We start from the raw sequence: 50476 nt of genomic DNA, 5'->3' as shown, positions 1-50476 counted from the left end.
ACTGGGCCCCCCCGCCCCGCCACCGCCGCCGGCTGGCGGCGCGGGCCGCGCACACCCGCCCCGCGCGCCGCGCGCGCGCGCCCGCGCGCGGGCGCCCCCCCCCCCCCCCCCCCCCCCGCCGAATGTCCGAATTGGGGCGGAGGTTGCCTGTCTGCCCTGTGGGATGCGCGACAAAAACCGTGATCCGTTTGAGCATCGCGAGAACGTCCTCGTAGGTTCTTCCGGACTGTGCGTCAGGCAGTGCGCCGCGCCCGCGGCACCGGACAGTCATCGCCGAGTCCCCGTACGGCGCGAGCCAGGGGAGCCGGGGACCCATGCAGTCCCTGGGGTGAATCGGGCGCCCGCGCGAGCCGCGAGGGGGCCCGTAGGAGACCTTCCTGCTCCGAACCCGTCAGCTAACCCGGTAGGCGAGAGGGAAGGAAAGGACCAGCCTCTACATGGCGTTCATGTGCGCCTCCGGGAAGCATCGTCGCCCCGGCCGGGTGAAGCGCACCACCGCGCAGGCCGCCGGCATCGCGGCCCTCACCACCACGGGTGTCATCGGCACCGTCTCGGCCGCTCCGGCGCTGGCCGCGGAGAACTCCGTCGAGCAGACCGGCCTCACCCCGGTCATCACGGTCAGCGACTCGGTCGCCGACCAGATCGACGCCCAGGCTGCCGCGCAGGCGGCCGCCGCCGAGCGCAAGGCGGCCGAGGAGGCCGCGCGCAAGAAGGCCGCGGAGAAGGCCAAGAAGGAGCGCGAGGCCGAGGCCCGCGCCGCGCGGGCGGCCGAGCGCAAGCGCCTCAACGCCTTCGTCACGCCGATCTCCGACTCGTACGTCTCCACCGGGTACAAGACCGGCGGCTCCCTGTGGTCCTCCGGCGCTCACACCGGCATCGATTTCCATGCCGCCACCGGCACGGTGGTGCACGCGGTCGGTACCGGCACGGTGGTCTCCACCGGCTGGGGCGGGTCCTACGGCAACCAGATCGTCATCAAGATGGCCGACGGCATGTACACCCAGTACGGTCACCTGTCGTCGATCGGGGTCTCGGTGGGCCAGAAGGTCACCCCGGGCCAGCAGATCGGCCTCTCCGGCGCGACCGGCAACGTGACCGGCCCCCACCTCCACTTCGAGGCCCGCACGACCCCGGAGTACGGCTCGGACGTCGACCCGGTCGCCTATCTCCGCAAGCACGGCGTGAACGTCTGACCCGAGCACGGCGACGAACATGTGACGTCACCCGGCGAGAGCCCGAAGCCCCGGCCCCCGAGCCGGGGCTTTCGTCGTTTTCGTGACCCCGGTGTCCAAAAAATATGCATGGATTCAGGGCCCCCGTCGGAAATTCCCGCTCATTGCAATAGAGTCACGGAACGGATGCCACTCGGCGGCGTTTCACGGGGATTAAGGCGGAGGTCGGACATGCGTATTCCGGCGCACTCGGTATGCACGGCGATCCGGGACGACATCGTCGCGGGTGTCTACGAGCGCGGCAGCCGGCTCACCGAGGAACTCCTGGCCCGTCGCTACGGCGTCTCGCGCGTCCCCGTCCGCGAGGCCCTGCGCACCCTGGAGGCCGAGGGCTTCGTGGTGACGCGCCGGCATGCGGGCGCGTGCGTCGCGGAACCGACCGAGCAGGAGGCCGCCGACCTGCTGGAGATGCGCCTGCTCCTGGAGCCGCTCGGCGCCTCCCGGGCCGCCCAGCGCCGTACCGAGGCCCACCTCAAGGTGTTGCGGGGACTGGTCAGACTGGGCCAGGAACGGGCCCGCCGGGGCGGCAGCGAGGACCTGCGCTCGCTGGGCGGCTGGTTCCACGAGACGCTCGCCCAGGCCACCGGCAGCCACGCCCTGACCTCGACACTCACCCAGCTGCGGCACAAGATCGCCTGGATGTACGCCGTCGACGCGCCCGCCAACCCCGTGGAGTCCTGGGCCGAGCACGGTGCCATCGTGGACGCGGTGACGCGCGGCGACAGTGAGCGCGCGCGGGCGATCACCGCGCTGCACACCGAGCGTTCCGCGGTCTCCCACCGGCTGCGCTTTTCCGGCGGCACGGACCGGGCCAACGGTGTGAGGACTTCGCAACATCCCGTAAACATGTCGGGCCTGCGGCATTAACACGGGCGCCGTATACAAAGAGGTGTTATTCGGTGGAGCGGTATTTCCGTGGCCCTCTGTCGGGCTCCGCCGCCCTTATTTCGTGCGCGCCCGGAATTTCTGAAGGCGCGCCTTCGGTGTGCCCTGTGCGGAATTAACTATGCCCGGTGCAAAGTCCGGCCCCGATAAAGGGCGGCCGTTCATAAAGACCGGCTCCGGGTGGCGGCATGGCGGGATCTCCGGGTGACGTCACGGCGGGAACGGCGAGGCCGCGCCGCCCCCGGAGGGGTGGCGCGGCCTCGGTCGTGCGGGCGCTGTGGCGCTCAGACGGTCTCGGGGAGCTCCTCGAGACCCTCGGCGACCAGCTTGGCCAGGCGGTCGAGGGCGGCGTCCGCACCCTCGGCGTCGGAGGCGAGGACGATCTCCTCGCCGCCCTGGGCGCCCAGGCCCAGGACAGCCAGCATGGAGGCCGCGTTGACGGGGTTGCCCCCGGCCTTGGCGATCGTCATCGGGACGCCTGCGGCCGTGGCGGCTCGGACGAAGATGGAAGCGGGGCGGGCGTGGAGGCCCTCGGCCCAGCCGACGTTGACGCGGCGCTCAGCCATGTGATGCTGCCCTTCGGTGTTCAGGGTTGTCTAGACCAGTTTCCCATATCGTGAAGCATGCCCGGAGCGGACGTAAGTCCCTCCGGGTGTGTCGTCGGACCGCGGCCTCGGTCCGACTCCCGTCCTCCACAGACTGCCTCGCGCCACTGTCGGACGCGAGCCGTACTCTGGGGCCCATGCAGACCCCGGCGGACCGACAGGACGGGCACGCGTACCCCTCCCACTGGGAGGCGGACGTGGTGCTGCGCGACGGTGGTACCGCGCGCGTCCGGCCCATCACCGTTGATGACGCCGACCGCCTGGTCAGCTTCTACGAGCAGGTCTCGGACGAGTCGAAGTACTACCGCTTCTTCGCGCCCTACCCCAGGCTCTCCGCCAAGGACGTCCACCGCTTCACGCACCACGACTTTGTGGACAGGGTGGGGCTCGCGGCCACCATCGGCGGCGAGTTCATCGCAACCGTACGCTATGACCGCATTGGCGCCGACGGTATGCCCGCCTCCGCGCCCGCCGACGAGGCCGAGGTCGCCTTCCTCGTCCAGGACGCCCACCAGGGCCGGGGCGTCGCCTCCGCCCTCCTGGAGCACATCGCGGCCGTCGCGCGGGAGCGCGGTATCCGCCGGTTCGCCGCCGAGGTGCTGCCCGCCAACAGCAAGATGATCAAGGTGTTCACGGACGCCGGCTACACCCAGCAGCGCAGCTTCGAGGACGGCGTGGTCCGCCTGGAGTTCGACCTGGAGCCCACCGACCGCTCGGTCGCCGTCCAGCGCGCACGTGAGCAGCGGGCGGAGGCCCGTTCGGTGCGACGGCTCCTGACCCCCGGTGCGGTGGCCGTGATCGGCGTCGGCCGGACGCCCGGCGGCGTCGGCCGCAGCGTCCTCGGCAACCTCCGGGACGCCGGCTTCACCGGCCGCCTGCACGCCGTGAACCAGGCCTTCCCCGAGGACCTCAAGGAGGTCGACGGGGTGCCCGCGCACCGCTCCGTGCGTGACATCGACGGACCGGTCGACCTCGCCGTGGTCGCCGTACCCGCCGAGCAGGTCCCGGACGCCGTCACCGACTGCGGCGAACACGGCGTCCAGGGGCTCGTCGTCCTCGCCGCCGGATACGCGGAGAGCGGCCCGGACGGCCGCGAACGCCAGCGCGAACTCGTCCGGCACGCGCGCACGTACGGCATGCGGATCATCGGGCCGAACGCCTTCGGGATCATCAACACCGCCGACGACGTACGGCTGAACGCCTCCCTCGCGCCCGAGATGCCCCGCCCCGGCCGGATCGGCCTCTTCGCCCAGTCCGGCGCCATCGGGATCGCCCTGCTGTCCCGGCTGCACCGGCGCGGCGGCGGCGTCACCGGCACCACGGGCGTGTCGACCTTCGTGTCGTCCGGCAACCGCGCGGACGTCTCCGGCAACGACGTCCTCCAGTACTGGTACGACGACGCCGAGACCGATGTCGTCCTCATGTACCTGGAGTCCATCGGCAACCCGCGCAAGTTCACCCGCCTCTCGCGGCGTACGGCGGCGGCGAAGCCGCTGGTCGTGGTGCAGAGTGCCGGTTCGGCGCCGCAGGGGCACGCGGTACGGGCCACGCGGCTGCCGCACGCCACGGTGTCCGCGCTGCTCCGGCAGGCCGGGGTGATCCGCGTCGACACGATCACGGAGCTGGTCGACGCGGGGCTGCTGCTCGCCCGGCAGCCGCTGCCGGCCGGGCCCAGGGTGGCGATCCTCGGGAACTCCGAATCGCTCGGGCTGCTGACGTACGACCGCTGCCTGGCGGAGGGGCTGCGGCCGGCGCCGCCGCTGGACCTGACGACCATGGCGACCCCCGCGGACTTCCACCGGGCGCTGTCCCGGGCGCTGGCGGACGAGTCGTGCGACGCGGTGGTCGTCACGGCCATTCCGACGATCGGGGAGGGGGCGGTCGGGGACGCGGAGCTGGCGGAGGCCCTGCGGTCGGCGGCCGAGGGGGCGCACGGGAAGCCGGTGCTGGTGGTGCACGTGGAGCTCGGGGGGCTGGCGGAGGCGCTTTCGGCCGCGGGCCGCACCGCACCGCAGGTCATGGCACCCGGCGCCGCCGGCGGTGCCCACCGGTTCCGCCCCGCACCGGCGGAGGCAGGAGCCGAGCCGCCCCCCACCGAGCCGCCCCCCACCGAGGCAACGGCACGACCGAGCATGCCGTCCGCCGAGGCAATGGCACGACCGAGCACTCCGCCCACCGCGGCGACGGCACGACCGAGCACGCCCCCGTCCGCCGCCGGAGCCGCCCGGACACCCCCCGCCGCCGTCACCGAGGCTGTCCAGCCGCCCACCCCCCACCCCTGCTCCCGGCTGATCCCCGCCTACCCCGCCGCCGAGCGTGCCGTCCGGGCCCTCGCCGAAGCCGTGAAGTACGCGCAGTGGCGGCGGGAGGCCGCCGATCCCGGGAAGGTGCCCGAGTACGACGACATCGACGAGAAGGGGGCCGCCGAGCTGATCGGCGCGCTGCTGGAGCGCGGGGAGGGGCTCAACCTCGGGACCGAGGAGACCTGCGCGCTCCTCGGCAGGTACGGCGTCGCCGTGCACCGCGCGCTGCCCGCCCCCACCCCCGAGGCCGCCGCCGTGGCCGCCCGCGACCTCGGCTACCCGGTCGCCCTGAAGGCCACCGCCCCGCACCTGCGCCACCGCGCCGACCTGGGCGGGGTACGGCTCGACCTGGCGGACGAGGAGCAACTGCGCCGGGCGTACGCCGAGTTGACCGAGCTGTTCGGGCCGCCGCAGGAGCTGCGCCCGGTGGTGCAGCGGATGGCACCCCGGGGTGTCGACACCGTCGTACGGGCCGTGATCGACCCGGCGGCCGGGGCCGTGCTGTCCTTCGGGCTGGCCGGGGCCGCCTCGCAGCTGCTCGGGGACACGGCCCACCGGCTGGTTCCGGTGACGGACCGGGACGCGACCTCGCTGGTGCGGTCGATCCGGACCGCCCCCCTGCTGTTCGGCTGGCGCGGCTCGACCCCCGTCGACACGCCCGCCCTGGAGGAACTGCTGCTGCGCGTCTCCAGACTGGTCGACGACCATCCCGAGGTGGTCGCGGTCACCCTGGAACCGGTCGTGGTCGCCCGGCACGGCGTCAGCGTCCTCGGTGCCACCGTCCGCCTCGCGCCGCCGCCCGCCCGCGACGACCTGGGCCCGCGGACCCTGCCCGCCTACTGACCGCGGCGAACACCCCCTCCCCTGGTGGCTTTCCACCAGGGTGCGTCGACTGGCCCGGACCCCCCTTGCCCACGGATTAGGATGGACGCCATGGCCAAGACCAGTACGACGACCCAGGGGCTGCGCGTCGCGATCGAGCGCAGCGGCTACTACCCGGCCCTCGTGGCCGAGGCGGTGGAGGCTGCCGTGGGCGGTGAGCCGATCCGGTCGTACCTGGTCCACCAGGAGACGACGTTCGACCAGAACGAGGTGCGGCGGCATGTGACCGTGCTCGTCCTCACCGGCAACCGCTTCATCGTCAGCCACACCGACGAGCAGGCCGCCGACAGCACCTCCCCGACGCCGTACGCCACCACCTCGACGGAGTCGGTCAAACTCGGCCGGATCTCGTCGGTCGTGGTCAGCCGGGTGGTGGCCAACCCGGAGCAGTACACGCCGGGCACCCTGCCCCGCGAGATCGTGCTGACCATCGGCTGGGGTGCCGTCTCCCGTATCGACCTGGAGCCCGCCGCCTGCGGCGACCCCAACTGCGAGGCCGACCACGGCTACACGGGCAACTCCACGGCGGACGACCTGAGCCTGCGTGTCAGCGAGGCGGGGGACGGCCCGGAGACGGTGCGCCAGGCGCTCGCCTTCGCCCAGGCCATCTCCGAGGCGACCGCGGACGTCACGCACTGATGGCGTACGCCGCCTGGGACCACCCGGAACCGCTCGCCCTCGGCTCCGCGCCGCTGCCCGAGTACGGCAGCGGTTCCCTCGCCGACCTGCTGCCCACCCTGGCCGCCGGGATGGCCGTACCCGGAATGACCGCGTCGATCACGGAACTGACCGCGGCCGACCGGAACTGCGTCTTCCTGGTCGACGGTCTGGGCTGGGAGCAGCTCAGGTCCCACCCGGACGAGGCGCCCTTCCTGGCCTCGCTGCTCGGCAGTTCACGCGGCGGCACCGGACGGCCGATCACCGCCGGCTACCCGGCGACCACCGCCACCTCCCTCGCCTCCGTCGGCACCGGCCTGCCGCCCGGCGCGCACGGCCTGCCCGGCTACACCGTCCGTAACCCGGCCACCGGCGAGCTGATGAACCAGCTGCGCTGGCAGCCGTGGAGCGACCCGGCCGCCTGGCAGCCGTACCCCACCGTCTTCCAGCTCGCCGCCGACGCCGGCGTGCACTCGGCCCAGGTGTCCTCCCCGACCTTCGAGCGCACCCCGCTCACCAAGGTGGCGCTCAGCGGCGGAACGTTTCACGGCCGGCTGACCGGCGAGGAGCGGATGGACTTCGCCGCCGAGCAACTGGCCGCCGCCGACCGCTCCCTGGTGTACACGTACTACGCCGAGCTGGACGGTGCCGGGCACCGCTACGGCGTCGACTCCGACACCTGGCGCGGTCAGCTGATGCACGTCGACCGCCTGGTGCAGCGGCTCGCCGAGCAGCTCCCGCCGCGCAGCGCGCTGTACGTCACCGCCGACCACGGCATGCTCGACGTGCCGTTCGACGAGCAGCACCGCATCGACTTCGACGAGGACTGGGAGCTGCGGGCCGGGGTCGCCCTGCTCGGCGGCGAGGGCCGGGCACGGCACGTGTACGCGGTCCCCGGCGCGGCGAGCGACGTCCTGACCTGCTGGCGCGAGGTGCTCGGCGAGCAGTTCTGGGTGGCCTCCCGGGACGAGGCGATCGCGGCCGGCTGGTTCGGCCCGCCGGACCGGTTCGACGAACGGGTGTACGAGCGGATCGGCGATGTGGTCGCGGCGGCGCACGACGACGTCCTGATCATCGCCTCCGAACGGGAGCCCAAGGAGTCGGCGATGGTCGGCAACCACGGTTCGATGACCCCCGTCGAGCAGCTCGTCCCGCTGCTCGAAGTACGCTCCTAGCGCCCCTCGTCCCACCTCTCCGAAAGGTGTTCAACTCCCCATGCCCGAGCTGGTCTTCTTCTCCGGAACGATGGACTGCGGGAAGTCGACCCTGGCTCTGCAGATCGAGCACAACCGGTCGGCCCGCGGTCTCGTCGGCATGATCTTCAGCCGTGACGACCGCGCCGGCCACGGCAAGCTGTCCTCCCGCCTCGGCCTGGTCACCGACGCCGTGGAGGTCGAGGACGGCCAGGACCTGTACGCGTACCTGGTCGACCATCTCTCGCAGGGCGGCCGCGCGGACTACGTCATCGCCGACGAGGCGCAGTTCCTGGTGCCGGAGCAGATCGACCAGCTCGCCCGCGTGGTGGACGATCTGGGACTGGACGTCTACGCCTTCGGCATCACCACCGACTTCCGCTCCAAGCTGTTCCCCGGCTCCCAGCGGCTGGTGGAGCTGGCCGACCGGGTCGAGGTGCTCCAGGTCGAGGCCCTGTGCTGGTGCGGCGCCCGTGCCACCCACAACGCCCGTACGGTGGGCGGCGAGATGGTCGTCGAGGGTGCCCAGGTGGTCGTGGGCGATGTCAACGAGTCGGCCGGGAAGGTCGGTTACGAGGTGCTGTGCCGCCGCCACCACCGGCGCCGGATGACCGCCGCGTCTGCCCACGCGGCGGCCCTCTCCCCGGACGTCCTGCCCGTCACGACCTGACTCAGCGCGGGCTCTCGATCACGGAGAAGACCGCGCCCTCCGGGTCGGCCACGGTGGCGACCCGGCCGTGTGCGCTGTCCCGGGCCGGCTTCAGCACCTGTCCGCCCAGCTCGGCGACCTCGCGCAGGGTCGCGTCCGCGTCGGCCACCTCGAAGTAGGTCAGCCAGTGCGGCCCCCGGTCCCGCGGCAGCGAGAGGCCGACCCCGTGGATGCCGGCCACCGGGCGGCCCTCGACGTTCAGGGTCACGTAGTCGAAGTCGGCGGACACCACCGGCTCCTCCTCGTAACCGAACACCGCTTCGTAGAACTTGGCGACGCTCGCGGTCTCGAAGGTGAGCAGCTCGTTCCAGGCGGGCGTGCCGGGGACACCGGTGACGGCTGTGCCGAGGTGGGCGGAGGCCTGCCAGATGCCGAACACCGCGCCCGACGGGTCGGAGCCGATGGCCATCCGCCCGGCCTCGGCCGCGTCCAGCGGGCCGACGCCCACCGTGCCGCCGCACAGCCGGGCCGTCTCGGCGGTCAGGTCCACGTCCTCCGAGGCGAAGTACGGCGTCCAGACGATCGGCAGCTGGCGGTCCGGCGGCAGCTGCCCGATGCCCGCGACCTCCTGCCCGTCGAGCAGGGCCCGGACGTAGGGGCCGAGCTGCTGCGGCCCGGGCTGGAACTCCCAGCCGAACAGGGCCTCGTAGAACTCCTCGGTCGCGGTCAAGTCGTGCACCATCAGACTCACCCAGCAGGGGGTGCCGGGCGTGCGCCGAGCGTGTGTACCGCCGTTCGGGCCGGCCGATCCCCGTACCTCGGTCATCGTCACTCTCTCCTCGGCCCCTCGCGGTGGCCGTGTCGCTTCTCCGGACCGGCTGTGCCGCAACCGCGGGCACGCCCCGTGCCGATGCTCGCACCCTCCGTGGCGTCCTGCGTCCAGGCGGTGGCGGCGGCCTTCGCCGCGAGGATGCCTGATCTGCCGTTTCTCGCCCGTTTCCGGGCGATTGCCGCCGGGTGTCCATCAGCCGTACAGCATGTGCCCGATCCCGTACGCCCGGTGATCGAGCCTGTCCGGCCGAGCAGAGTAGTCGGACCTGGACGATGCGGCCACCCCTGGCGTAAGGATGGGGCCATGGAAGCCATCATCACCGCAACCGAACTCGCCGCCGACCTGGCCGGGCCGAACCCGCCCGTGCTGCTGGACGTGCGCTGGCAGCTGACCACGCAGGGCGGCGCGGCCTTCGACGGCCGGGCCGAGTACGCCGCCGGGCACCTTCCGGGCGCCGGCTACGTCGACCTGGACACGGAACTGGCCGCAGCGCCCGGCGAGCGCGGCCGGCATCCCCTGCCCGACCTGGCCGTCTTCGGGGCGGCGATGCGCCGTGCGGGTGTGTCGGCGGGCCGGCCGGTGGTCGTGTACGACGGCGGACACGGCTGGGCGGCGGCGCGCGCCTGGTGGCTGCTGCGCTGGACGGGTCACCCGGATGTGCGGGTCCTGGACGGTGGGTTGCCGTCCTGGGAAGGCGCTCTTTCGGCTGACGTGGCCGAGCCGGCCGAGGGTGACTTCGAACCGGCGCCCGGGGCGCTGGAGTTGCTCGACGCGGACGGGGCGGCCGCGCTGGCCCGCGCGGGTCTGCTGTTCGACGCCCGTGCGGGGGAGCGGTACCGGGGTGAGGTGGAGCCGATCGACCGGATCGGCGGCCACATCCCGGGCGCCGTCTCCGCGCCGACCACCGAGAACGTCGGCCCGGACGGCCGTTTCCTGTCCGCCGGGGAGCTGAGTGACCGTTTCAAGGCGCTGGGCGCCTCCGCGGCGGCCCCGGTGGGCGTCTACTGCGGCTCGGGCGTCTCGGCCGCCCACGAGGTGCTGGCGCTGGCCGTGGCGGGCATTCCGGCGGCGCTGTACGTCGGTTCGTGGTCGGAGTGGTCCGCGGACCCGTCCCGTCCGGTCGCGGTCGGCCCCGAACCGCAGTAGGGCAGCGAGAAGAGGGGGCACGCGCGCGTGCCCCCTCTTCGCATGGTCGTACGAGTCCTGCTGCTCCTGCTATTCCTGCTTCTTGCGCCGCGTCCCGAAGACGATCTCGTCCCAGCTCGGCACCGCGGCCCGGCGGCCGGGGCGCACGCCGTCGGCCTCGGCCTGGCGGTCGGTGGCGCCGGTCAGCCGGTCGCGGTGGCTGCCGACGGAGCGCGGCATGAGGACGTCCGCGTAGGCGGAGCCGGCCGAGGCCGCGGGGGCCGGGGGCTCCTCCGCCGCCGGTTCCGGAGCGGGCTCCTCCGGGACGACCTCCGCCGGGCGCTCCGGGACCACCATGTCGCCCCGGAAGCTCGGTACCGCCTCCAGCAGGCTGGTCAGTGAGTCCCGCTCGCCGGCCGTCTCCTCGACCGGTTCGGCCGACTGTGCGGGCAGGCTCGGCCGGTCCCGGTCGCCGGAACGGTCCAACGGGCGGTCACGCGGCAGCCGCGCGATCCGCGGCACGAACGGAAAGCTGGGCTCCGGTACGGCGAGGTCGTCGGACTCGCCGATCAGCGAGCGCGCCTCGTCGTCGACGGCCTGGACCAGCCGCCGGGGCGGGTCGTAGGTCCAGCTCGCCGAGTGCGGTTCGCTCGCGACCCGGTAGACGAGGAGGACTTCCCAGGTGCCGTCGTCGCGCCGCCAGGAGTCCCACTGCACGGTGTCCTTGTCGGCACCGCGCAGCACCAGCCGCTCCTGGACGGCCTCGCCGAGCAGCGGCCCGGAGTTCTCGCCCGGCCGACGGACCGGCGTCTTGCGGGCTCGCTCGGCCATGAAGGCGCGCTCGGCCAGTACCGGACCCTCGAAGCGCCGCACCCGGTCGACGGGGATCCCGGCCAGTTGGGCGACCTCTTCCGCGGTCGCACCTGCCCGTATCCGCGCCTGGATGTCTCGGGGCCGGAGATGGCTCTCGACCTCGATCTCGATCTGGCCGAGCCGGGGCCGGTCGCCGCGTACGGCGGCGCGGAGCCGTTCGTCGATCGGAAGCGTGTACTCCGTAGAGTCGGCAGCCTTGAGCACCAGCCGTGTGCCGTCATTGGAGACGGCCACGACACGCAGTTCGGGCATGGGGACCTCCCGGGTGGTGCCTGCCGACGTCACGTGCGTCGCTGCTTCCGCTAGTCGAGTGTGGCCTGCCCGGGTGCAGCCTGCCACAACCTTGCCGAGTTGCCCGGCGTGTCGGGCACGGGCCCGGGTACGCCGTTATGGCACGGTTACCTATTCGCAACGCTAAGTGACCAACTCCGTCACCCTGTGCAACTAGCCCCCTCCCGGCGGTCCTGCAAGGCCCCGGACGCCCTGGCGGGAGACCGGACCCAGGGCTCGCAACAGTACTCCATTCGGGCCACGTGCGTGGATTGGCGCGCCGCCCAACTTCTGGCAACGAGCCGCCCCCGGCCCCCGGTTGCCCACTTCGGGCGATCTTGAACGTGGCGTACTTCACGCAATCCGCAGAAACGGAACTAATGGTTTCGTCCGTACGTCCCTTTCTTGTGCAGTCGATCGAACAAGTGCGGGAAGGGCAGGCAAGGTTCGGGAATGCGTGAAAGGCCCGGTTCCGGTGACCAGATCAGTGCGGGGGAGGAGGTGAAGGGGAGTTCGAAGCGGATCGACCTCAGCGTGCCCCAGGTCGCGGGCAGCGCGGTGGCCGCGGTCGTGGCCGCCAAACTCGCGTCCTATGTAGGGGTGTACGGCACGATCCTCGGCGCCGGAGTCGTCAGTGTGATCGCCACCTGCGGCGGCACCCTGTTCCAGCACTTCCTCAAGCGCACCGGTGAACAGCTGCGCGACGCGACGGTGGTCCCCCGGCCCCGGGAGCAAGCGCCCCCGGCGCCCGGCGAGTTCACCGAGGGCACCGTCTACCGCGCCCGGGTGTGGACCTGGCGCCGCCCGGTGTTCGCGGCGGCCCTGGTGTTCGTGGTGGCCATGGCCGGCATCACGACCTGCGAACTGGTCTCCGGCAGCAGCTTCAGCGGCGGCTCCGGTACGACGGTCAGCGGCGCCGTCACCGGCGACACCGGGTCCTCGAAGTCGTCGGACCCCTCGGATCCCGCCGATCCCGCGGACCCTTCGGGCTCCGCCGACCCGAACTCCGGTGAGGGCACGGGCACTTCGCCGACCCCGTCGCCGTCGTCGTCCCCGGACGCGGCACGGTCACCGGCGAGCGAGGGCGCCACGACGCCGGCACCGTCCCCGAGCGAGTCCGCGAGCGGGGAGCCGAGTACGGCCCCCTCGCCGGCGGGGTCCTCGGCTACGGGCCCAGGACCCTCCGCAAGTAGTCGTTCTGGAACAGCCGGTCCGGATCGAGGCGATCCCGCAGCGCGGTGAACTCGCCGAACCGCGGGTAGGTCTTGGCGAAGTACTCCGCGTCCCTGGTGTGCACCTTGCCCCAGTGCGGACGGCCGTCGTGCGCGGTGAAGATGCGCTCGGCGGCGGTGAAGTACGCCTGGTACGGGGTGCCCCGGAACATGTGCACCGCGACGTAGGCGCTGTCCCGGGCGGAGGCGGTGGACAGGGCGATGTCGTCGGCCGGGGCGGTGCGGACCTCGACCGGGAAGTTGATCCTGAGACCGGAACGGTCGACCATCGCCTTCAGTTCCCGCAGCGTGTCCACCAGGGCCTCGCGCGGCACGGCGTACTCCATCTCCACGAAGCGCACCCGGCGCGGGGATGTGAAGACCTTGTAGGGGATGTCCGTGTACGACCGCGCGGACAGTGCCCTGCTGGAGATCCGGGCGGCCGTCGGTACGACGGCGGGCACCGCACGGCCGAGCAACTGCACGCCGTGGAAGAGGCCGTTGGAGAGGAACTCGTCCTCGAACCAGCCGGCCAGCTGCCCCACCGGCTGCGGCGGGCCCGCGCTGCGGTTGTTGCGCTTGGTGTTGGTGTTGCCCGTGTGCGGGAACCAGTAGAACTCGAAGTGCTCGTTCTCGGTCCAGTGCTGGTCGAACTCGGCGAGGACCCGGTCCAGGGGCATCGGCTCCTCCCGCGCGGAGAGCAGGAAGAGCGGCTCCACGGCGAACGTGATCGCGGTGACGATCCCGAGCGCGCCGAGACCGATCCGCGCGGCCGCGAAGATCGCGCGTTCTTCTTCGGTCCCCTTCTCGGAGCAGGTGAGCACCGAGCCGTCGGCGGTGACCAGTTCGAGTTCCCGGATCTGGGCGGCGAGCGAGGCGGACTCGCGGCCCGTGCCGTGGGTGCCGGTGCTGGTGGCCCCGGAGACCGTCTGCTCCATGATGTCGCCCATGTTGGTCAGCGACAGGCCCTCGCGGGCCAGGGCCACATTGAGTCTCTTGAGCGGGGTGCCGGCCTCGACCGTGACGGTCATGGCTTTACGGTCGATATTGCGGATCCCGGTCAACAGCTGAGGGCGGATCGAGACGCCGTCGGTCGCGGCGATCGAGGTGAAGGAGTGGCCGCTGCCGACCGCCTTCACCTTCAGGCCGTCCTCCGCCGCCCGCCGTACGGCCGCAGCCAGCTCGTCCACGGAGGCGGGCGTGACCTCCCGCGCGGGGCGGACGGTGACATTCCCTCCCCAGTTACGCCACGTGCCGCTCTTCCCGCTCGCTGTACTGCTCAACGGTGCCTCCCCGACCCGTGACCGGCCTGTTGAGCCGGCGGTACCCGAGGAAACCGACCGCAACCGCGACGGCCCCGGACACGGCCGGAACCCCGTACCCGGCGCGGGCCCCGGCAGCGTCGATCACCCAGCCGGCGACCGAGGAGCCGAGCGCCACCCCGACCGCGAGGCCGGTGCTCACCCAGGTCATGCCCTCGGTGAGCTTCGCGCGAGGTACGTGCTTTTCGATGAGGGACATCGCCGTGATCATCGTCGGCGCGATGGACAGGCCCGCAACGAACAGCGCCACGGCCAGAAGCGGCAAGTTTCCGACCAGTAGGAGGGGGATCATACTCACGGCCATCGCACATATGCCCAGCAGCCACCTTTGTTCCGGCTTCCCCGCGAACCGCATCAGGCCGAAGACCGCCCCGGCCAGACAGGAGCCCGCCGCGTACAGCGCCAGGACCACGCTCGCGGCGCCCTTGTGGCCGCGTTCGTCGGCGAAGGCGACGGTCACCACGTCCACCGCCCCGAAGATCGCTCCGGTGGCCACGAAGGTCGCCACCAGTACCTGGAGGCCGGGCGCGCGCAGCGCGGAACCGCGGGTGTGGTGCTCGCGCGGGTGCGGTGCGGGCTCGGTGGCGCGCTGGGAGGTCAGCCAGAAGACGCCGGCGGCCAGGAAGCAGGCGGCCAGCAGCGGCCCCGCCTCCGGGAACCAGACCGTGGACAGGCCGATGGAGATGATCGGCCCGAAGATGAAGCAGACCTCGTCGATGACGGACTCGAACGAGTAGGCGGTGTGCAGCTGCGGGGTGCCCCGGTAGAGGGCGGCCCAGCGGGCCCGGATCATCGCGCCCAGGCTCGGCACCGCGCCGATCCCGGCGGCGCAGACGAACAGCAGCCAGTCCGGCCACCCGTAGTGCGCGGCGAAGAGGAGTCCGGCCGCCGCCGCCAGCGCGAGCAGGGTCGCGGGACGCAGCACACGGCGCTGGCCGTACTGGTCGACCAGCCGGGACACCTGCGGGCCGACCGCGGCGGCGGCGAGCGCGATGGTGGCCGAGAGCGCGCCCGCGAGGCCGTACCGCCCGGTGAGCTGGGAGATCATCGTGACCACGCCGATGCCCATCATGGACAGCGGCATCCGGCCGACGAAGCCCGCGGCGGAGAAGCCCTTGGTGCCGGGAAGGGCGAACAGGGCGCGATAGGGGCTGGGCACGGGGGTCTCCGACGGCTGGGTAAGGCGTAACTGCGGTTGGTACAGCTTACGAGTAAGGGGACCCTAATGCACCTTGTCGGCGCTGGGGATAAACCTCCCGAATCCGACTCTTCACGCTCCTGTTTCCGGGGTGTCAGCGCCGGGTGGCAGGATCGGCACATGTCAGACGCGCTCGATGCCACCCCCTACGACGCCCTGCTCCTGCTCTCCTTCGGCGGCCCGGAAGGCCCGGACGACGTGGTCCCGTTCCTGGAGAACGTGACGCGCGGGCGCGGTATCCCGAAGGAACGTCTCAAGGAAGTCGGGCAGCACTACTTCCTGTTCGGCGGGGTCAGCCCGATCAACGACCAGAACCGCGCCCTGCTGGACGCCCTGCGCAAGGACTTCGCCGAGCACGGCCTGGACCTGCCCATCTACTGGGGCAACCGCAACTGGGCGCCGTATCTGACGGACACCCTGCGCGAGATGGTCGCCGACGGCCGCCGCCGCATCCTGGTGCTCACCACCAGCGCCTACGCCTCCTACTCGGGCTGCCGTCAGTACCGCGAGAACCTCGCGGACTCGCTGGCGGAGCTGGCGGCCGAGGGCCTCGAACTGCCGAAGATCGACAAGCTGCGGCACTACTTCAACCACCCCGGCTTCGTCGACCCGATGATCGACGGGGTGCTGCGGTCCCTCGCCGACCTCCCCGAGGACGTCCGCGCGGGCGCCCACATCGCCTTCACCACCCACTCCATCCCGACCGCGAGCGCCGACACCTCGGGGCCGGTCGAGACCCACGGGGAGGGCGGCGCGTACGTCGAGGAGCACCTGGACGTGGCCCAGCTGATCGCCGACGCGGTCCGCGAGCGCACCGGCGTCGACCACCCCTGGCGGCTCGTCTACCAGTCCCGCTCCGGCGCCCCGCACATCCCCTGGCTGGAGCCCGACATCTGCGACCACCTGGAGACGCTGCACGGCGCCGGGGTCCCGGCCGTCGTCATGGCCCCCATCGGCTTCGTCTCCGACCACATGGAGGTCCTCTACGACCTCGACACGGAGGCCACGGCCAAGGCCGAGGAGCTCGGCCTGCCGGTACGGCGGTCCGCGACCGTCGGGTCCGACCCGCGGTTCGCCGCCGCGATCCGTGGGCTGGTCCTGGAGCGCGCGGGCGTGGAGAGCGGGCGCGAGGTCACGCCGTGCGCGCTGGGCGCGCTGGGCGCGAGCCACAACCTGTGCCCGGTCGGCTGCTGCCCCGCCCGCGCCCCTCGCCCGGCCGCGGCCGGCGCCGACAGCCCGTACGCGTGAGGAGCCCCGTGACCGACGCCCTGCACACCGACCTGCTCAAGCTCGCCAAGGAGGCGGCCGCCCGCGCGGGCGAGCTGCTGCGGGACGGCCGCCCGGCCGACCTCGCCGTGGCCCGGACCAAGTCCAGCCCGATCGACGTCGTGACCGAGATGGACATCGCGGCGGAGAAGCTGATCACCGACCTGATCTCCGGACACCGCCCCGACGACGGCTTCCTCGGCGAGGAGGGCGCGTCGACGCAGGGCACGAGCGGGATCCGCTGGGTGATCGACCCGCTCGACGGCACGGTCAACTACCTGTACGGGCTGCCGACCTGGGCGGTCTCCATCGCCGCCGAGCAGGACGGCGAGACCGTGGCCGGTGTCGTGGCGGCGCCGATGCGCGGCGAGACGTACCACGCGGTACGGGGCGGCGGAGCCTGGGCGACCGGGGCGTGGGAGGGCGAGCGGGAGCTGCGCTGCCGCCCGGCGCCGCCGCTGGACCAGGCACTGGTGTCGACCGGCTTCAACTACGTGACCGAGGTCCGCACCCACCAGGCCCAGGTCGCCGCCCGGCTGATCCCGCTGCTCCGCGACGTACGCCGGAGCGGATCGGCGGCGATCGATCTGTGCGACGTGGCCTGCGGCCGGCTGGACGGGTACTTCGAGCGCGGGCTGAACGCGTGGGACTGGGGCGCGGGCGACCTGATCGCGCGGGAGGCCGGCGCGTTGACCGGTGGACGCCCCGGAGAACGCCCGTCCCGGGACCTGACGATCGCCGGCACCCCGGGTGTCTTCGAGCCGCTCCAGCAGCTGCTGGACGACTTCGGGGCCTGGCACGACTGAGGCCCGGACGTCGGGGAGGGGGCCCGGTTTCTTCTGGGGCGTGTGAATCGAACGTCGATGCGGTGGGTAGGGGCCAGGTATGAGCAGGGCCCCGGCGCTGGATTCGCCGGGGCCCTGTTCCTGTGCCGGTGAGTTGGTGCTGCGGGACTGTCAGACGCTGGTCATGCCGACTTCCACGCCGTGTTCGGCGGCGAGGCGGCGCAGGTCGTCGAGCTCGGCCTGTTCCACTTCGACAAGGAAGTCGTCGCCCTCGTCACGAGCCCGGGTGATGTCGGACTCGGTCGCCTTTATGCGCTGCAGAAGTCCTGTGGTGAATGCGTCCATGCTGCGCCCCCTCGTCCTGGGTCGTGGGTCGGTGGCACGGGGGTGTGCCGTTGAAGGGGCGATCACGTCTCTCGCGGGTGCCCAGCGCTGCCCAGCTGGGCGGCGACGGTGCCGGACACCCCCATCGTCCACTCTGCTGTAGCGGCGATGTACGTACCGCATGGTGCTGCGGCACATGCAGAGCGTGATCGCGGGGTGTACATGCCGTCCTCCCCCCGCTCCCCTCCGTGGAAACCTCAACCGGAAGAGAAAATCTCGCATTCCCGTCCGGCGCCGCCGATCCTGCTGCCCCAGCTCTCGTCTTACTGCCGACTTATGGCCGAAAAGGGCAGGATGGGGGTCACACACCCCATGGAGACCCCTGCCCACGTGCGCCGCTGCGCGCTACGCGGGTGGACAGCGGAAGGACAAGCGACGTGCGCGTACTCGTCGTCGAGGACGAGCAACTGCTCGCCGATGCGGTGGCCACCGGACTGCGCCGGGAGGCCATGGCCGTCGACGTCGTGTACGACGGTGCGGCCGCCCTGGAGCGCATCGGCGTCAACGACTACGACGTGGTCGTCCTCGACCGCGACCTCCCCCTCGTGCACGGCGACGACGTCTGCCGCAAGATCGTCGAGCTCGGGATGCCCACGCGCGTGCTGATGCTCACCGCGTCCGGCGACGTCAGCGACCGCGTGGAGGGCCTGGAGATCGGGGCCGACGACTACCTTCCCAAGCCCTTCGCGTTCAGCGAGCTCATCGCGCGCGTGCGCGCCCTCGGCCGCCGTACCAGCGTGCCGCTGCCCCCCGTCCTGGAGCGCGCCGGCATCAAGCTCGACCCGAACCGCCGCGAGGTCTTCCGCGACGGCAAGGAGGTCCAGCTCGCGCCCAAGGAGTTCGCGGTCCTGGAGGTGCTGATGCGCAGCGAGGGCGCCGTGGTCTCCGCCGAGCAGCTCCTGGAGAAGGCCTGGGACGAGAACACGGACCCCTTCACCAACGTCGTACGGGTGACCGTGATGACGCTGCGCCGCAAGCTGGGCGAGCCCGCCGTGATCGTCACCGTCCCCGGCTCGGGTTACCGGATCTGATGACTGTGGCCACCACTCCCGCACCTCCGCAGGCGCCCCCCAAGCCCACCTGGGACCCCCGGAGACCGCAGCCGGTCTTCCCATGGCTGCGCCCGACCATCCGGATACGGCTCACGCTGCTGTACGGCGGCATGTTCCTGATCGCCGGCATCCTGCTGCTCTCGATCATCTACCTGCTCGCCGCGCAGGCGATCAGTACCGGCAACCAGCCGCTGTTCAAGATCGTCGCTTTCCAGAAGCTGCAGGTGTCCAGTGACAACTGCCCCGCGATCAACATGTCCGGCACCACGTCCACCGTGTCGCTGCAGGACTTCAACAACGCGATCGCCCTGTGCGTGGACCACCAGCGCCAGGCGGCCCTGGACGACCTGCTGAGCCGTTCGCTGCTGGCCCTGCTGGGCCTCGCCGTGATCGCCTTCGCGTTCGGTTACGCGATGGCCGGACGGGTGCTGTCCCCGCTCGGCCGGATCACCCGCACCGCCCGCGCGGTGGCCGGCTCGGACCTGTCCCGCCGGATCGAGCTGGACGGCCCGGACGACGAGCTCAAGGAGCTCGCGGACACCTTCGACGACATGCTGGAGCGGCTGCAGCGGGCCTTCACCGCCCAGCAGCGCTTCGTCGGCAACGCCTCCCACGAACTGCGCACGCCTCTGGCGATCAACCGCACGCTCCTGGAGGTGCATCTCTCGGACCCGGGCGCGCCCATGGAGCTGCAACAGCTCGGCAAGACCCTGCTGGCCACCAACGAACGCAGCGAGCAGCTCGTGGAGGGCCTGCTGCTCCTCGCCCGCAGCGACAACCAGATCGTCGAGCGCAAACCGGTCGACCTGGCCGAGGTCGCCACCCAGGCCGTCGACCAGGTGCACGCCGAGGCGGCGGCCAAGGGCGTGACCATCCGGGGCGTACGGAAGCCGGCGGTCGTGCAGGGCAACGGCGTCCTGCTGGAGCGGATCGCGCTGAACCTGGTGCAGAACGCGGTGCGCTACAACGTGCCCGAGGACGGCTGGGTCGAGGTCGACACCGAGATCCAGCACGGCCAGGCGGTACTGTCGGTCTCGAACACCGGTCCGGTGGTGCCCGCGTATGAGATCGACAACCTCTTCGAGCCCTTCCGGCGGCTCCGTACCGAGCGCACGGGCAGCGACAAGGGCGTCGGCCTGGGCCTGTCCATCGTCCGGTCCGTGGCCCGGGCGCACGGCGGCCACATCGCGGCCCAGCCCCGCGAGGGCGGTGGTCTCGTGATGAGGGTCACCTTGCCGGTCTGATGCCGTTACAAGATCACGACACACGCGGAGGATGTTCGCTTTGCGCGGAATTTTCTGTCGGCGTGGCGCGGTACCCCATGTGTGATCGATCACAAGGGCGGAATTCCGGCCATCTACTCTCTGTGATCATGGTTAGGGGAATAAAGCCGGGAAAATCCCTGTTTTCACGGGTCTTGATCACGGGAAGTACAGGGTGAGGCGCCTTTGAGGTGTCTCGTGAGGACCGTGTACGGTCCCCATCGCCATTCAACCTGATCACTCTCGAGGGATCCGGTTGGGTGTCGATTGAGTAACAGACCTTGATGTGAGGCAAAATCTCCGCCTCAGGTCGGGCACAAGTCCGGCCTCTCACGCGTTACGTGCGCTGGAGACACCGCAGACACCCAGAGGGGGAGAGCGACATGGCAACCGATTACGACACTCCACGCAAGACCGACGATGACGTCGACTCGGACAGCCTTGAAGAGCTGAAGGCTCGGAGGAACGACAAGTCCACGTCCTCGGTGGACGTAGACGAGTTCGAGGCCGCCGAAGGCCTGGAGCTGCCCGGCGCGGACCTCTCGAACGAGGAGCTGGCCGTCCGGGTGCTGCCCAAGCAGCAGGACGAGTTCACCTGCATGAGCTGCTTCCTGGTGCACCACCGCAGCCAGCTGGCCCGGGAGAAGAACGGTCAGCCGATCTGCCGCGACTGCGACTGAGGAGGGGTCGGGCATGACTGGCTCGACCCCACCTCGGAGGCGCCGCTTCTCTCTTCCGGGAGCGGACTCGGGGCCGTCCGACGGCCCGCGCGCGCGTGACGACGAGCGAGGCTCATCCGATCCGGGAGCCTCGCTCGAACCGGCGGCCGACCGGGGTGACCTCCCGGCGCCGGCGGACAGGCCCGCGCCCGTCGCCAAACGACGGGCCGGGGTCATCCGTGACAAGGCCGTGAATCTGGCCCGGGAAGGCGCCCGCAAGGGCGGCAGCCGGGCGAGAGCGGGGCTGGCCTACCTCGCGGACCGGATCATCGAGATCGCCCCTCGTGTCCCCGTACGCGACCTCGCGACCCTGCGTCGGCAGTTCCCGGACCTCGGGCCCGAGCAGCTCGCCGACAAGCTGGTGGCGGGCGCGGCGGGTGCGACCTCGGCCGTCGGCGCGGGTGTCGGCGCGGCGGCGATGCTGCCGGTGCCGCCGGCGATGCCGACCGAGCTGGCCGCGGAGATCACCGGGGTCGCGGCGATCGAGCTGAAGCTGATCGCCGAACTCCACGAGGTCTACGGCGTGCGGCCGCCGGGGAACCTGAAGGCCCGCAGCACCGCGTATCTGTCCTCCTGGTCGGGGGAACGCGGGATCGACGTGATGAAGCCGTCGACGGTCAACAACGCCCTCGGCGGGCACATGAAGCGCGAGCTGCGCCAGCAGATCATGAAGCGGATGGTGCGCGACCTGCCCAACCTGATGCCGTTCATGGTGGGCGCCGCGGTGGGCGCGGTCATGAACCGCCGGGACACCAAGAAGCTCGCGGCGCGGATCCGGGCGGACCTGAGAAAGATCCAGGTGCCGTGGGAGGAACTGCCGGAGCTGCCGCCGTTGGAGAAACCGGCGGAGCCGCTGCCGATCGCCGAGCTGCCGGAGGACTTCGGAGGCTGACGGCCGGTGGTGAGAGCCAGGCGAGGCCTACTGGGCCTTCTTCGCCGCCTCGATCGCCGCCGCCAGGGCCTCCGGCTCCCGCGTCGACAGGTACAGGTACGGCGTCGGGTCCGCCGGATCCGTGACCTCCACGCGCAGGGCCCTGGGGATGTAGGCGCGCAGCAGGAGGAAGGCGCGGACGTCGGCCTTGTACGTGCGCCAGGCGCGCGCCTCCTCCGGGTCCAGGACCTCTGACGCGCCCAGGGCGGACACCGGGATCTTCGCCTCGCCCGCGATCAGCGAGTCGCCCACCACCCGGATGCGCGGGGAGCCGTACGAACTGGCCACCACCGCTGCCGCCGCCGTGCCGCCCACCAGGCCGCCCAGCGTCGGCAGAGTGCCGAAGGGAAGCAGGACCAGGGCGCACGAGACGCCGATCAGGAAGCTGAGGAACCACCACGACCAGGGGGCCGTGAGGCGTTCTTCGTACGGGGTGGTGGAGAGCTGCATGGCGTCAAGCTTGGCACGGTGTCCGGATTCACCGGACGCGCGGGTAAGGTCTGCGGCTGTGAGTGGTAGTTCCGCAGCTCTTCAGCCTCCCGCCAGTGCCCGGAAACCGGTGCGGCATCCCGACGCTCCCGCGCCCGGCGAGCTCATCGGCGCCCACTACGAACAGTGTTTCGGGTGCGGCCACGAGCAGTCGCACGGGCTGCATCTGGAGGTGCGGGCCGGCGAGGGGGTCTCCCTCACCGCCGAGTTCACCGTGCGGGCCGCCCACCAGGGCGCCCCGGGCCTCGCGCACGGCGGCGTCCTCGCCACCGCCCTCGACGAGACGCTCGGTTCGCTGAACTGGCTGCTGCGGAAGATCGCCGTCACCGGACGGCTGGAGACCGACTTCGTACGGCCGGTGCCGGTGGGCACCACGCTGTACCTGGCGGCCGAGGTCGCCGCGGTGGCCGGCCGGAAGATCTACTCGACCGCCACCGGGCGCCTGGACGGCCCGGACGGCCCCGTCGCCGTCCGTGCCGACGCCCTCTTCGTGGAGGTACCGGTCGAGCACTTCGTCGACAACGGCCGCGAGGAAGAGATCAAGGCCGTCATGAACGACCCGGACCAGATCCGGCGCAGCCGCGCCTTCGAGGTGAACCCGTGAACCCCGCATCCTGCGTGAGCCCCCTCGACGTCCTCATCCGGCGCGTCGACCCGGACGTACCGCTTCCGGCGTACGAGCACCCCGGTGACGCGGGAGCTGATCTGCGGACCACCGAGGCGTGCGAGCTGAAGCCCGGCGAACGGGCCGTACTGCCCACGGGGGTGTCGATCGCCCTCCCGGATGGGTACGCGGCCTTCGTGCACCCTCGTTCGGGGCTCGCCGCCCGGTGCGGTGTGGCCCTCGTGAATGCCCCGGGGACGATTGATGCCGGGTACCGTGGGGAGATCAAGGTGATCGTGGTGAATCTCGATCCGCGCGAGGTCGTGCGGTTCGAGCGCTTCGACCGGATTGCCCAACTGGTCGTCCAGCAGGTCGAGAGGGTCCGCTTCCAGGAGGTGGCGGAACTTCCCGGCTCGGCACGGGCCGAGGGGGGCTTCGGGTCCACCGGCGGGCATGCCGCGGTGGGTGACGGGAGCGGCACAAGCGGTCAGGCCGCCGACGGTGGCCGGACGGGTGGGAATCGATACGCTTCGGTCGTATCCGACCGGGAAGGACAGTGACGTGTTCGGACGTCGCAACAAGAAGGGTGCCGCCGAGGACGCGGCCGGCGAGGCCGAGCAGGTCGTCGACAGCGTCGGCACCGAGGCGGACGAGGAAGAGGGCGAGCGCGAGCGCGTACGCCTGGAACCGGAGCCCCGGCCCGACGGGCCGTGGGACGACTCCGAGGTGCGGGAGCCGGGCGAGGGCCGGGTGGACCTCGGCGGGCTGTTCGTGCCCGGCGTCGACGGCATGGAGCTGCGGGTCGAGGTCGCGGGTGACGCGATCGTCGCGGCGACCGTGGTGCTCAAGGACAGCGCCGTGCAGTTGCAGGCCTTCGCCGCGCCCAAGCGCGAGGGCATCTGGGGCGAGGTGCGGGAGGAGATCGGCTCCGGCATCACCCAGCAGGGCGGCATCGTCGACGAGGTCGAGGGTCCGCTGGGCTGGGAGCTGCGCGCCCAGGTGCCGGTGCAGCTGCCGGACGGCACGGGCGGCTTCCAGGTCGTGCGGTTCGTCGGTGTGGACGGTCCGCGCTGGTTCCTGCGCGGGGTGATCTCCGGGCAGGGCGCGGTGCAGCCGCAGGCCGCCGGGCTCCTGGAGCAGATCTTCCGGGACACCGTCGTGGTCCGCGGCGAGGGTCCGATGGCCCCCCGTGATCCGATCGTCCTGAAGCTGCCGAACGACGCCCAGATGGTCCCCGAGGGTGTCCAGCAGCAGGAGGAGTCCTCGCGCTTCTCCGGCGGCATGGGCCAGCTCCAGCGCGGGCCGGAGATCACCGAGGTCCGGTAACACAACAGACAGCGACGAGGGCCGTACCCCGCACCGGGGTGCGGCCCTTTCACATGCGCGGATCTTCCGGTGTGAATGGCTCCGCCTTACTTCATACCTTGACGCAAGTCTGGTCCGTACCTACGGTCTCGGCACGCCTATGTTCACAGAGGCGCTCCATTTTCACATATGAGAACATACGAGAACGGAGTCGCTGTGCGTCGCATCCCCCTGCTCGCGGCCGTGGGAGCCCTGCTCCTGGGCGTCTTCACGGCCCCCGTCGCCCACTCGGCCCCCAGCACCTTCGTGCACCCCGGAGTCACCGTCTCCAAGGCCCAGCTGGACTTCGCCCGCACCGAGGTACTGGCCGGCGCCCAGCCCTGGAAGGCGGCCTACGACCAGATGATGGCGAGCAAGTACGCCGACCTGAACCGGACCCCCGCGCCCCGGGCGACGGTCGAGTGCGGGTCGTACTCGAACCCCAACTACGGCTGCACCGACGAGCGCGAGGACGCGATCGCCGCCTACACCGACGCCCTCGCCTGGTACATCACCAAGGACGCCCGCTACGCCCAGAAGGCGATCCAGATCATGGACGCCTGGTCGGCCACGATCACCAGTCACACCAACAGCAACGCGCCCCTGCAGACCGGCTGGGCCGGCTCCTCCTGGCCCAAGGCCGCCGAGATCATCAGGTACACGTACACCGGCACCTGGGCGAACGAGGCCCGCTTCGCCACCATGCTGCGCAACGTCTACCTCCCCACTGTCATCAAGGGCTCCAACTCCAACGGCAACTGGGAGCTGACGATGATGGAGGCCGCCGTCGGCATCTCCGTCTTCCTGGAGGACAAGGCGTCGTACGACACGGCCATGGCCAAGTTCCGCACCCGCACGGCCGCTTATGTGTACCTGGCCTCCGACGGGTCGGTGCCGAAGACCGTGCCCAGCCAGAACCTCGACACCACCGCCAAGATCGTCTCCTACTGGCAGGGCCAGTCCACCTTCGTCACCGGACTCACCCAGGAGACCTGCCGGGACTTCACGCACACCGGCTACGGCATCTCCTCGATCTCGCACGTCGCCGAGACCAGCCGGATCCAGGGCCAGGACCTCTACGGCACGGACGTCGGCGAACGGCTGCGGCAGGCGCTCGGCTTCCAGTCCAAGTACCAGCTGGGCACCGCCGTCCCCAGCTGGCTCTGCGGCGGCTCCCTGACCCTCGGCCTCGGGCCCGTCACCGAGGTCGGCTACAACGCCCTCCACAACCGGCTGGGCATCGCCATGACCAACACCCAGACACTCACCCAGAACAACCGTCCCGCGGGCACCAACAACCTCTTCGTCGCCTGGGAGACCCTCACCCACGGCGACAACCCCAACTGAGCCACCTGTGCCCCGTGACCTCCTCGGAGAGGCCCGCGGGGCACATCAGGGTTGTGTCAAAGATGCCCGCCGCCGAACCGGCTGACCCGTTCGTCCGGATTGTTGGCCGTAAGGTCGACGCTGCGTAGGCGGCGGTAAGCGGAAGACAATGGGACCATGGCACGCGGCAAGCTTCGGATCTATCTCGGTGCGGCACCGGGCGTGGGCAAGACCTACGCCATGCTCTCCGAGGCCCACCGGCGCGTGGAGCGCGGCACCGACTGCGTGGTCGCCTTCGTCGAGCACCACAACCGGCAGCGCACCGAGGTGATGCTGCACGGCCTGGAGCAGGTTCCCCGCAAGGAGCTGGAGTACCGGGACGCCACCTTCACGGAGATGGACGTGGACGCGGTGCTGCACCGCGCCCCCGCCGTCGCCCTGGTGGACGAACTCGCCCACACCAACATCCCCGGCTCCCGCAACGCCAAGCGCTGGCAGGACGTCGAGGAGCTGCTGGCGGCCGGGATCGACGTCGTCTCCACCGTCAACATCCAGCACCTGGAGTCCCTCGGTGACGTCGTCGAGTCCATCACGGGGGTGCGCCAGCGCGAGACCGTGCCCGACGAGGTGGTACGGCGCGCGGACCAGATAGAGCTCGTCGACATGTCGCCCCAGGCGCTGCGCCGGCGCATGGCGCACGGCAACATCTACCAGCCGGACAAGGTCGACGCGGCCCTGTCCAACTACTTCCGGCCCGGCAACCTGACCGCCCTGCGCGAACTGGCGCTGCTGTGGGTGGCCGACCGGGCCGACGAGTACCTGAAGCAGTACCGCAGCGAGCACCGGGTCTCGGCGATCTGGGGCTCGCGGGAGCGGATCGTCGTCGGGCTGACCGGCGGGCCCGAGGGGCGCACGCTGATCCGGCGGGCCGCGCGGCTCGCCGAGAAGGGCGCGGGCGGCGAGGTCCTCGCCGTCTACATTTCCCGCAGCGACGGCCTGACCTCGGCCTCCCCGAAGGAACTCGCCGTCCAGCGCACCCTCGTCGAGGACCTCGGCGGCACCTTCCACCAGGTCGTCGGCGAGGACATCCCCGCGGCCCTGCTCGACTTCGCGCGCGGGGTCAACGCCACCCAGATCGTGCTCGGCTCCTCCCGCCGCAAGGCCTGGCAGTACGTGCTCGGGCCCGGCGTCGGCGCCACGGTCGCCCGCGAGTCGGGCCCCGACCTGGACGTCCACATCGTCACCCACGAAGCGGTGGCCAAGGGGCGCGGGCTGCCGGTGGCCCGGGGCGCCCGGCTCGGGCGCGGCCGGATCGTCGCGGGCTGGCTGGTCGGCCTGATCGGCCCGGCCGTCATGGCGGTGCTACTGAATACGGTCGACCTCGGCCTGGCCAACGACATGCTGCTCTTCCTGACCCTCACGGTCGCGGCGGCGCTGCTCGGCGGGCTCTTCCCGGCACTGGCCTCGGCTGCCTTCGGGTCCCTGCTGCTGAACTACTTCTACACCCCACCCCTGCACCGGCTCACCATCGCCGATCCGAAGAACATCGTGGCCATCGTGATCTTCTTCGGGGTCGCGCTGTCCGTCGCCTCGGTCGTGGACCTCGCCGCCCGCCGCACCCACCAGGCCGCCCGGCTGCGCGCCGAGTCGGAGATCCTCTCCTTCCTCGCCGGCAACGTGCTGCGCGGCGAGACCAGCCTGGAGGAGCTGCTCGAGCGGGTCCGGGAGACCTTCGGCATGGAGTCCGCCACCCTCCTGGAGCGGGCGGACGACGTCCAGCCGTGGAGCTGCGCGGGCCGGGCCGGCGTCGGACCCGCCCTGGCGCGGCCCGAGGATGCCGACGTCGACGTACCCATAGGCGACCACATGGCCCTCGCGCTGACCGGCCGGGTGCTGCCCGCCGAGAACCGCCGGGTGCTCGCCGCCTTCGCCGCCCAGGCAGCCGTCGTACTGGACCGCAGGCGGCTCCAGGAGGAGGCCGATCAGGCCCGCGCGCTCGCCGAGGGCAACCGGATCCGGACGGCCCTGCTGGCCGCCGTCAGCCATGATCTGCGCACCCCGCTCGCCGGGATCAAGGCGGCGGTGTCGTCGCTGCGCTCCGACGACGTGGCATGGTCCGAGGAGGACCAGGCCGAGTTGCTGCAGGGCATCGAGGAGGGCGCCGACCGCCTCGACCACCTGGTCGGCAACCTGCTCGACATGTCCCGCCTGCAGACCGGCACCGTCACCCCGATCGTCCGGGAGATCGACCTCGACGAGGTGGTCCCGATGGCGCTGGCCGGGGTGGACGAGGGCAGCGTCGAGCTGGACGTCCCCGAGACCCTGCCCATGGTCGAGGCCGACGCCGGGCTCCTGGAGCGGTCGGTGGCCAACCTGGTCGAGAACGCCGTCAAATACAGCCCGCCCGATCGGACCGGCCGTGTGGTCGTCGTATCCGCCAGCGCCATCGCGGACCGCGTGGAGCTGCGGATCGTGGACCGCGGGCCCGGCGTGCCCGACGACGCCAAAGAGCGCATATTCGAGCCCTTCCAGCGCTACGGTGACGCTCCGCGCGGCGCCGGGGTCGGACTGGGGCTCGCGGTCGCCCGGGGCTTCACCGAGGCGATGGGCGGCACGCTCAACGCCGAGGACACGCCCGGTGGGGGCCTCACCATGGTCCTCACCCTTCGCGCGGCAGGTTCGGTCACCGCAGCAGCAGAACCCGTGGCGGAAGCAACAGCACAGGCCGCGGCAGAACCGGAAAGGCAGGCCTCATGACCCGTGTGCTCGTGGTCGACGACGAGCCGCAGATCGTGCGTGCCCTCGTGATCAACCTCAAGGCGCGCAAGTACGAGGTCGACGCGGCCCCCGACGGCCGTACCGCCCTCGAACTGGCCGCCTCCCGCCACCCCGACGTGGTCGTCCTCGACCTCGGCCTGCCGGACATGGACGGTGTGGAGGTGATCAGGGGGCTGCGCGGCTGGACCCGGGTGCCGATCCTGGTGCTGTCCGCCCGTCACTCCTCCGACGAGAAGGTCGAGGCGCTCGACGCGGGCGCCGACGACTACGTCACCAAGCCCTTCGGCATGGACGAGCTGCTGGCCCGGCTGCGGGCCGCTGTCCGCCGCGCCGAGCCGGTCGCGGGGGGCGGCGAGGACGACGTGCTGGTGGAGACCGAGGGGTTCACCGTCGACCTGGCCGCGAAGAAGGTCAACCGGGCCGGCCGGGACGTCCGGCTGACCCCCACCGAGTGGCATCTGCTGGAGGTGCTGGTCCGCAACACCGGCCGGCTGGTCAGCCAGAAGCAGCTGTTGCAGGAGGTGTGGGGGCCGTCGTACGGGACGGAGACCAACTATCTGCGCGTGTACATGGCACAGCTGCGCCGGAAGCTGGAGGCGGACCCCTCGCATCCCAAGCACTTCATCACGGAGCCGGGGATGGGGTACCGGTTCGAGAAGTGAAACGTGCGTTCGTTCGAGAAGTGAACCGGGTGATCGGTTCGGGAAACGAGCCGGGGCGTGAGCTGGACTACGGCAGTGTCGGTGAGCCCCGGTACGCTTCAGACATGAGTGCTGTTCCTCGTTCCGAAAAGCCGGCCGGCCGGTTCCGGCGCATGCTGGGCCGGCTGTCCTCGTCGCAGGAGGACCTGGAGTCCGAGGAGCTGCGCGAGGACGCCGACACGACGGGCTGCATCCGGATCGGCGACTGCCAGGACCGGCAGATCGTCACCGTTACTGGTACCTTGCGCACGGTCACCCTGCGGCCGCGCGCCGGAGTCCCGGCCCTGGAGGCCGAGCTGTTCGACGGCTCCGCGGCGCTGGACGTGGTGTGGCTCGGCAGGCGCTCCATCGTGGGCATAGAACCGGGGCGCAGGCTGATCGCATCGGGCCGGATCTCGCTGAGCCGGGGCCGCCGGGTGCTTTTCAACCCCAAGTACGAACTGAGACCCCTCGGTAGGGAGTAGCCGGTGACGTCGCTCGACAAGCCGACCGAAGACACTCAGGCCAAGGACGATGCGCGGGCGGTGACCGAGGCCGCGCTGTTCGAGGCCTTCGGCGGCGTGCGCGGCATGGTCGAGACGGTGCTGCCCGGCCTGCTGTTCGTCACGATCTTCACCATCAACAAGGACCTGCACTGGTCGGCGATCGCCGCCCTCGCGGTCTCCGTGGTGCTGGTCGTGGTCCGCCTGGCGATGAGGGACACCGTCAAGCACGCCTTCAGCGGGGTCTTCGGCGTCGCCTTCGGTGTCGTCTTCGCGATGATGACCGGCAACGCCAAGGACTTCTACCTGCCCGGCATGCTCTACACGCTGGGCCTGGCGGTGGCGTACATCATCACCACGCTGTGCGGGGTGCCGCTGATCGGCCTGATCCTCGGCCCGGTCTTCAAGGAGAACCTCTCCTGGCGCACCCGCAACCCCGGCCGCAAGAAGGCGTACGCCAAGGCCAGCTGGGCCTGGGGCCTGATCCTGCTCGCCAAGTGCGCGATCCTCTTCCCGCTGTACTGGTGGGCCAACACGGCCCAGCTCGGCTGGGTGCTGGTCGCGCTGAAGATCCCGCCGTTCCTGCTCGCCGTCTGGCTCACCTGGGTCTTCCTGGCGAAGGCGCCGGCGCCGATCGACGTCTTCGCCGAGATGGAGGCGGAGGAGAAGGCCGAGGAGGAGCGCAAGGCCGCGCTGGCCGCGGAGAGCGGCGAGCCCTCCGGCGGACGGCACCGCAAGTAGACGGCTGCACGCGTACGACAGAAGGGCGCCCTCCGTAGCGGAGGGCGCCCTTCTTCCTGCGCTGCGTCAGACGTCTTCCCGCCGTACCGACAGCAGGTCCTCCAACTGCTCCTCGCGGGCCTGCGCCGCCACGAACAGGAGTTCGTCGCCGGCCTCCAGGGAGTCCTCGCGGGAGGGGGTGAGGACCCGGGTGCCGCGGATGATCGTGACCAGCGAGGTGTCCTCGGGCCACTCCACGTCGCCGACCTGGGTGCCGGCCAGGGCCGACTCCTCGGGCAGGGTCAGCTCCACCAGGTTGGCGTCGCCGTGGCTGAAGCGGAGCAGCCGGACCAGGTCGCCGACGCTCACCGCCTCCTCGACCAGGGCGGACATCAGACGGGGCGTCGACACGGCCACGTCCACGCCCCAGGACTCGTTGAACAGCCACTCGTTCTTGGGGTTGTTGACCCGGGCGACGACGCGCGGAACGCCGTACTCCGTCTTCGCGAGGAGCGAGACGACCAGGTTCACCTTGTCGTCGCCCGTCGCGGCGATCACGACGTTGCAGCGCTGCAGCGCCGCCTCGTCCAGGGAGGTGATCTCACAGGCGTCGGCGAGCAGCCACTCCGCCTGCGGGACCCGCTCCACCGAGATGGCGGTCGGGGCCTTGTCGATCAGCAGGACCTCGTGGCCGTTCTCCAGCAGTTCGCCCGCGATCGAGCGGCCCACGGCGCCGGCTCCGGCAATAGCGACCCTCATCAGTGACCGCTCTCCTCTTCCGGACCCCCGGCGAAGGCGGCCTCGACCTTGTCGACGTCGTCCGTGCGCATCATCACATGCACCAGGTCGCCCTCCTGCAGCACCGTCTGCGAGGTCGGCAGCATCGCCTCGCCGAGCCGGGTGAGGAACGCGACCCGGACGCCGGTCTCCTCCTGCAGCGTGCTGATCTTGTGGCCGACCCACTTCGGGGAGGCGTGCACTTCGGCGAGCTGGACCCCGCCGGTGGGGTCGCGCCACAGCGGCTCCGCGCCCGAGGGCAGCAGCCTGCGCAGCATCTGGTCGGCGGTCCAGCGGACCGTGGCGACGGTCGGGATGCCGAGGCGCTGGTAGACCTCGGCACGGCGCGGGTCGTAGATGCGGGCCGCGACGTTCTCCACACCGAACATCTCGCGGGCCACCCGGGCCGAGATGATGTTCGAGTTGTCACCGCTGGAGACGGCGGCGAAGGCGCCCGCCTCCTCGATGCCCGCTTCGCGCAGGGTGTCCTGGTCGAAGCCGACCCCGGTGACCCGGCGGCCGCCGAATCCCGGGCCCAGCCTGCGGAAGGCGGTGGGGTCCTGGTCGATCACGGCGACCGTGTGCCCCTGTTGCTCCAGGGTCTGGGCGAGAGCGGAACCCACTCTGCCGCAGCCCATGATGACGATGTGCACGACCGTCCTTCCGGTGTCCCAAAGTTACTGCTCAGCCCCATCAGGGTCTCAGACCGAGGCCCAAGCTACACACGCACCGTCCAGGCTGGGCACCCCTTGGTCATGCTCATCGGCGAGTGATGCTGCGCACGCTCCAGGCAGTGAGGATTCCGAGGCCGACGAGGGTCAGCATGGCGCCGATCAGTTCTGCGGTCGCGGGCATGAGACCTCCGAAGTGCGACGACAGGCGGGGTCTGTCATCTAGGCACGGATCGGACGTAAGCTGCGGAATCCGCAGTTCCAGCCGTCACTTTTTTCACTCGGGAGGCAGATCCCGTACTGCGGCTGGAGGCCTGCCAGGTGGAAGGCCTACGATCCTCTCTCGTGTCCAAACTGACCGACGTGCCCAAACGGATCCTGATCGGGCGCGCTCTGCGCAGTGACCGGCTGGGCGAAACGCTCCTGCCGAAGCGCATCGCACTCCCCGTCTTCGCCTCCGACCCGCTGTCCTCCGTCGCCTACGCGCCGGGGGAGGTCCTGCTGGTCCTGTCCATCGCGGGTGTGTCGGCGTACCACTTCAGCCCCTGGATCGCCGTCGCGGTCGTCGTGCTGATGTTCACGGTGGTCGCCTCCTACCGGCAGAACGTGCACGCCTACCCGAGCGGCGGCGGCGACTACGAGGTCGCCACCACCAACCTCGGCCCCAAGGCCGGCCTCACCGTCGCCAGCGCGCTGCTCGTCGACTACGTCCTGACCGTCGCCGTCTCCATCGCCTCCGGCATCGAGAACCTCGGCTCGGCGATCCCCTTCGTGGTCGAGCACAAGGTCCTCTGCGCGGTCACCGTGATCGTGCTGCTGACCCTGATGAACCTGCGCGGTGTGAAGGAGTCCGGCAAGCTCTTCGCGATCCCGACGTACGTGTTCGTCGGCGGCGTCTTCATCATGATCGCGTGGGGCGCCTTCCGGGGCCTGGTCCTCGGGGACACCATGCGCGCCCCGACCGCGGCCTACCACATCAAGGCCGAGCACCAGGGCCTGGCGGGCTTCGCGCTGGTCTTCCTCCTGCTGCGCGCCTTCTCCTCCGGCTGTGCCGCGCTCACCGGTGTCGAGGCGATCTCCAACGGCGTCCCGGCCTTCCGCAAGCCCAAGTCGAAGAACGCGGCGAGCACGCTGGCCGCGATGGGCCTGCTGGCGGTCACCATGTTCTGCGGCATCATCGCGCTCGCCATGGTCACCAAGGTCCGCATGGCCGAGAACCCGGCCACCGACCTGCTCCACAACGGCGTCGCGATCGGCTCCGGCTACGTCCAGAACCCGGTGATCTCCCAGGTCGCCGAGGCCGTCTTCGGCAAGGGCAGCTTCCTGTTCATCGTGCTCGCCGCGGCCACCGCCCTGGTCCTCTTCCTGGCGGCGAACACGGCGTACAACGGCTTCCCGCTCCTCGGCTCGATCCTCGCCCAGGACCGCTACCTGCCGCGCCAGCTGCACACCCGCGGCGACCGCCTCGCCTTCTCCAACGGCATCGTGCTGCTCGCCGGCGCCGCCGCCCTGCTGACGGTGATCTACGGCGCCGACTCGACCCGCCTCATCCAGCTCTACATCGTCGGCGTGTTCGTCTCCTTCACGCTCAGCCAGACCGGCATGGTCCGGCACTGGAACCGCCACCTGGCGACCGAGAAGGACCCGGCCAAGCGCAGCCACATGATCCGCTCCCGCGCGATCAACACCTTCGGCGCCTTCTTCACCGGCCTGGTGCTGGTCGTCGTGCTGGTCACGAAGTTCACCCACGGCGCCTGGGTGGCGCTGCTCGGCATGTGCATCTTCTACGCGACGATGACCGCGATCCGTAAGCACTACGACCGGGTCTCCGAGGAGATCTCGGCCCCCGAGGAGCCGGACGACGACCTGGTACGGCCGTCCCGCGTGCACTCGGTGGTCCTGATCTCCAAGATCCACCGCCCCACCCTGCGCGCCCTCGCCTACGCCAAGCTGATGCGCTCGGACACCCTGGAGGCGCTCACCGTCAACGTCGACCCGGCCGAGACGAAGGCGCTGCGCGAGGAGTGGGAGCGGCGCGGTATAGACGTCCCGCTGAAGGTCCTCGACTCGCCCTACCGCGAGATCACCCGGCCGATCATCGAGTACGTCAAGGGCCTGCGCGCCCAGTCCCCGCGGGACGCGGTCTCCGTGATCATCCCGGAGTACGTCGTCGGCCACTGGTACGAGCATCTGCTGCACAACCAGAGCGCCCTGCGCCTCAAGGGCCGGCTGCTGTTCACACCGGGTGTCATGGTGACCTCGGTGCCCTACCAGCTGGTGTCCTCGGAGGCGGCCAGGAACCGGGCCCGCAAGCGGCAGGACTGGAACGCACCGGGCGCCGTCCGGCGCGGGCCGGCCGAACACCGGCCGAAGGAGCACAGCGGGGGCTGAGCGCGGCCCGGAGGTTCCGGCGATCACGGTTAGCCGGGGCGCCCCGGCGAGCACGTAGACTGGTGGGCTGTCGTCGGCCCATGCGCGGTCGAACCCCCTCTCGTTGATCTGGAGTCACCCCGCCATGCAGGCAGAACCGAAGAAATCTCTGGTGGGGACGGAGTACGAGGTCGAGGTGGGCCCGGTCGCGCACGGCGGGCACTGCATCGCCCGGACCGCCGAGGGCCAGGTGCTGTTCGTCCGGCACGCGCTGCCCGGCGAGCGGGTGGTGGCCCGGGTGACCGAGGGCGAGGAGGGGGCCCGCTTCCTGCGCGCCGACGCGGTCGACATCGTGGACGCGTCCAAGGACCGCGTCGAAGCCCCCTGCCCCTACGCCGGCCCCGGCCGCTGCGGCGGCTGCGACTGGCAGCACGCCAAGCCGGGCGCCCAGCGTCGGCTGAAGGGCGAGGTGATCGCCGAGCAGCTGCGGCGGCTGGCCGGTCTGACGCCGGAGGAGGTGGGCTGGGACGGCACGGTGATGCCCGCCGAGGGCGACAAGCTGCCGGCGGGCGAGGTGCCGCAGTGGCGCACGCGCGTGCAGTACGCGGTCGACGCCGACGGCAACGCGGGACTGCGCCGGCACCGCTCGCACGAGGTGGAGCCGATCGAGCACTGCATGATCGCGGCGCCGGGGGTCAGCGAACTCGGCATCGAGGAGCGCGACTGGTCGGGCATGCTGGCGGTGGACGCGATCGCCGCGACCGGTTCCCAGGACCGCATGGTGATCCTGGAGCCCCGCCCCGGCGCCCGCCTGCCCCTGGTCGAACTCGACAAACCGGTGTCCGTCCTGCGCGTGGACGAGAACGACGGTGGCATCCACCGCGTCCACGGCCGCGCCTTCGTCCGCGAACGGGCCGACGGCCGCACCCACCGTGTGGGCAACGGCGGCTTCTGGCAGGTCCACCCGAAGGCGGCGGACACCCTGGTGACGGCGGTGATGCAGGGCCTGCTGCCGCGCAAGGGCGAGATGGCGCTGGACCTCTACTGCGGTGTCGGCCTGTTCGCCGGAGCTCTCGCCGACCGCCTCGGCGAGAAGGGCGCGGTGCTGGGCATCGAGTCCGGCAAGCGAGCGGTGGAGGACGCCCGCCACAACCTGGCCGGCTTCCCGCGGGTCCGCGTCGAGCAGGGCAAGGTCGAGTCGGTCCTCCCGCGCACCGGCATCACCGAGGTCGACCTCATCGTCCTCGACCCGCCCCGCGCGGGCGCGGGCCGCAAGACGGTGGAGCACCTGGCGTCCCTGGCCGCCCGCAGAATCGCCTACGTCGCCTGCGACCCGGCGGCACTGGCCCGCGACCTGGCGTACTTCCGGGACGGCGGATACCGGGTACGCACACTGCGGGCGTTCGATCTGTTTCCGATGACGCATCATGTGGAGTGCGTGGCGATCCTTGAACCGGTCGCAAAGGGCGCCTGACCTGCGGTTTCGTGCGTGCGCATTATGTGCGGTGTGGGCGTTACGGGCGATATCTTGACGCTGAAATGACGCTCGTGACGCTCATTTGACGCTCGTTCTGATGGGGTGTCAGGCGAACTGTTGGGCAGGTCAGGCTCTGTCCGGTGGCGTATATCGATGGGGCGCCGAGGGCGGGCGACGTTCTGCGCGGAGCTGCTGGTTCCTGACGATCACTTGTCCCGGAAGAGACCAGCCAACGCCGTGACCTGCGATGTCTGGCCCTCGCAGGTCGTTGACCTGTATGAACGCCCTTTCGGTTGTTTCACGCTCGTACTGGCTGATGCGGCCGGAAGTCCCAGGAAAGTCCCAGAGAACCCCCAAGGGCAGGAGCCACTCTTTCGGCTCTGTACAGGGCATGCGAGTGCGCTGTGGGTTGGTGATCGTGGATCGCCGGTCTGACCCGAATGAACGGCAACGCGCACTGCTCGAACGGCTCGCGGCCGGTGATGAGCATCCCGCAGCCTGGGCGCTGGGGGATTGGCGGTCGGCTTATGCCTTGCGTGATCGAGGGTTGTAGGGGGCAGTCGGAGTGGCAGGGAAGCGCTCGTGGAGGTCACCGAGGACGGCCTCTACTGCCTTCGGCATGGTCATCGTCCTGACGGGTTGACGCTGGCTGAAGGGGGCGATCAGGCGGCATCCGGCGGAGCTGCTGGGCGCAGGCGTAGCTCCGTGCCCTACGCCGAACGGCCCGTCGCTCGTGCGCGACTAAGACTTGTCCCGCAACGCTGTTCGGGGCGAAGTGGTGTATCCGCAGGGAGGGTCTCTCAGTTGGCGGCGATGTCCAGGAGTTGTTGGTGGAGTCCGGGGCGGGCGAACAACGCGGCTCCAGTGTCGCTCCGGTGCTGACCGGAGAGGTCGCTGAAGGTGCCGCCGGCTTCTTGCACGATGGGGATCAGCGGGGCGATGTCCCAGGGGCCGGCTCCCAGGAGGAGGAAGGCGTCCAGTTGACCGGTCGCGACTAGGAGAGCGCCGTGGCAGGTGCCGGACCCGGTGGACGGTTTGCGGGGCACCTGTGCGATGGGAACCGCTGCAGCCCAGTCGAGCGACGGTCGGACCTGCGAGACGCCCCGGGCCAGCCTCGCGGCCACGGCGCGTTCCTGCTGGTTCAGTCTGGCCGGAGGCGGCCAGATGCCGACCGACGCGTCCTGGGCACTTCCGCCTTGGGAGAGGGCCAACCGGTGCGTCGGTGCGGCTGGGTTGGACGGGCATGACCCCGCCCAGGAGCCCGAGTTCGGGCTGGCCCACCATCGGCGGCCCAGGGCCGGGGCGGAGACCATGCCCACGGTGATGCGGCCGTCCTCTTCGACGGCGATCAGGGTGCTCCACTCCGGTTCGCCGGCGAGGAAGCTCGCTGTACCGTCGATGGCATCGATGATCCAGCGCCGTCTGCCGTGCCCATGGGCGCCGAACTCCTCACCGATGAAAGCGTCGTCGGGATACTCCTGGCGGATCAGGGAGCGAAGGACGATTTCGATCTCCTGGTCGGCGTCAGTGACGGGGCTCCCGTCACGCTTCGTCCGGGATTCGATGGTGGTCGAGAAGTAGCTCCGGGCGATGGCATCCGCCTCGTCGGCGAGGCGGTGCGCCAGTTCCAGGTCTGCTCGGTCCGTCACGAGGCCGTCCTTCCCACCGTGGTCCGCTGTTGAGGCTCCGGACGGAGCGTGCAGGCGCGATGTCATTATCAACGCGTGGCTGCTGTGATCACGGCGTCGGAGCCGTCCTGGATTTCCCCGTTCACCGGACTGAACCCGCGCTGCATTGCCAAGTTGGTGACCGCACTACGGCGCGAGGGCGCAGACGGGGGCCGGACGGGCCGACCGTGGAGCCTGCCGTTGGACGACCGAGTCCTGCTGGTCACGGCCTACTGGCGTACGAACTTGACACTGCGCCAGCTCGCCCTGTTGTTGGGCATCTCAAAGTCCGCCGCGGACCGCATAGTCGACCACCTCGGTCCGCTGCTCGCACTCCAGCCCCGGAAGCGATTCCGTAAGGACACCGTGCTCATCGTGGACGGCACCCTGGTGCCCACCCGCGACCAGTACGAGGCCAGGATCCTGCTTGCCGCCCACCCGGCCGCCCGGATTCTTGCCACGTGCCGACCTGGAGTCGATCTGGGCAAGGCCGTGGCGCATGAGGTCGCCCCATGGCCGGTGCATGGACCCCACTGGAATCCCAGCTGATCGTCCTGCCCCCCAGGAGAGTTGAAGGCGGCGGTCCAACGCTGTCCTTCGTCGTGTTGAAGTGAACGTGTGAGCCTCTGGTGGCGACCGCCCAGGTCCCGCACGGTCCCAGGGTGGCTGAGGGTGCGTTCGAGCGGGTGGTGGGCGGTGGTGGGTCCACCCGCGCAGTGGCTGCTTGCCTGCAGCTTCTCCCTACGTTCGTGACTCTTGCCGCCTCCCCACGCCCCCTGATCCGGCGCTTGCCGGTCAGGGGGCTTCCGGCGTTGGCCCTCGATTCCACGGCGCTTCGAGAGGGGGCGGCGGCCACTCGCACAGTCCCAGCGGCGCTGCCTGCCACCGCGTAGTCTGTGGTCGTGGCATCGATCGGGATCCGCGCGCGCCTGACGCACGGCGGTGGCGGTGATGCATGTATGACGCACGAAACTCTCTGCGGGGTTTGGATTTCGCCTTCGAAATTTCCTCGGACCTGTATGTTTCCTTGAAGGAGGGCAAACCGATCGCCTTCCCTGTGACCTCGCAAGTGCGTGGCAATATTGGAGCCGATAAAAACGGGCCGATGACCTGCGGCTCTATGATTTCCGGTAGGTCTGCCGACCTCTTTCCAGGTAAACACCACCCGGACTGCCCCGGATTCCCTGGACAATCACTCCGACCTGGTGCTGCGTTCAGATTGCGCGTTGAGCGACTGGTACCTTTTCTGCTTGCCCAGGTGGCTGTCCAACTGTCTTGACGCTCGTTTGACGCTGATCTGCTCCTTGCGTGGTTCCAGTGAACGGTTCTGGTTCGTCGGCGCGTCCAGTGTGCGTGTGCGAGCGGCCCAGGTTCGGTGTTGTGGCCGATGCGCTGTCGACGCAGCCGCCGATGGTCAGGAAGGGGGGAGGAGTCGTGCTGGCGGCTGAGGTTGGTGTCGGTTCCCGTCAGGGTGCCGTTTTGGTGCGAGTGGCTCGACTGGTTCGCCGGCGCGCTTCCCGGCGAACCAGTGGTACTCGCCACCCATGACCGGCCAGTGCCGGTTCCGCCGGACGGAGCCTGCGAGCCCCGGGCTATAGAACCCGTACCGGAAATAAATAGCCGTCGCCGCCACAGTGACACCATTGGCAACGAGCGGAGGCGTTGAGAAGTGAGCGCGGACCCGAACTGGCGGCCGATGGAGATCGGCCCCGGGGACGTCGTAGCATCGGCGACCGCAGAGGGACTGGTCGACCATCCGCGGCGACCGGACGGACTCGAGGAACTGCTCGTCCGCGAGAGGGCGCTGGAGGTCCGGGGCATCGGCGTCAGCTCAGCCCGGACCAGCTGTTGCCTCACCGGCTTATCCATGTGCACGGCAACTCGTCCCGAATCGAGTTCGGCAAGGACGTCTGTGCCGCGACCGAATGCACCGTCTCGATGTAGAACGAGATGAGTTACGCCCCGCACGGCGTTCACTGGCTGGAGGCGCTGGACGCGGAGCTTCGCGAGGCCTTCGCGGGCGGCGTTCGTGACAGCCGGAGCCTCCACGACAGTTGTGGACTCGGCAAGAGCCGGCACCAGACCTTCGATCTGGATGACCGCGACGAGGCCGAGGAGTTCCTGTCCGTCACCGGGGCGGCCTGGGAAGGGGAGGCGGACGGCGTCCTGCGCGTCGCCCAGGACCGTCCCGCTACCAAGCGGCGCCTCGTGACCGGCGCGGAGGTCTGGCTCAACCAGGTGGACCAATGGCATCAGGCCGGCCCTGGCGACGAGACCGCCAGACCCCTCGCCGAGGTCGCCGTCGCCATGACCGGCCTCCACGACCTGACCGCGCACTGAAGACCGGGAACCACGATGTCCCACGAGATGCCGAAAGCATTCCCCTGGCTGCGCGTGTTCCGGCAGCCGGGGGTCGTGCCCCTGTTGCACCGACCCATCGCGTTCGTCGGCCACAGCGTGGGCGCCCCCGGGCCTTCGAGGTGGCCGGGCACCCACGGCTGTGTCACCCCTCGCCACTGCGGGGGCTCTTCGTCGCTGACGACCACCGCCGTGTCTCCGGTGCGCCGCTCATCCGCCCCGTCACGGCGTTCTCGGAGGCCGCCGGCGACAGGTTCGGCGTCGCGAACGCCAAGACACGAGCGCGTCGTACCCTCGGTGGCTTTGAACACCACGCTTTCACCGGCAACCACTTCCACACCGAAGGGGGCCGGACGTACTCGCCGCCGTGCCGTGGGCCGCGCTGGAACGGCTCATCCCGTTCGGCCGGCGAACGACAGCCATGCATGAGAACTTCCTGGCGCTTCCAGTGCTCCTCCCCCCACAGCGGCACAGACGGCCGCACGGGCGGCACAGCAACTGGCCGAGGCCGCCATCCACCACTCGTCACTGGCCCAAGCGGTCTTTCCGGACCTCTCCACCTGAAAGGTTTTCCTGTGAGTGAATCGTCGCCATTGTCGGATCCGGGCATCGTGCCCAACCCGTACCCGGTCTATGCCGCCCTCGCGGAACACGAACCGGTCCACTGGTGCGAGGGCCTGAACGCCTGGGCCGTCACAAGGTATGACGACTGCGCCGGCGCGCTGAAGGACCCCCGCTTCAAGGCCGAGCGCATGGAGGGGGTGCTGGACGCGAAGTTCGACGGCCGCTCGCTGCCGGCGGACAACATCTACCACCAGTTCACCAAGAACGTCATGATGTACACGGACGCTCCACGCCACACCGCGCTGCGGCGGTCCACCCACGCGGCTTTCACCCGCGAGGCCCATGCGCACTACAGCCAGGTGATCGAGCGCGTGGCGTACGACCTGGTCGCCTCCCTCCCGGATGGCACCAAGGAGATCGACGCCGTTCCCGCACTGGCCGCCAAGCTCCCGGTGAACGCCGCCGTCCACGCCTTCGGAGTCCCCGAGGTGGACCTGGACTTCGTGATACCGCGGGTCGACACGCTCATGACCTACTGGTCCGGCCCGCAGGACCAGCCGTTGGAGCTCGACTTGCTGCTCGAGCACCTTACGGATCTGCACACTTACGCCCTGGAACTCATCCAGGGAAAGCGCGGGACGGTCCTCCCCGACACGGTCATCGCGCGTCTGGCCGCCGCTCAGGCCGCAAACGTCGACTCCACACCCGAGCAGACGATCCATCAGCTCGTCCTGCTGCTCATCGCGCTGTTCGCACCCACCACCCCGGGCTCCACCAGTAGCGGCATGCTGGCGTTCGCGACGAATCCGGAGCAGATCGAGCGCTATCTGACGGACCCTGCCTGTGCGGACAACGCGGTCAATGAGCTGGTCCGCTACAACGCTTCGAACCAGTTCACATGGCGCCGGGCAGGAACGACACTCGACCTGAACGGGGTGCAGATCGAGGAAGGGCAGAACGTCGCCCTTTTCCTGGGAGCAGCGAACCGCGACCCCCGTGTGTTCGAAGAGCCGGACGAGTTCGACCTTGGGCGGCCCAACAGCGGAAAGCACCTTACGTTCGGGGTGGGACCGCACTCCTGCCTCGGCCGGCAGATCGCCGCCCTGGAACTCAAGTGGTTCTTCGCCGCACTGTTCGAGCGCTTCCCGAAGATCAGCCTGGCGGGCGAACCCATCTGGAACCCGAACCTGGAATTCCGCTCCCTCAAGTCCCTGCCGCTGAGCCTCGGCTGACCGGACATCGGTACCGCGAAACCACCCCTCCACCCTGACCGTGGGCGTCCACACACGAAGCGGGCATGTTCCGCAACGCCGTTCGGCGGCGCGCTGTGGACGCCCACGCCGTCTTCCGCATCACAGCACTCCGTGCGCTCCGCCCAAGGGACGGCGGACGAACTCCCACAGGCCACCGTGAGGAGCACCATGCAATCCGAGACCCTGCTGCGCGGCCGCGCTCATCAGGCAGCCCTCGCCCCGGGCAGCCGTACGCCGCAGCCGCCCACCGACAATGCCTCGCCGGTCGGCGGCGCCGCCGACCTGGAGGAAGCCGAGGACTTCCTCGCCCAGTTCCACACGGAGAACCCCGGGCAGCCCGTCGTCCTCGCACAGCGACTGCGCCAGGTGCGCGCGGAGGCCGAGGAACTGGGCACCTACACGCACACCCCGGAGGAACTCGTCTTCGGCGCCCGGGTGGCCTGGCGGAACGCCTCCCGCTGCATCGGCCGCCTGTACTGGAACAGTCTGAACGTGCGCGACCTGCGCGGTGTGACTTCACCCGGTGAGGTTCACCGGGAGCTGTGCGAGCACCTGCGTCTGGCGACCAACGGCGGACGCGTGCGACCCGTCATCTCCATCTTCGCCCCCGACACCCCGGACCGTCGCGGCCCGAGAGTGTGGAACGACCAACTTGTGCGCTACGCCGGGCATCGCCGACCGGACGGCGGTATCACCGGCGATCCGGCGTACGTCGGCTTCACCGACGTCGTACGGGAGATGGGCTGGCAGCCTCCTGGCGGTCCCTTCGACGTGCTCCCCCTGGTCGTGGAGACCTCCGACGACAAGGCGCAGCTGTTCGACATACCCCGGGACCTCGTCCTGGAAGTGCCCCTGAGCCACCCCGACCACCCGTGGTTCGGGCAGCTGGGCCTGCGGTGGCACGCTGTCCCCGCAATCTCCAACATGCGTCTGCGGATCGGGGGTGTCGACTACCCTCTGGCCCCGTTCAACGGCTGGTACATGGGCACCGAGATCGGGGCCCGCAACCTGGTCGACGAGGACCGCTACAACCTCCTGCCCGTCGTCGCCGGCCACCTCGGCCTGGACACCGGCAGCGAGAGCAGCCTGTGGCGCGACCGAGCCCTGGTCGAGATCAACGTGGCGGTCCTGCACTCCTTCGAAGCCGCGGGCGTGAAAATCACCGATCACCACACCGAGTCCCGCCGCTTCCTCGCCCACCTGGCGAAGGAGGAGAGTCAGGGCCGTATCGTGCCGGCCGACTGGAGCTGGATCGTCCCGCCGGTGTCCGGTGGCATCACGCCCGTCTTCCATCGCTACTACGACGAGGCCGATCTCCAGCCGGGCTTCCACTTGGACGACCACGCCCGTGCCCTCGGTCGCGGGCAGTGCCCCGTGACGTCGGAACTCACATAGTCACCGTCCCGGAGGACTTCCTCCTTCGGGCGGATGCCTGCGGCCTGTCCTTTCCGTCCGCGTGCGGATGGCACCGTCCAGGTGCCGCGGGACAGACGGATCTCGCTGACGAGTTTGATCAGATCCGCGTCCTGTCGTGATCCGGCTCACTTGTCCCAGGGCGGCCGTTCCAGTCCAGAGCGGTCTTCGACAGACGTATCATCACGTAACAGGCGGGCAGTTCCACGCCCAAGGCCATGGCCCACGCGATGTACCAGTCGGTAGGGCTGTCCACGGTCATCACATCGAACCACGCGTCCAGCAGCAGCAGTGCCGCGGCCGCGGCGGCGACCGGTGAGACTGCGCGGCTCCTCCGCATGGTCAAAACACCGGTGGCGGTCAGTGTGGCGGCCTCGCACAGATCGAGGCCGATCCAGGACACCGACCAGTTCTGCGCCTGCACTTCGCCGTCCGTGATGGAGCCCAGGTACACGGTCCACGCCAGCAGAAGACCGGCCACCGCGAGGAGGACGAGGCCCAGCCGCGCGGGCGTCCGAGTCATCAGGTTCATCAGCATTCGAGAACCGTAACCGGTCCTTGGAGCGGTGGAGTAGCGGTGATATCGAGCCGATAACCGTCTTCCAGTAGTTGCCCGCTGACGATTCGGGCGATTAGCCCATTCTTGCTGCGGATCGCGGTGCCGCATCAACCGACTTTCGGCAGCAGCTAATTTTGGCCAATGGCGTCTATTCTCCCCTCGCCCGACCACTCCATCCTTTGCGGTCCGCAGCGTAAAACTTTACGAGCCGCTGGTGAACCTTCGTGGCTGCCCTCGTTCTACCACGTGCCGAGCCTTAGGTCGCGTCGTGGCCGTAAATCATTGATCACCTGTTTCGGCCACGGTCAAGTCCGGTCCCGGCCAGACCGTGGAGACTATGCCGACACGATTTTCAGTTGACATGTAACGGCTTCAACGAAAAGACTGCCTCGAGCTCAAAGTGCGAGCCTTCGTCAGGTGGATACGCCCTGATCAGACATCTTCTGCCTACCACTGGGCCGTGTTTTCAGTGGGTTTCGGGGCCCGAGCCTAGGCCGGAGGGATCGCCACGGCGGGACAGCTTTAGACAAATGAGAACTACAGGGGGAACTCATGTCACGGTCGAAGGCAGCCATGTCCATAATGAAATCTCCATCGGCCGGCGAGGGGGTGGACGCCTCCTCTCGCGGCCCGCTAGGTGATCGGTGATGGCGATGGGGGGTGCTGACGCGCAGGGTCCCACCGCGGGTGAGGGCATCCGGATCCGTCTTCTCGGCCCGATCCGGGCCTTCGTCGGTGGCAGGGAGGACACTCTCGGCGGGGTCAAGCAGCGGACGATGCTGGCCGCGCTCCTACTGGCCAACGGAAGGCCGCTGTCGGACACCCAGATCAGCCGTTTGCTGTGGGACTGGGACCCGCCGAGCACCGCGGGGGCGCAGATCCACACCTACGCTTCCAGGCTGCGCAAGCGCCTCGGCGTGACCGTCCCGATCACCCGCCTGCGTTCGGGCTATCGGATCGATATGAGCCAAGTCTGGTGTGACCAAGTGGAGTTCGAGGAGCTTGCCCGGAGCGGCCAGGCCGCCCTGGACGACGGACAGTGGGAGCGGGCGGCGGAACTGCTCCGTCGGGCGCTGGACCTGTGGGACGGCGAGGCTCTGGCCGACGGCACCAAGCGGCTGGCCGAGACCGAGGGGCTGGCCTGGGGTGAGCGGCGGATCGCTGTCCACGAGTCCCGGATCGAGGTCGACCTGGCGCTCGGCAGGCACCGCGCGCTGATCGCGGAGCTCACCGGTCTGGTGGCGGCATTCCCGCTACGGGAACGATTCCGTGCTCAGCTGATGATCGCGCTCGCCCGGTCCGCCCGCCAGGCCGAGGCGGTGCGCCTGTTCAACGAGGGGCGGCGGTTGCTGGTGGACGAGCTGGGCGTTGACCCCAGCGTGGTCCTCACCGACGCCTATCAGGAAATCCTCACCGGCGATGCCGTCCGGGTGCCTACCCAGGCGAGGCCGGTGGCGTCCGTGCTGCTCGACGCGGCCGGGCGGTCGGCCTGACGGCTGGTCAGGTGTCATCGGCTGACGTGGGGGCCTGCTCAGGCACCCCACGTCAGCGGGTGGGCGCGCGAAGAGGGGGCGAACAGCCGGGAGTGGACAAGAGCAGACCTCGGCGAGTGCAAGGCCTGGCCGAGATCAGCTCAACCCCGGTCCGGAGCTCGTGTATCGAGGGACTATAGAGCGATCTCCTAGGAATTAAGCAGGATTCGCGCTGCGCGGCGCCCACTTCGGGAGCGCCCGTACGCCGGCCCACCCGAGAGCTCCGAGAGGTTCAAGTCCTTGCTCAGCAGAATCGCAGATCGTAACCGCGGCGAACGAGGTCGTGGCGCGCACACCGGGACGTCGGCGGCAGGTGACGGCTCCGGCGTACTGGCGCGGCTCGAGGGCGTGCACAAGACGTACGGCCGCGGCGACAACCGGGTACGGGCGCTCGACGGGGTGGACATCGACTTCGCGGCGGGCACCTTCACCGCCATCATGGGCCCTTCGGGCTCGGGCAAGTCGACGCTGCTGCAGTGCGCGGCGGGCCTGGACCGGGTCGACGCGGGCAAGGTCCTGCTGGACGGCGCCCCGTTGCACCAGCTCTCCGAGCGGGCGCTGACCGAGTTGCGCCGCGAACACATGGGCTTCATCTTCCAGTCCTTCAATCTGATCCCGGCACTGACGGCCCGACAGAACGTCGAGCTGCCCCTCCGGTTGGCCGGGCGCGCCATCGATCCGGCGGCTATCGACAAGGGGCTGGCCGAGGTCGGTCTCGCCGAGCGCGGTGGGCACCGGCCTGCCGAACTGTCGGGTGGTCAGCAGCAGCGCGTCGCGATCGCGCGGGCGCTGGTGACCAGGCCCAAGGTGATCTTCGCCGACGAGCCGACCGGTGCGCTGGACTCGCGAACCGCGCGTGAGGTCCTGGCGCTGCTGCGCGGCGTTGTCGAGCAGCACGGGCAGACGGTGATCATGGTCACGCACGACCCGGTGGCAGCCTCGTACTCTCAGCAGGTGGTCTTCCTCGCCGACGGCAGGGTGACCGGTGAGCTGTTCGAGCCGACGGCCGAGTCCGTAGCCATGCGGATGGCCGCGCTGGAGCCCGGCGAGAGCGAGACGAAGCCGTGCTGAGCATCGCCGTAGCCACCCTCCGGCACCGTCTGGTGGGCTTCGTGGGTGCCTTCCTCGCCCTCGCCCTCGGCACGACGATGATCGGCATGATGACGCTGACCCTGGCGGCCACCTTCGGCACGCCGCATCCGGGGCCGCAGCGGTTCAAGGAAGCCTCGACCGTCCTCGCGCCGCAGGGCTTCGAGGGGCGCCCGATGAAGGCCCCCGCGGTGCTGCCCGCCGACGTCGTGACCAAGGTGACCGCGGCCGGGAAGGTCACGGCCGACCGCAGCTTCCCGGTACGGCTGAGCACCGGTTCCGAGGATACGACCGGTCACCCCTGGAGCTCGGCCGCCTTCGCGGGCTACCACCTCGTGGCCGGACGCGCGCCGGAGGCCGCGGACGAAGTCGTCGTCACCGGCGGTGTCAAGTCGCTGATCGGACGTCGAACCGAGGCGGTCACCGCCCGGGGCGCCGGCCCTTACCGGGTGGTGGGGGTCACCGACGCGCTCTGGTTCGAGAACGCGGTCTTCTTCAGCGACGCCGAGGCGGAGCGCCTGTCGCCCGGCGTCAACGCACTGGTCACCGACCAGAAGACGAGCCGGCTGTCCACCCTCGTGGGCGACCGGGCCGTGGTCCTCGGCGGCGACGACCTGACCCGGATCGACCCCGACGACACCGGCGGCGCCGAGGCGCTCGCCAACGCCCAGGCGATGGCGGGCAGTACGACCGGCCTCGCGGTGTTCGTCGCGGTGTTCGTCGTCATCGCGACCTTCGCCTTCGCCACCGAGCAGCGCCGCCGCGAACTGGCGCTGCTGCGGCTGGTGGGCGCCGCGCCGCGGCAGGTGCGGCGCATGGTGCTCGGTGAGGCGATGCTGATCGGCCTGGCGGCGGCGGCCGCCGGCTGCGTCCTCGCCCCGCTGTGCACCATGCCGCTGCGCTCCTGGATGCTCGACCACGACGTCGCCCCTTCCTGGTTCACCATCCCCTTCAACCCGCTGCCGCTGCTGATCTCCTTCGTCATCGGCGTGGCCGCGGCGCTGGCCGGCTCGGCCGCCACCCTCGTCCGGGTCTCGCTGATCCGGCCGATCGAGGTGCTGCGGGAAAGCGTGGTGGAGCGTCGCGGGATGACGCCGATCCGCTGGCTGCTCGGGATCGGAATGCTGATCGGGGCAGTCGTCGCCGGGATCGTGATCTTCCGGACCGAGCCGTATCTGGCGGCCAGTGCCCGCAAGTACGAGGCGGTGCCGGTCCTCTACGTCGGCGCGGTCACCCTGCTGGCGCCGATCCTGCTGCGACCGGTCACCCGGCTGCTGACCGGCCCGATGCGCGGCTCGGCCAAGGCCGGACCGCTGCTGGTACGCGAGAACATCCTCACCTCCCGGCGGCGTACGGCCGCCATGGTGGCGCCGATCGTGGTGGCCGTCGGGCTGGTAGGCGCCCTGCTGACGATGCAGAAGTCCGGTGACGCCGCGGTCCTCACCCGTCAGCAGCAGGAAGTCCAGGCGGCGGGCGTCGTCGTCCCCGGCGGTTCCGGGATCGACGCCCGCACGCTGGAGCGGCTGACGGCCGTGCCCGGGGTCCGAGTCACCCCGGTCACTTCGATGAACATCCGGATAGGCACCGCCCAGGGCGAGCAGATCGACTCGCTGCGCACCAACGCGGTGCCCGCGACGGCGCTGGGCACCACCATCACGCCGCCGGTGGTCTCCGGCTCGCTCGCCTCGCCGCCGGAGAACTTCGTGGTCATCGACGAGCACGCGGCCGAGTCCGACAGCCTGTCGGCCGGGGACCACGTGGTCACGCTGCTGCCGACCGGTGAAAAGGTTCGAACCGTCATCGCGGCGGTGGTCGCGCGCGGTCTGAACGGTGACGACACCTATGTGTCCGCGTCACTGACCGGCGCGGTGATGCCGAGCCAGGTCTACCTCGACTCGACGGCGGGCGTGGGCCGGCCGCTCGACGAGCGGCAGACGGCCGCGGTGAACCAGGCGCTGGCCGGCTCCGGCGCGCACGTCCTGACCTACGGCGCCTATCTGGAGGCCCAACGCGCGCATGCTGCCGAGCAGACGAACAACGCCGCGGTGGTCATCCTGGGGATCGCACTCGCCTACGCACTGATCGCGGTCGCGAACACTCTGATCATGGCGATGGCCGGGCGGCGGCGGGAGTTCGCCCTGCTCGGGCTGGCCGGCACGGTGCGCAGTCAGATCGTGAAGGTCGCCGCCGCCGAGGCCGCCGTGGCGGTGGTCGTCGGCACGGTGCTCGCCGCAGCGGCGACCGGTCTCGCCGCGGCGACCCAGCACGTCACGCTGAGCAAACTTGTGGCCGGCGCGCCGACGGTGATCCCGTGGGCGCAGGTCCTGGGGACCGTCGCGCTCTGCGCCCTCGTCACCGTCGTCACCGCGTCCGGGGCGACCGGACGGGCGACCCGCCAGCGGGCGATCGAAGCCGCGGGCATCCGCGAATAGAACACGGCCGGGACCACGCGCGAGCCGCGGACGGACGGCAGAGAGGATGAGGTGAGAACACCCATGGGGCTCAGCGCAGGGATTCTGGACACGATCGGCGACACCGCCCTGGTACAGCTGGTGCGGGTCGCCGGAGGCTTCCCGGGGCAGCTCCTCGCCAAGCTGGAAGGTTTCAACCCGACCGGCAGCACGGAGGACCGCTCCGCCGTCGCAGCGGTGGACGAACTGCTGCGGCGCGGCGAGCTGGTCGAGGGCGCGACCCTGGTGGCCGAGACCGGTTCCGCCGACTTCGCGGCGAGCCTGACCCAGGTCTGCCGCAGCCGGCGGGTCGAGCTCGTCTGTGTCGTCAGTCCCGACGTCGAGGCCGCCGTGGGCGGCCTGCTGCGGGCCTATGGCGCCCGGGTCGCGGTGCCGGACGGCGCCGTGGCGGACGAGCCGGCGCGGGCGGCGTTCGCCCGCGATCTCGCGGCGCGAATCGGCGGGCACTGGCCCGGCTCGCACAGCGCGCTGCGCCGCGCCGAGTCCGACCGGGGTGCCGCGCGCGAGATCCTGGAGCACGTCGACGGGCCGTTCGACCTGGTGATCTGCGACGCGGACAGCCCGGCGGTGCTACGCGGCTGCGCCGATCAGATCCGATTGCTGGGCCTGGCCACGGAGCTGGTCGCGGTCCACCTGGTCGGCGACGCCGAGGTACCGGTGCCGGCGGATCCGGGCGTCGAAGGGGTGCGCCACCGGCTTCGGATCGACCGGACGACGGCCGCCCGCGCCTGCCGACGGCTGGTCGAACGGGAGGCGATCCTCGCCGGGCCGCGCTCCGGGGCGGCGCTGGCCGCCTTCGAGCAGCTCGCCGACGGGCTGGCGCCCGACGCGAAGGTCGTCCTGCTCTTCCCGGACAAGGGGCACCGCCACCTGGACTCGATCTACTCCTGAGCACCCGGTCAACGGCACCTCGGCGCCCCTCCCGCCGACCGTGACCCCGGTGACGCCGACCGCGACCCCGGGCCCGGCGGCCCGCTCCGTGACGCCCTGGACGGGCTGCCACCTCCCGCACATCCGGACCCCGTTCTCCGAGGGTTCCCGACCGAAGGAACGTCATGCTGGTCCTGCGAAACTCCGAGGTTCGCAAGATCCTCGACACCCACCGCGACCTGGTCGTCGAGGCCGTCGGCGACACCTACCGGAGGCACGCCGCGGGCCTGACCACGGTGCCGCACTCGATCTTCCTCCGCTTCCCGGACATGCCCAAGAACCGCATCATCGGCCTGCCGGCCTATGTGCGCGGCGGTGACGAGCCCGCGTCGATCGGGATGAAGTGGATCGCCTCCTTCCCGGACAACGTCGCGCGCGGCGTCGACCGGGCCAGTGCCGTCATCGTGCTCAACGACTCGAAGACCGGGCGGCCGACAGCGCTGATCGAGGGCTCCGAGATCTCGGCGCATCGCACTGCGGCCAGCGCGGCGATCGGCGCCCGGGTGCTCTCCGTGGAAGCCGAGCCCGAGGAACTCGCCCTGATCGGCTGCGGCCCGATCAACCGTCAGGTGCGGTACTACCTGCGTGATGCCTTCCCGAGCCTGAGCCGGCTGCGGCTGTTCGACCTCGACCGCGAGCGGGCGCAGCGCTTCGGTGAGGAGGCCGAGCGGCAGTACGGCCTGACGACGACCGTCGGCGGCTCCGTGGCCGAGACGATCGCCGGGCAGCGCCTGATCGCCCTCGCCACCACCGCGCCCGCTCCCCATCTCGACCTCGGGCCGGCAGCCGAGGACGCGACCGTCCTGCACGTCTCGCTGCGCGACCTGCACGTCGAGGAGATCCTCGGCGCGCAGAACGTGGTGGACGACGCCGACCACGTCTCCCGCGAACAGACCTCGGTACACCTGGCCGAGCAGGCCAGCGGCTCGCGTGACTTCATCGACGCCGAGATCGGCGTGATCCTGCGCGAGCCGGCCTCGTTCCGACGAGACCCGGCCCGCCGGGCGATCTACTCGCCGTTCGGCCTCGGGAGCCTCGACATCGCGGTCGCCGACCGCATCCGGGGCATCGCGCGGGCCGCCTCCCTGGGCGTCGCCATCGACGGCTTCCTGCCGGGCGAGTAGCCCCCCTGCACGCCGGTCCCGCCCGCCGGTCCCGGGGGGGGGGCCGCCGCGGGGGGGGGGGGGGGGGGTTGGGGGGGGGGGCCCCCCGCCGCGGCCGGGGGCGCCCCCCCACGGCCCCCCGCCCCCCCCGGGGGGGGGGGC

43 protein-coding genes, 1 pseudogene and 1 riboswitch are annotated in these 50476 nt (G+C 70.6%); of the genes and pseudogenes, 33 read left to right on the top strand and 11 right to left on the bottom strand.

Annotation, left to right across the window (positions count from 1 at the left end):
- Positions 1 to 261 precede the first annotated feature (261 nt).
- Positions 262 to 425, top strand: a riboswitch (cyclic di-AMP (ydaO/yuaA leader).
- 12 nt (positions 426 to 437) lie between these two features.
- Complete coding sequence (locus ACWGJB_RS34650) at positions 438 to 1193, top strand: M23 family metallopeptidase (RefSeq protein ID WP_453383999.1); 756 nt, start codon at positions 438 to 440, stop codon at positions 1191 to 1193.
- 210 nt (positions 1194 to 1403) lie between these two features.
- On the top strand, positions 1404 to 2099 hold the full coding sequence (locus tag ACWGJB_RS34645; protein WP_351709601.1) for a GntR family transcriptional regulator: 696 nt from the start codon (positions 1404 to 1406) through the stop codon (positions 2097 to 2099).
- Between the two features lie 302 nt (positions 2100 to 2401).
- On the opposite strand, the gene ACWGJB_RS34640 is transcribed toward ACWGJB_RS34645, so the two are convergent.
- The gene (locus ACWGJB_RS34640; RefSeq protein ID WP_351713809.1) at positions 2402 to 2683 is read right to left on the bottom strand and encodes an HPr family phosphocarrier protein; all 282 of its coding nucleotides are present in this window, start codon (positions 2681 to 2683) and stop codon (positions 2402 to 2404) included.
- Positions 2684 to 2859: 176 nt separating this feature from the next.
- Here ACWGJB_RS34640 and ACWGJB_RS34635 point away from each other — a divergent pair, with 176 nt between their 5' ends.
- The 4 genes from ACWGJB_RS34635 to ACWGJB_RS34620 all read left to right on the top strand — a co-directional run bounded on the left by ACWGJB_RS34635 (position 2860) and on the right by ACWGJB_RS34620 (position 8427).
- A complete protein-coding gene (locus ACWGJB_RS34635; protein ID WP_453383998.1) occupies positions 2860 to 5868 on the top strand; it encodes a GNAT family N-acetyltransferase in 3009 nt (1002 codons plus the stop codon).
- Between the two features lie 81 nt (positions 5869 to 5949).
- On the top strand, positions 5950 to 6546 hold the full coding sequence (locus ACWGJB_RS34630) for a DUF5998 family protein (protein ID WP_352225937.1): 597 nt from the start codon (positions 5950 to 5952) through the stop codon (positions 6544 to 6546).
- A complete protein-coding gene (locus tag ACWGJB_RS34625) occupies positions 6546 to 7739 on the top strand; it encodes an alkaline phosphatase family protein (RefSeq protein ID WP_453383997.1) in 1194 nt (397 codons plus the stop codon). Before ACWGJB_RS34630 ends, ACWGJB_RS34625 begins: the two co-directional genes overlap by 1 nt.
- A 40-nt stretch (positions 7740 to 7779) precedes the next feature.
- On the top strand, positions 7780 to 8427 hold the full coding sequence (locus ACWGJB_RS34620) for a thymidine kinase (protein WP_453383996.1): 648 nt from the start codon (positions 7780 to 7782) through the stop codon (positions 8425 to 8427).
- 1 nt (position 8428) lies between these two features.
- Here ACWGJB_RS34620 and ACWGJB_RS34615 read toward each other — a convergent pair whose 3' ends face one another.
- The gene (locus ACWGJB_RS34615; protein ID WP_453383995.1) at positions 8429 to 9232 is read right to left on the bottom strand and encodes a VOC family protein; all 804 of its coding nucleotides are present in this window, start codon (positions 9230 to 9232) and stop codon (positions 8429 to 8431) included.
- Between the two features lie 309 nt (positions 9233 to 9541).
- Between ACWGJB_RS34615 and ACWGJB_RS34610 the strand changes: the two genes are divergently transcribed.
- On the top strand, positions 9542 to 10384 hold the full coding sequence (locus ACWGJB_RS34610; protein ID WP_453383994.1) for a sulfurtransferase: 843 nt from the start codon (positions 9542 to 9544) through the stop codon (positions 10382 to 10384).
- A gap of 69 nt (positions 10385 to 10453) precedes the next feature.
- On the opposite strand, the gene sepH is transcribed toward ACWGJB_RS34610, so the two are convergent.
- Positions 10454 to 11488, bottom strand: a complete 1035-nt coding sequence (gene sepH, locus ACWGJB_RS34605) for a septation protein SepH (protein ID WP_453383993.1) — start codon at positions 11486 to 11488, stop codon at positions 10454 to 10456.
- Between the two features lie 471 nt (positions 11489 to 11959).
- Between sepH and ACWGJB_RS34600 the strand changes: the two genes are divergently transcribed.
- Positions 11960 to 12748: a hypothetical protein gene (locus tag ACWGJB_RS34600; RefSeq protein WP_453383992.1), complete on the top strand. Its 789-nt coding sequence runs from the start codon at positions 11960 to 11962 to the stop codon at positions 12746 to 12748.
- On the opposite strand, the gene ACWGJB_RS34595 is transcribed toward ACWGJB_RS34600, so the two are convergent.
- Both ACWGJB_RS34595 and ACWGJB_RS34590 read right to left on the bottom strand, forming a co-directional pair.
- Entirely contained in the window at positions 12672 to 14000 is a 1329-nt protein-coding gene (locus ACWGJB_RS34595) for a D-arabinono-1,4-lactone oxidase (RefSeq protein WP_453383991.1), read from the bottom strand. The two genes, ACWGJB_RS34600 and ACWGJB_RS34595, sit on opposite strands and share 77 nt — an antisense overlap.
- Entirely contained in the window at positions 13960 to 15198 is a 1239-nt protein-coding gene (locus ACWGJB_RS34590; RefSeq protein ID WP_453383990.1) for an MFS transporter, read from the bottom strand. The genes ACWGJB_RS34595 and ACWGJB_RS34590 overlap by 41 nt, the downstream gene beginning before the upstream one ends.
- A 159-nt stretch (positions 15199 to 15357) precedes the next feature.
- On the opposite strand from ACWGJB_RS34590, the gene ACWGJB_RS34585 reads away from it, so the two are divergent.
- Both ACWGJB_RS34585 and ACWGJB_RS34580 read left to right on the top strand, forming a co-directional pair.
- Positions 15358 to 16485, top strand: a complete 1128-nt coding sequence (locus tag ACWGJB_RS34585; protein ID WP_453383989.1) for a ferrochelatase — start codon at positions 15358 to 15360, stop codon at positions 16483 to 16485.
- Between the two features lie 8 nt (positions 16486 to 16493).
- On the top strand, positions 16494 to 17309 hold the full coding sequence (locus ACWGJB_RS34580; RefSeq protein ID WP_453383988.1) for an inositol monophosphatase family protein: 816 nt from the start codon (positions 16494 to 16496) through the stop codon (positions 17307 to 17309).
- Positions 17310 to 17459: 150 nt separating this feature from the next.
- Here ACWGJB_RS34580 and ACWGJB_RS34575 read toward each other — a convergent pair whose 3' ends face one another.
- Positions 17460 to 17633, bottom strand: coding sequence for a hypothetical protein (locus ACWGJB_RS34575; protein ID WP_351709989.1), 174 nt, complete (start codon positions 17631 to 17633; stop codon positions 17460 to 17462).
- Positions 17634 to 18049: 416 nt separating this feature from the next.
- Between ACWGJB_RS34575 and ACWGJB_RS34570 the strand changes: the two genes are divergently transcribed.
- The 4 genes from ACWGJB_RS34570 (at position 18050) to ACWGJB_RS34555 (ending at position 21597) form a co-directional block, all read left to right on the top strand.
- Positions 18050 to 18703, top strand: a complete 654-nt coding sequence (locus ACWGJB_RS34570) for a response regulator transcription factor (RefSeq protein ID WP_196943825.1) — start codon at positions 18050 to 18052, stop codon at positions 18701 to 18703.
- 5 nt (positions 18704 to 18708) lie between these two features.
- Entirely contained in the window at positions 18709 to 19968 is a 1260-nt protein-coding gene (locus ACWGJB_RS34565) for a sensor histidine kinase (RefSeq protein ID WP_453384103.1), read from the top strand.
- Between the two features lie 401 nt (positions 19969 to 20369).
- A complete protein-coding gene (locus tag ACWGJB_RS34560; RefSeq protein ID WP_003997302.1) occupies positions 20370 to 20666 on the top strand; it encodes a DUF4193 domain-containing protein in 297 nt (98 codons plus the stop codon).
- Between the two features lie 13 nt (positions 20667 to 20679).
- Complete coding sequence (locus ACWGJB_RS34555; RefSeq protein WP_453383987.1) at positions 20680 to 21597, top strand: hypothetical protein; 918 nt, start codon at positions 20680 to 20682, stop codon at positions 21595 to 21597.
- 27 nt (positions 21598 to 21624) lie between these two features.
- On the opposite strand, the gene ACWGJB_RS34550 is transcribed toward ACWGJB_RS34555, so the two are convergent.
- Positions 21625 to 22086, bottom strand: a complete 462-nt coding sequence (locus tag ACWGJB_RS34550; protein WP_360488765.1) for a DUF3093 domain-containing protein — start codon at positions 22084 to 22086, stop codon at positions 21625 to 21627.
- 58 nt (positions 22087 to 22144) lie between these two features.
- On the opposite strand from ACWGJB_RS34550, the gene ACWGJB_RS34545 reads away from it, so the two are divergent.
- The 8 genes from ACWGJB_RS34545 (at position 22145) to ACWGJB_RS34510 (ending at position 30101) form a co-directional block, all read left to right on the top strand.
- Positions 22145 to 22729: a PaaI family thioesterase gene (locus tag ACWGJB_RS34545; protein WP_360488768.1), complete on the top strand. Its 585-nt coding sequence runs from the start codon at positions 22145 to 22147 to the stop codon at positions 22727 to 22729.
- Entirely contained in the window at positions 22726 to 23289 is a 564-nt protein-coding gene (gene dut, locus ACWGJB_RS34540; RefSeq protein ID WP_360488771.1) for a dUTP diphosphatase, read from the top strand. The genes ACWGJB_RS34545 and dut overlap by 4 nt, the downstream gene beginning before the upstream one ends.
- 1 nt (position 23290) lies before the next feature.
- Complete coding sequence (locus ACWGJB_RS34535; RefSeq protein ID WP_351728562.1) at positions 23291 to 24055, top strand: DUF3710 domain-containing protein; 765 nt, start codon at positions 23291 to 23293, stop codon at positions 24053 to 24055.
- A 168-nt stretch (positions 24056 to 24223) separates the two neighbouring features.
- Entirely contained in the window at positions 24224 to 25420 is a 1197-nt protein-coding gene (locus tag ACWGJB_RS34530) for an alginate lyase family protein (RefSeq protein ID WP_453383986.1), read from the top strand.
- 156 nt (positions 25421 to 25576) lie between these two features.
- Positions 25577 to 28156 (top strand): ATP-binding protein, encoded by a 2580-nt coding sequence (locus tag ACWGJB_RS34525; protein ID WP_453383985.1) that lies wholly within the window; start codon positions 25577 to 25579, stop codon positions 28154 to 28156.
- Positions 28153 to 28839, top strand: a complete 687-nt coding sequence (locus ACWGJB_RS34520) for a response regulator (RefSeq protein WP_360488783.1) — start codon at positions 28153 to 28155, stop codon at positions 28837 to 28839. Before ACWGJB_RS34525 ends, ACWGJB_RS34520 begins: the two co-directional genes overlap by 4 nt.
- Before the next feature lie 104 nt (positions 28840 to 28943).
- A complete protein-coding gene (locus ACWGJB_RS34515) occupies positions 28944 to 29342 on the top strand; it encodes an OB-fold nucleic acid binding domain-containing protein (RefSeq protein ID WP_453383984.1) in 399 nt (132 codons plus the stop codon).
- Positions 29343 to 29345: 3 nt separating this feature from the next.
- The gene (locus tag ACWGJB_RS34510) at positions 29346 to 30101 is read left to right on the top strand and encodes a DUF3159 domain-containing protein (RefSeq protein WP_453383983.1); all 756 of its coding nucleotides are present in this window, start codon (positions 29346 to 29348) and stop codon (positions 30099 to 30101) included.
- A 66-nt stretch (positions 30102 to 30167) separates the two neighbouring features.
- On the opposite strand, the gene ACWGJB_RS34505 is transcribed toward ACWGJB_RS34510, so the two are convergent.
- Both ACWGJB_RS34505 and ACWGJB_RS34500 read right to left on the bottom strand, forming a co-directional pair.
- Entirely contained in the window at positions 30168 to 30839 is a 672-nt protein-coding gene (locus tag ACWGJB_RS34505; protein ID WP_351325775.1) for a potassium channel family protein, read from the bottom strand.
- Complete coding sequence (locus ACWGJB_RS34500; protein ID WP_351325777.1) at positions 30839 to 31510, bottom strand: potassium channel family protein; 672 nt, start codon at positions 31508 to 31510, stop codon at positions 30839 to 30841. Before ACWGJB_RS34500 ends, ACWGJB_RS34505 begins: the two co-directional genes overlap by 1 nt.
- Before the next feature lie 363 nt (positions 31511 to 31873).
- Here ACWGJB_RS34500 and ACWGJB_RS34495 point away from each other — a divergent pair, with 363 nt between their 5' ends.
- Both ACWGJB_RS34495 and ACWGJB_RS34490 read left to right on the top strand, forming a co-directional pair.
- Positions 31874 to 33919 carry an APC family permease gene (locus tag ACWGJB_RS34495; protein WP_453383982.1) on the top strand — a complete coding sequence of 682 codons (2046 nt, stop codon included), beginning with the start codon at positions 31874 to 31876 and terminating at the stop codon, positions 33917 to 33919.
- 124 nt (positions 33920 to 34043) lie between these two features.
- Positions 34044 to 35372 carry a class I SAM-dependent RNA methyltransferase gene (locus tag ACWGJB_RS34490; protein ID WP_453383981.1) on the top strand — a complete coding sequence of 443 codons (1329 nt, stop codon included), beginning with the start codon at positions 34044 to 34046 and terminating at the stop codon, positions 35370 to 35372.
- A gap of 803 nt (positions 35373 to 36175) precedes the next feature.
- Here ACWGJB_RS34490 and ACWGJB_RS34485 read toward each other — a convergent pair.
- Positions 36176 to 37024 (bottom strand): inositol monophosphatase family protein, encoded by an 849-nt coding sequence (locus ACWGJB_RS34485; protein WP_453383980.1) that lies wholly within the window; start codon positions 37022 to 37024, stop codon positions 36176 to 36178.
- A 75-nt stretch (positions 37025 to 37099) separates the two neighbouring features.
- Here ACWGJB_RS34485 and ACWGJB_RS34480 point away from each other — a divergent pair.
- The 4 genes and pseudogenes from ACWGJB_RS34480 to ACWGJB_RS34465 all read left to right on the top strand — a co-directional run.
- Positions 37100 to 37447, top strand: a pseudogene (locus tag ACWGJB_RS34480) (transposase family protein); the annotation flags it as partial.
- Positions 37448 to 38992: 1545 nt separating this feature from the next.
- Positions 38993 to 39382, top strand: a complete 390-nt coding sequence (locus tag ACWGJB_RS34475) for a hypothetical protein (protein ID WP_453383979.1) — start codon at positions 38993 to 38995, stop codon at positions 39380 to 39382.
- Between the two features lie 593 nt (positions 39383 to 39975).
- Positions 39976 to 41196, top strand: a complete 1221-nt coding sequence (txtE, locus tag ACWGJB_RS34470; protein ID WP_453383978.1) for a 4-nitrotryptophan synthase — start codon at positions 39976 to 39978, stop codon at positions 41194 to 41196.
- Between the two features lie 189 nt (positions 41197 to 41385).
- Positions 41386 to 42612, top strand: coding sequence for a nitric oxide synthase oxygenase (locus ACWGJB_RS34465; protein WP_453383977.1), 1227 nt, complete (start codon positions 41386 to 41388; stop codon positions 42610 to 42612).
- Between the two features lie 118 nt (positions 42613 to 42730).
- Here ACWGJB_RS34465 and ACWGJB_RS34460 read toward each other — a convergent pair whose 3' ends face one another.
- The gene (locus tag ACWGJB_RS34460; protein ID WP_453383976.1) at positions 42731 to 43168 is read right to left on the bottom strand and encodes a hypothetical protein; all 438 of its coding nucleotides are present in this window, start codon (positions 43166 to 43168) and stop codon (positions 42731 to 42733) included.
- Between the two features lie 668 nt (positions 43169 to 43836).
- Between ACWGJB_RS34460 and ACWGJB_RS34455 the strand changes: the two genes are divergently transcribed.
- From ACWGJB_RS34455 to sbnB, 5 genes are all read left to right on the top strand, one after another.
- Complete coding sequence (locus ACWGJB_RS34455; RefSeq protein ID WP_453383975.1) at positions 43837 to 44682, top strand: AfsR/SARP family transcriptional regulator; 846 nt, start codon at positions 43837 to 43839, stop codon at positions 44680 to 44682.
- Positions 44683 to 45069: 387 nt separating this feature from the next.
- Positions 45070 to 45792 (top strand): ABC transporter ATP-binding protein, encoded by a 723-nt coding sequence (locus ACWGJB_RS34450; RefSeq protein WP_453383974.1) that lies wholly within the window; start codon positions 45070 to 45072, stop codon positions 45790 to 45792.
- Entirely contained in the window at positions 45786 to 48242 is a 2457-nt protein-coding gene (locus ACWGJB_RS34445) for an FtsX-like permease family protein (RefSeq protein WP_453383973.1), read from the top strand. The genes ACWGJB_RS34450 and ACWGJB_RS34445 overlap by 7 nt, the downstream gene beginning before the upstream one ends.
- 63 nt (positions 48243 to 48305) lie before the next feature.
- Positions 48306 to 49172, top strand: a complete 867-nt coding sequence (locus tag ACWGJB_RS34440) for a pyridoxal-phosphate dependent enzyme (protein WP_453383972.1) — start codon at positions 48306 to 48308, stop codon at positions 49170 to 49172.
- 164 nt (positions 49173 to 49336) lie between these two features.
- Positions 49337 to 50335 (top strand): 2,3-diaminopropionate biosynthesis protein SbnB, encoded by a 999-nt coding sequence (gene sbnB, locus ACWGJB_RS34435; protein ID WP_453383971.1) that lies wholly within the window; start codon positions 49337 to 49339, stop codon positions 50333 to 50335.
- Positions 50336 to 50476: the final 141 nt, after the last annotated feature.

This window comes from Streptomyces sp. NPDC054813, from assembly GCF_053611365.1.
Note: the sequence above shows the minus strand (reverse complement) of the source record. Positions and strands in the feature narration are given on the sequence as shown.

Coding starts and splice junctions, on each gene's coding strand:
- ACWGJB_RS34650 (WP_453383999.1), top strand. CDS start 438: ATGGCGTTCATGTGCGCCTCCGGGAAGCATCGTCGCCCCGGCCGGGTG.
- ACWGJB_RS34645 (WP_351709601.1), top strand. CDS start 1,404: ATGCGTATTCCGGCGCACTCGGTATGCACGGCGATCCGGGACGACATC.
- ACWGJB_RS34640 (WP_351713809.1), bottom strand. CDS start 2,683: ATGGCTGAGCGCCGCGTCAACGTCGGCTGGGCCGAGGGCCTCCACGCC.
- ACWGJB_RS34635 (WP_453383998.1), top strand. CDS start 2,860: ATGCAGACCCCGGCGGACCGACAGGACGGGCACGCGTACCCCTCCCAC.
- ACWGJB_RS34630 (WP_352225937.1), top strand. CDS start 5,950: ATGGACGCCATGGCCAAGACCAGTACGACGACCCAGGGGCTGCGCGTC.
- ACWGJB_RS34625 (WP_453383997.1), top strand. CDS start 6,546: ATGGCGTACGCCGCCTGGGACCACCCGGAACCGCTCGCCCTCGGCTCC.
- ACWGJB_RS34620 (WP_453383996.1), top strand. CDS start 7,780: ATGCCCGAGCTGGTCTTCTTCTCCGGAACGATGGACTGCGGGAAGTCG.
- ACWGJB_RS34615 (WP_453383995.1), bottom strand. CDS start 9,232: ATGACCGAGGTACGGGGATCGGCCGGCCCGAACGGCGGTACACACGCT.
- ACWGJB_RS34610 (WP_453383994.1), top strand. CDS start 9,542: ATGGAAGCCATCATCACCGCAACCGAACTCGCCGCCGACCTGGCCGGG.
- sepH (WP_453383993.1), bottom strand. CDS start 11,488: ATGCCCGAACTGCGTGTCGTGGCCGTCTCCAATGACGGCACACGGCTG.
- ACWGJB_RS34600 (WP_453383992.1), top strand. CDS start 11,960: ATGCGTGAAAGGCCCGGTTCCGGTGACCAGATCAGTGCGGGGGAGGAG.
- ACWGJB_RS34585 (WP_453383989.1), top strand. CDS start 15,358: ATGTCAGACGCGCTCGATGCCACCCCCTACGACGCCCTGCTCCTGCTC.
- ACWGJB_RS34575 (WP_351709989.1), bottom strand. CDS start 17,633: ATGGACGCATTCACCACAGGACTTCTGCAGCGCATAAAGGCGACCGAG.
- ACWGJB_RS34560 (WP_003997302.1), top strand. CDS start 20,370: ATGGCAACCGATTACGACACTCCACGCAAGACCGACGATGACGTCGAC.
- ACWGJB_RS34555 (WP_453383987.1), top strand. CDS start 20,680: ATGACTGGCTCGACCCCACCTCGGAGGCGCCGCTTCTCTCTTCCGGGA.
- ACWGJB_RS34550 (WP_360488765.1), bottom strand. CDS start 22,086: ATGCAGCTCTCCACCACCCCGTACGAAGAACGCCTCACGGCCCCCTGG.
- ACWGJB_RS34530 (WP_453383986.1), top strand. CDS start 24,224: ATGAGAACATACGAGAACGGAGTCGCTGTGCGTCGCATCCCCCTGCTC.
- ACWGJB_RS34525 (WP_453383985.1), top strand. CDS start 25,577: ATGGCACGCGGCAAGCTTCGGATCTATCTCGGTGCGGCACCGGGCGTG.
- ACWGJB_RS34520 (WP_360488783.1), top strand. CDS start 28,153: ATGACCCGTGTGCTCGTGGTCGACGACGAGCCGCAGATCGTGCGTGCC.
- ACWGJB_RS34515 (WP_453383984.1), top strand. CDS start 28,944: ATGAGTGCTGTTCCTCGTTCCGAAAAGCCGGCCGGCCGGTTCCGGCGC.
- ACWGJB_RS34505 (WP_351325775.1), bottom strand. CDS start 30,839: ATGAGGGTCGCTATTGCCGGAGCCGGCGCCGTGGGCCGCTCGATCGCG.
- ACWGJB_RS34490 (WP_453383981.1), top strand. CDS start 34,044: ATGCAGGCAGAACCGAAGAAATCTCTGGTGGGGACGGAGTACGAGGTC.
- ACWGJB_RS34475 (WP_453383979.1), top strand. CDS start 38,993: ATGAGTTACGCCCCGCACGGCGTTCACTGGCTGGAGGCGCTGGACGCG.
- ACWGJB_RS34465 (WP_453383977.1), top strand. CDS start 41,386: ATGCAATCCGAGACCCTGCTGCGCGGCCGCGCTCATCAGGCAGCCCTC.
- ACWGJB_RS34460 (WP_453383976.1), bottom strand. CDS start 43,168: ATGCTGATGAACCTGATGACTCGGACGCCCGCGCGGCTGGGCCTCGTC.
- ACWGJB_RS34455 (WP_453383975.1), top strand. CDS start 43,837: ATGGCGATGGGGGGTGCTGACGCGCAGGGTCCCACCGCGGGTGAGGGC.
- ACWGJB_RS34440 (WP_453383972.1), top strand. CDS start 48,306: ATGGGGCTCAGCGCAGGGATTCTGGACACGATCGGCGACACCGCCCTG.
- sbnB (WP_453383971.1), top strand. CDS start 49,337: ATGCTGGTCCTGCGAAACTCCGAGGTTCGCAAGATCCTCGACACCCAC.